Source organism: Mesorhizobium sp. M0227 (assembly GCF_040321855.1).
Taxonomy (GTDB): Bacteria; Pseudomonadota; Alphaproteobacteria; order Rhizobiales; family Rhizobiaceae; genus Mesorhizobium.
This window is the reverse complement of record NZ_JAMYSJ010000037.1, coordinates 1-46,211: the sequence shown is the minus strand read 5'-3', so window position 1 is coordinate 46,211 and position 46,211 is coordinate 1. Positions and strand designations below refer to the sequence as shown.

Annotated in this window: 35 protein-coding genes, 1 tRNA gene and 1 pseudogene; 23 read left to right on the top strand and 14 right to left on the bottom strand. The window is 63.6% G+C overall.

Annotated features, from left to right (window positions below; genetic code table 11):
* The first annotated feature begins 224 nt into the window (after positions 1-224).
* Entirely contained in the window at positions 225-1,316 is a 1,092-nt protein-coding gene (locus tag NKJ00_RS29540) for a Gfo/Idh/MocA family protein (protein WP_352632282.1), read from the top strand.
* A gap of 321 nt (positions 1,317-1,637) precedes the next feature.
* On the top strand, positions 1,638-3,074 hold the full coding sequence (locus NKJ00_RS29535; protein WP_352632280.1) for an amidase: 1,437 nt from the start codon (positions 1,638-1,640) through the stop codon (positions 3,072-3,074).
* A 281-nt stretch (positions 3,075-3,355) separates the two neighbouring features.
* Here the strand turns inward: NKJ00_RS29535 and NKJ00_RS29530 are convergent, their stop codons facing one another.
* Together NKJ00_RS29530 and NKJ00_RS29525 are read right to left on the bottom strand one after the other, a co-directional pair.
* Positions 3,356-4,600 carry a M24 family metallopeptidase gene (locus tag NKJ00_RS29530; protein ID WP_128304314.1) on the bottom strand — a complete coding sequence of 415 codons (1,245 nt, stop codon included), beginning with the start codon at positions 4,598-4,600 and terminating at the stop codon, positions 3,356-3,358.
* Between the two features lie 67 nt (positions 4,601-4,667).
* On the bottom strand, positions 4,668-5,234 hold the full coding sequence (locus NKJ00_RS29525) for an invasion associated locus B family protein (protein WP_245273202.1): 567 nt from the start codon (positions 5,232-5,234) through the stop codon (positions 4,668-4,670).
* Between the two features lie 257 nt (positions 5,235-5,491).
* Between NKJ00_RS29525 and NKJ00_RS29520 the strand changes: the two genes are divergently transcribed.
* The 6 genes from NKJ00_RS29520 to NKJ00_RS29495 all read left to right on the top strand — a co-directional run bounded on the left by NKJ00_RS29520 (position 5,492) and on the right by NKJ00_RS29495 (position 21,522).
* The gene (locus NKJ00_RS29520; RefSeq protein WP_352632278.1) at positions 5,492-17,929 is read left to right on the top strand and encodes an inverse autotransporter beta domain-containing protein; all 12,438 of its coding nucleotides are present in this window, start codon (positions 5,492-5,494) and stop codon (positions 17,927-17,929) included.
* A 136-nt stretch (positions 17,930-18,065) separates the two neighbouring features.
* The gene (locus tag NKJ00_RS29515; RefSeq protein WP_352556231.1) at positions 18,066-18,569 is read left to right on the top strand and encodes a phage tail protein; all 504 of its coding nucleotides are present in this window, start codon (positions 18,066-18,068) and stop codon (positions 18,567-18,569) included.
* A 12-nt stretch (positions 18,570-18,581) separates the two neighbouring features.
* On the top strand, positions 18,582-19,085 hold the full coding sequence (locus NKJ00_RS29510) for a phage tail protein (RefSeq protein WP_502895896.1): 504 nt from the start codon (positions 18,582-18,584) through the stop codon (positions 19,083-19,085).
* 11 nt (positions 19,086-19,096) lie between these two features.
* A complete protein-coding gene (locus NKJ00_RS29505) occupies positions 19,097-19,621 on the top strand; it encodes a phage tail protein (RefSeq protein WP_352556228.1) in 525 nt (174 codons plus the stop codon).
* Between the two features lie 29 nt (positions 19,622-19,650).
* Positions 19,651-20,967 carry a DUF8189 domain-containing protein gene (locus tag NKJ00_RS29500; RefSeq protein WP_352556226.1) on the top strand — a complete coding sequence of 439 codons (1,317 nt, stop codon included), beginning with the start codon at positions 19,651-19,653 and terminating at the stop codon, positions 20,965-20,967.
* Between the two features lie 18 nt (positions 20,968-20,985).
* Positions 20,986-21,522 carry a GNAT family N-acetyltransferase gene (locus NKJ00_RS29495; protein ID WP_352556235.1) on the top strand — a complete coding sequence of 179 codons (537 nt, stop codon included), beginning with the start codon at positions 20,986-20,988 and terminating at the stop codon, positions 21,520-21,522.
* A 320-nt stretch (positions 21,523-21,842) separates the two neighbouring features.
* Here the strand turns inward: NKJ00_RS29495 and NKJ00_RS29490 are convergent, their stop codons facing one another.
* Positions 21,843-22,418, bottom strand: a complete 576-nt coding sequence (locus NKJ00_RS29490; protein ID WP_352612541.1) for a DUF6916 family protein — start codon at positions 22,416-22,418, stop codon at positions 21,843-21,845.
* Between the two features lie 57 nt (positions 22,419-22,475).
* Between NKJ00_RS29490 and NKJ00_RS29485 the strand changes: the two genes are divergently transcribed.
* A complete protein-coding gene (locus NKJ00_RS29485) occupies positions 22,476-23,252 on the top strand; it encodes a SapC family protein (RefSeq protein WP_352612539.1) in 777 nt (258 codons plus the stop codon).
* Between the two features lie 11 nt (positions 23,253-23,263).
* On the opposite strand, the gene NKJ00_RS29480 is transcribed toward NKJ00_RS29485, so the two are convergent.
* From NKJ00_RS29480 to NKJ00_RS29470, 3 genes are all read right to left on the bottom strand, one after another.
* Complete coding sequence (locus tag NKJ00_RS29480) at positions 23,264-23,683, bottom strand: PIN-like domain-containing protein (RefSeq protein WP_127297740.1); 420 nt, start codon at positions 23,681-23,683, stop codon at positions 23,264-23,266.
* On the bottom strand, positions 23,680-24,372 hold the full coding sequence (locus NKJ00_RS29475; RefSeq protein WP_245490573.1) for a hypothetical protein: 693 nt from the start codon (positions 24,370-24,372) through the stop codon (positions 23,680-23,682). The genes NKJ00_RS29480 and NKJ00_RS29475 overlap by 4 nt, the downstream gene beginning before the upstream one ends.
* Before the next feature lie 208 nt (positions 24,373-24,580).
* A tRNA-Gly gene (locus tag NKJ00_RS29470) sits at positions 24,581-24,655 on the bottom strand.
* A gap of 245 nt (positions 24,656-24,900) precedes the next feature.
* Between NKJ00_RS29470 and NKJ00_RS29465 the strand changes: the two genes are divergently transcribed.
* The 4 genes from NKJ00_RS29465 to NKJ00_RS29450 all read left to right on the top strand — a co-directional run bounded on the left by NKJ00_RS29465 (position 24,901) and on the right by NKJ00_RS29450 (position 27,508).
* On the top strand, positions 24,901-25,398 hold the full coding sequence (locus NKJ00_RS29465) for a prolyl-tRNA synthetase associated domain-containing protein (protein WP_023810886.1): 498 nt from the start codon (positions 24,901-24,903) through the stop codon (positions 25,396-25,398).
* An 84-nt stretch (positions 25,399-25,482) separates the two neighbouring features.
* Positions 25,483-26,484 (top strand): thioredoxin, encoded by a 1,002-nt coding sequence (trxA, locus tag NKJ00_RS29460; RefSeq protein WP_352632276.1) that lies wholly within the window; start codon positions 25,483-25,485, stop codon positions 26,482-26,484.
* A gap of 103 nt (positions 26,485-26,587) precedes the next feature.
* Positions 26,588-27,259: an LON peptidase substrate-binding domain-containing protein gene (locus NKJ00_RS29455; RefSeq protein ID WP_023810888.1), complete on the top strand. Its 672-nt coding sequence runs from the start codon at positions 26,588-26,590 to the stop codon at positions 27,257-27,259.
* Positions 27,260-27,268: 9 nt separating this feature from the next.
* Positions 27,269-27,508, top strand: a complete 240-nt coding sequence (locus tag NKJ00_RS29450; RefSeq protein ID WP_023810889.1) for a Trm112 family protein — start codon at positions 27,269-27,271, stop codon at positions 27,506-27,508.
* Positions 27,509-27,733: 225 nt separating this feature from the next.
* Here NKJ00_RS29450 and NKJ00_RS29445 read toward each other — a convergent pair whose 3' ends face one another.
* From NKJ00_RS29445 to NKJ00_RS29435, 3 genes are read right to left on the bottom strand one after another with little or no spacing between them, the layout of a single operon-like run.
* A complete protein-coding gene (locus NKJ00_RS29445; protein WP_352632273.1) occupies positions 27,734-31,081 on the bottom strand; it encodes an error-prone DNA polymerase in 3,348 nt (1,115 codons plus the stop codon).
* A complete protein-coding gene (locus tag NKJ00_RS29440) occupies positions 31,078-32,553 on the bottom strand; it encodes a DUF6504 family protein (protein ID WP_352632271.1) in 1,476 nt (491 codons plus the stop codon). The genes NKJ00_RS29445 and NKJ00_RS29440 overlap by 4 nt, the downstream gene beginning before the upstream one ends.
* The gene (locus NKJ00_RS29435; RefSeq protein ID WP_352632268.1) at positions 32,495-33,532 is read right to left on the bottom strand and encodes an ImuA family protein; all 1,038 of its coding nucleotides are present in this window, start codon (positions 33,530-33,532) and stop codon (positions 32,495-32,497) included. Before NKJ00_RS29435 ends, NKJ00_RS29440 begins: the two co-directional genes overlap by 59 nt.
* Before the next feature lie 183 nt (positions 33,533-33,715).
* Here NKJ00_RS29435 and NKJ00_RS29430 point away from each other — a divergent pair, with 183 nt between their 5' ends.
* Positions 33,716-34,138, top strand: coding sequence for a metallopeptidase family protein (locus NKJ00_RS29430; RefSeq protein ID WP_023763026.1), 423 nt, complete (start codon positions 33,716-33,718; stop codon positions 34,136-34,138).
* A gap of 30 nt (positions 34,139-34,168) precedes the next feature.
* On the opposite strand, the gene NKJ00_RS29425 is transcribed toward NKJ00_RS29430, so the two are convergent.
* Positions 34,169-34,855, bottom strand: coding sequence for a TetR/AcrR family transcriptional regulator (locus NKJ00_RS29425; RefSeq protein WP_352612532.1), 687 nt, complete (start codon positions 34,853-34,855; stop codon positions 34,169-34,171).
* Positions 34,856-35,030: 175 nt separating this feature from the next.
* On the opposite strand from NKJ00_RS29425, the gene NKJ00_RS29420 reads away from it, so the two are divergent.
* Positions 35,031-35,717: a hypothetical protein gene (locus tag NKJ00_RS29420; protein ID WP_352612530.1), complete on the top strand. Its 687-nt coding sequence runs from the start codon at positions 35,031-35,033 to the stop codon at positions 35,715-35,717.
* On the opposite strand, the gene NKJ00_RS29415 is transcribed toward NKJ00_RS29420, so the two are convergent.
* Positions 35,704-35,910, bottom strand: a complete 207-nt coding sequence (locus NKJ00_RS29415; protein ID WP_013528780.1) for a DUF1737 domain-containing protein — start codon at positions 35,908-35,910, stop codon at positions 35,704-35,706. The two genes, NKJ00_RS29420 and NKJ00_RS29415, sit on opposite strands and share 14 nt — an antisense overlap.
* Positions 35,911-35,961: 51 nt before the next feature.
* Positions 35,962-36,852, bottom strand: coding sequence for an HpcH/HpaI aldolase/citrate lyase family protein (locus NKJ00_RS29410; RefSeq protein ID WP_352442389.1), 891 nt, complete (start codon positions 36,850-36,852; stop codon positions 35,962-35,964).
* Between the two features lie 526 nt (positions 36,853-37,378).
* Here NKJ00_RS29410 and NKJ00_RS29405 point away from each other — a divergent pair.
* Genes NKJ00_RS29405 through NKJ00_RS29390 form a run of 4 tightly spaced genes read left to right on the top strand, consistent with a single transcriptional unit; the run spans position 37,379 to position 42,401 of the window.
* Positions 37,379-38,917: a DUF4153 domain-containing protein gene (locus NKJ00_RS29405; protein ID WP_352632266.1), complete on the top strand. Its 1,539-nt coding sequence runs from the start codon at positions 37,379-37,381 to the stop codon at positions 38,915-38,917.
* 3 nt (positions 38,918-38,920) lie between these two features.
* On the top strand, positions 38,921-39,613 hold the full coding sequence (locus NKJ00_RS29400) for a response regulator transcription factor (RefSeq protein ID WP_128304302.1): 693 nt from the start codon (positions 38,921-38,923) through the stop codon (positions 39,611-39,613).
* A complete protein-coding gene (locus tag NKJ00_RS29395) occupies positions 39,604-41,205 on the top strand; it encodes an ATP-binding protein (RefSeq protein WP_352632263.1) in 1,602 nt (533 codons plus the stop codon). Before NKJ00_RS29400 ends, NKJ00_RS29395 begins: the two co-directional genes overlap by 10 nt.
* A 29-nt stretch (positions 41,206-41,234) precedes the next feature.
* The gene (locus NKJ00_RS29390) at positions 41,235-42,401 is read left to right on the top strand and encodes an NAD(P)/FAD-dependent oxidoreductase (protein WP_352612523.1); all 1,167 of its coding nucleotides are present in this window, start codon (positions 41,235-41,237) and stop codon (positions 42,399-42,401) included.
* A 223-nt stretch (positions 42,402-42,624) separates the two neighbouring features.
* Here the strand turns inward: NKJ00_RS29390 and NKJ00_RS29385 are convergent.
* A pseudogene (locus NKJ00_RS29385) lies at positions 42,625-43,051 on the bottom strand (GNAT family N-acetyltransferase).
* Positions 43,052-43,178: 127 nt separating this feature from the next.
* Here NKJ00_RS29385 and leuD point away from each other — a divergent pair.
* The 4 genes from leuD (at position 43,179) to NKJ00_RS29365 (ending at position 45,854) form a co-directional block, all read left to right on the top strand.
* Positions 43,179-43,784 (top strand): 3-isopropylmalate dehydratase small subunit, encoded by a 606-nt coding sequence (gene leuD, locus NKJ00_RS29380; protein WP_127329306.1) that lies wholly within the window; start codon positions 43,179-43,181, stop codon positions 43,782-43,784.
* Between the two features lie 84 nt (positions 43,785-43,868).
* The gene (locus NKJ00_RS29375; RefSeq protein ID WP_352612521.1) at positions 43,869-44,798 is read left to right on the top strand and encodes an Ivy family c-type lysozyme inhibitor; all 930 of its coding nucleotides are present in this window, start codon (positions 43,869-43,871) and stop codon (positions 44,796-44,798) included.
* A gap of 310 nt (positions 44,799-45,108) precedes the next feature.
* Positions 45,109-45,492 carry a RidA family protein gene (locus tag NKJ00_RS29370; protein ID WP_023810902.1) on the top strand — a complete coding sequence of 128 codons (384 nt, stop codon included), beginning with the start codon at positions 45,109-45,111 and terminating at the stop codon, positions 45,490-45,492.
* Between the two features lie 11 nt (positions 45,493-45,503).
* Entirely contained in the window at positions 45,504-45,854 is a 351-nt protein-coding gene (locus NKJ00_RS29365) for a VOC family protein (RefSeq protein ID WP_023810903.1), read from the top strand.
* A 58-nt stretch (positions 45,855-45,912) separates the two neighbouring features.
* Here the strand turns inward: NKJ00_RS29365 and NKJ00_RS29360 are convergent.
* A partial coding sequence (locus NKJ00_RS29360; protein ID WP_352632261.1) for a transposase occupies positions 45,913-46,211 on the bottom strand: 299 nt, incomplete at its 5' end.

The window sequence follows — 46,211 nt, the reverse complement described above, 5'->3', positions numbered from 1 at the left end:
GTGGGGGCGCTAGGGTCCCCCCAAACTCCCCGATCCCCCCGCCGGGGCGCATGTGCCCCCCCCAGTCCTTCTTGTGGCGCGCGACACCTCTCCCCCGATCGACGGGGGAGAGGAAAGGGCCAGGCAATGAGCGGCGGCGCTGACCTGAGGTGGCTGTCCCGGATAGACATGCGAGCGGCAACCGATCGCCGCATATTATTCAATCAAGAATTTGGGAGGCTGACATGGCCGACAAGGTAAAAGTGCTGGTGGTGGGTCTTGGCAATATGGGTGCGTCGCATGCCAGCGCCTATCACCGCTCCGAGGGTTTTCAGATCGTCGGCATCATGAGCCGCTCGATCAAGAGCAACACGAAGATACCAGGAGAATTAGCCGGCTACCCACTCTACGAGGATTTCGACCAGGCGCTGAAGGAAACAAAACCGGACGCGGTGTCGATCAACAGCTGGCCGAACACCCATGCCGAATATGCGCTGAAGGCAATCGCCGCCAACTGCCATGTGTTCATGGAAAAGCCGCTCGCCACCAACAATGAGGATGCCGAGAAAGTGGTCGCGGCGGCACGCGCCAAGAACCGCAAGCTGGTGCTCGGCTATATCCTGCGCGTCCACCCGTCATGGATCAAGTTCATTGAGGTCGGCAAGACGCTCGGCAAGCCGCTGGTGATGCGGCTCAACCTCAACCAGCAGAGCAGCGGCAGCGCCTGGCACTGGCACAAGAACCTGATCGATTCGCTGATCCCGATCGTCGATTGCGGCGTCCACTATGTCGACGTCATGTGCCAGCTGACCGGCGCCAAGCCGGTGCGCGTGCACGGCATCGGCGCCAAGCTCTGGGCGGAGGCCGACAAGCAGAATTACGGCCATCTGCACGTCACCTTCGATGACGGTTCGGTCGGCTGGTACGAAGCCGGCTGGGGTCCGATGATGAGCGAGACGGCCTATTTCGTGAAGGACGTGGTCGGCCCCAAGGGCGCGGTGTCGATCGTCGCCGGACAGCAGGCGAGCAGCGCCGCCGACACCGCCGAGGTGTCGAACTCCGCCGACATCGACCGCCACACCAAGACCGACGCGCTGAAGATCCACTATGCCGCTGTCGATGGCGACAAGAATTTCTCCAAGCCCGACGAGATCGTCAGCATGGAGGACGAGCCCGGCCACCAGGAACTCTGCGACCGCGAGCAGGCCTTCTTCCTGCGCGCCATCCGCGAGGATCTCGACCTGACCGAGCAGATGGATGCAGCGGTCAACAGCCTGCGCATCGTGCTCGCCGCCGAACAGAGCATCGCGCTCGGGCGGACCATCGACCTGGCCTGACGCAATTCCCGTCTCCCCGTCCCCATTCGAGGCTGTCGCATATGGATTCTGGCGAAGAAGGACCCCCACCCTAACCCTCCCCACAAGGGGGAGGGAAGCTGCCGCGCTCTTCATCCTCGGTGTTAAACGCCTGTGATTTGCCGAGTTCAGCGCCTACAGAATCCCCCTCCACCTTGTGGGGAGGGGTTAGGGGTGGGGGTATTCGTAGGGCGAAAAGCTAGGTTTCTTGAGTGCCTTGGTCCCTCTCGACAGAGGGTGCCGGGAGGCGGCGCCAAACGTTGGCAAGATCAACGAACGACGTTGAAAAATTGGGAGAGAGACATGGTCACCGAAAGTCTGCTGAAAACCTATGCCGAGTCCGACGCGCTCGACCTGGCCGGACTGGTGCACAGCGGCCAGGTTTCACCGGCGGAACTGGTGGAGGCAGCGATCACGCTGGTCGAGCGGCTCAACCCGGCGCTCAATGCGGTCATCCATCGCCTCTACGACATGGCGCGGGCGCAGGCCGAAACGGTCGACACATCAGCGCCCTTCGCCGGTGTGCCGTTCCTGCTCAAGGAGCTGGCCTCGTCCTGGACCGGGGCGCCGAACACCAATTCTTCTTTCTACCTCAGGGATGTCGTTGCCGATTTCGACACCGAGGTCGTTCGCCGCATGAAGGCGGCCGGGCTGGTGCTGGTCGGCAAGTCGAACGCGCCGGAAAATGGCTGGTCGATCACCACCGAGCCGAAACTCTACGGTGTGACCAAGAACCCGTGGAAGGAAGGCATCACGCCCGGCGGCTCGAGCGGCGGCGCTGCCGCGGCCATCGCGTCGCGCATGGTGCCGATCGCCGAGGCCAGCGATGGCGCCGGCTCGATCCGCATCCCGGCCTCCTGCTGCGGCATTGTGGGCTTAAAACCGTCGCGCGGACGTGTCAGCCTCGCGCCGTTCGGCGACTATTGGTATGGCGGCGCCTATTTTCTCTGCTGCTCGCGCACCGTGCGCGACACCGCGGCCTATCTCGATGCGGTTGCCGGCGCGCTGCCCGGCGATCCCTACACGCCGCCGGTTCCAGATGGCAGCTGGCTCAGCCTCTCGGCGCGAGCGCCAAAGAAGCTGCGCATCGGCTTTTCCGTCACGCCGCCCAACGGCACGGCGATCGATGCGGAGGTGAAGGCGGCGGTGCTGGCGACCGTGGCGGCACTCGAGCGCCTCGGCCACCATGTCGAAGAGCATGACATGCCGCTCGACGCCAATGCTGTGTGGAAGACCTACACCAACATGACCTGCGTGCAGACGGCGGCGACGTTCGACTACCTTGAGACGGTGGTGGGGCGGCCGGTGACGCCAGGCGATGTCGAGGCGGTGACTTGGGCAATCGTCGAGCGCGGCCGCTCGACCAGCGGCATCAGGCACATCTCCGATGTCGAGCAACTCAGGCAGGTCGGCCGCGACATCGTCGGCGACCTCGGCGCCTACGATCTCTTCATCACCCCGACCCTGACGCAGCTGCCGCGCCCGTTCGGCTATTACGACATGTCGGAAACAGACATCGATCGCTACAACGCCAAATGGGCGGACTCGGTGTTTGCCTTCCCCTTCAACATCTCCGGCCAACCGGCGATCTCGCTGCCGCTCGGCTGGTCGAAAGGCGGCGTCCCGATCGGCGTGCAGCTCGTCGGCCGCTACGGCGACGAGGCAACGGTGCTGGCCGCGTCGGCACAGTTGGAGCGAGAGATGCCGTGGAAGGGGCGGCGGCCGGCGGTGAGTGGGTAGGTGCTGGGCACCGCGTGCGGCTTCGAGATTGGCCAAATCCGCCCATCGCTTCGTCATCCACGGGCGGAGCAAGGAGCGCAGCGACGCAGCGCAGACCCGAGGATCCATGCCGCGACTTCAAAGCGTCGCTACGATGAAGAGTTCTGCTCCGCTGCATTCCTCGGCCAAGGTCACGGCATGGATCCTCGGGACTCCGCGACGGAGCTTCGCTCCTGCTCCGCCCGTGGATGACGAAGGTGGGGAGGCTTCGGCCAATCTCCAGCGTGCAGACTCAAAGCCGGCTATCCAATCCTCTCCAACCGTCTCGGCAGACGATTCATGGCAACAGGCCCGTCCGGTGTGATCAGGAACTGGTCCTCGAGATTGAAGCTGGCGAGGCGGTCTATGTAGAGCGGGATTTCGAAGGCCAGCACCATGCCGGCTTCGATCACGACATCGCTGTCGGCCGCAATGAACGGCCATTGCTCTGAGAAGACGGACTGGCCGACGCCATGGCCGAAATGGCCGCGGCGGTAGGTACGCAGCCCTTGCCGCGCCAGGCTGTCGGTGGCGACGCGATGCACTTGGGCGAGCGTGGTTCCCGGAACAAGGGATGCCAGCCCGTCGTCAAAGGTCCGCTCGGCGATCGCGTGCAGTTCGGCCTGCTCGGCGGATGGCGGCCCGAAGGTGAAGTTGCGCGACATGTCGGAGGCGTAGCCGCCGACCGTGCAGACCATGTCGCACTTCAGCGGATCGCCCGGCATGGCTTTCGCATCGGTGCTTTTGAGCCGGGCGCCGAGCGTCACATATTCGGCTGTGGCGACCGGATGGGACAGGCCGGCCGCGGCCGTGGCGACGCCTTGCCGATAGAGGGCAATGAGATCGGCCTGACGCATGCCGGCCATGGCATCGACCTGCAGCCGCTCCAGCCCGGCCTCCGACAGGATGATGCCTTGCTGCAGCAGATCGATCTCGCGCGGCGACTTGACGGCCCGCAGCCTGTCCAGCACGGTCGAGCCGTCGACCATCGTGCAGCCCGGCAGCAGCGCCTGCATGGCGGAGAAATCAGCGGCGGGAACAAAATCGAGATCGACGCCGATCGTTGCGCGCTCGAGCCCGAAGCCGGTCAGGATCTGCTTCAGCTCATGGACGGAATTGGCCAACTCGAATGTAGCGGGCCGGGTAATGGCAGGCGTCCAGCCGGACGAGCCAAAGCCGGCCACTATGCGCCGCGCCAGCCCTTGCGCTGGCCTCGAGGCGTCAAACGTGGCGAATTCGATCCAGATCGGGTGGCTGCGGATGACGGCGTCGGGCAGAGCCAGTTGCAACTGTCCCGCATTGAAATCCGCCACCACCACGCCGATCGGCAGGCCTTGGCGGGCCGGGATGACGACGAAGCCGGCGCCGGCGCGCCGGAACAGTCCCGCCGGGCCGATCGAGGCGCCGGTCGCATAGTGGAAGGCCTCGGGTGCGCACAGCACCAGCGCCGCGATGCCCGCGCGCTTCATCAGTTGCGCCGCGCGCCTGCGATCGACAAAGCCTGTCATGATTTCCCCACTGTTCGAAGCGGCAACGAAGCACTCCGCGCATCGACAATCAAGCCGCTGACAGCAGCTACTTGATCGATTCCAGCTTGGCGACGGCGGCCGTGAAGCCAGCCAGCGACACCGGGATGGTGACCGGCTTGCGGGTGACCGATTCCATGCCGATGTTCAGATTGGTGCCGGACTTCATTGCCTTGATGAGATCCGCCGACAGCGGCGTGGCGGCATAAGCGCCGTTCTGGTCGCTGGTCTGGATGGCAATCGTCGTCTTCTGGCCCTGGTCGATCTGGAAGGAGGCGCCGGACGGCAGGAACAGGCCGTGTGGCAGGGCAAGCAGCATGGCGAGGCTGCCATTGCCGTTGTCGCGGCGCACGGTCACGGTCAGCACGCGCTGCCCGGTCTTGGCCTCGGTCAGGTTCTGCGAAACCTGGCACTGAAGCTCGCTGGTCGCCGAACCGCTGGAGCAGTTCACTGCCCATGGATTGGCATCGGCCGGTTTTGCATTGCTTTCAGCCGGCTTTGGCTGGGCCGGCTTGGCATCTTCGGCAAGGGCTGGGCCGGCGGCCAGACCAAGCCACAGGGCGGTCAGCCCCGCGGCCACGCCAAGTAAATTAGACTTCGCTAAAGTAGCTGTCATGTTATTTTGCCGGACGTCTTGCATGTTTCCTCACCGCGCCCGGTATTCTCCCGAGCACGGCTTGATACAACACCCGCGACTGTTTCGAAAGCTCGACCGGAGGCAAGAAAGCCGGCGAAATTACTGTGACCTTTCGGATACAGCGAACAATTTTACAGGGAGCTTTCAGAAATCGGAGCGCCCGAGACTCGCTATACAATAGAATTCGATTAAGGATTTACACGGGGCGCGTGTAGTCCCCGAAGGACTCGCCAGGGATGGGAACTACCGAGACTTCTCGGCAAGTTGGTGAGATAGCGGCGCGTGGGGAGGATTTCCACGCTCGCGCCGGCTATCGCCGTTCGCGAATCGCCAGGCATCTCTGGAAGACGACGGCGCTGACGACGCTGGCGCTCGGCCTTTCCGGTCTGGCGGCCCATGCCGATCCGAACGGCCTGTGGCAGCCGCAGATCCGCGCTATCATCGGCGCCGACAACAATGGCGGCAACGCCGCGCTCGAAGGTTTCATCCCGCTCAAGCAGACGGCCGAATCCGTGCTGTTCCTGGATGTCCGGGCCAAGCACGATTTCAAGGATGGTTTCGGCCAGGATGTCGGCCTCGGCATTCGCCGCATCGTCAACCCGGACCTGATGATCGGCGGCTACGCCTACCTCAACATCGAGAACTACAACTCCACCCAGTTCACCGCCGCCACGCTGGGCGCCGAGGCGATCACGCCTCATTTCGATGCGCATGTGAACGTCTATCTGCCGATCAAGGGCGATTCAACGGATCACTCGGCCAGCTCGACCCTGTCGATGGTCAGCAACCAGCTGATCGAGCAGATCTCGGTCATCGACCACCGCGACTACGCGGCGTGGGGCATCGAGGGCGAGATCGGTGCGCAGGTGCCGGTCGCCCTGCCCGACAAGCATTCGCTGCGGCTCGACATCGGCGGCTATCATTTCGAGGATCCGCATGGCGACGACGGCAGCGTCACCGGCGCCAAGGCCGGGTTCGAGTATACGATCGGCGATGTCTTCGGCAGCAACACGGAACTGGTCTTCGCCGGCGAGGTCCGCAACGACAATCGCGACGACACCCAGTTCGCCGGCAGTGTGCGGCTGAACATCCCGTTCAATCCTGGCAGCGGCTCGGACAATGCAGACGGGACCGATAGCGGGGCGGAGCCGGTCTATCCGGTCAGCGAAGGCCTTCGCAAGCGCGTCAACGAACGGGTGCGTGGCGACATCGGCGTCCGCGTCCAGTCGCAGACGCTGACCGGCGGCACGACCACGCGCATCGCCATCAACGCCGCCACCAGTGCCGCCTTCGGCAAGTTCTATTTCGCCGACGGCGGCCTCGCCGGCGCCGGCACGCTGGCCGACCCGACGACGCTGGACGACGCCGTGACCAAGTCGGGTGCGAACGGCTTTGTCGTCGCGCTTGGCGGCAACGGCAATCTGACGACCGGCGGCGTGACGCTCGCCAATGGCCAGACCGTCATCGGCGGCGGCGAAAGCGTCACCGCCAGGCTGTTCGGTGGCGGCACCAGCACCTTCAACCTGGGCGGCAGCGACGGCACGATCCAGGGCACCAACGTCGTCAACCCCGTCATCACGCTGGGCAACGGCAACACGCTCAACGGCATCACCATCACGGGCGGCGCCAACGGCATTTTGGGCAACAACATCACTGGCGCGACGCTGACCAATGTGACGGTCACCGGTGCGGGCGGCAACGGCGCCGACTTCACGGGCAGCTCGACCGGCATCACCGGCTCCAACTTCACCGCCACCGGCAACGGCCTCGACGGTCTGCACATCGACGGCGACGGCACCTACAATTTCACCGGCACGACGCTGCTGCAGGGCAATCTCGACGACGGTCTCGATATCACCGGCAAGGGCACCTACACCTTCGCCACCGTCAATGCGCAGGACAATACCGACCGCGGCATCACCGTGCAGGGCACCTCGACCGGCGGGACGTTCACCACCACCGGCGGCACAATATCGGGCAATGGCGGCACCGCCGTCTTCATCGATCCGATCACCGCTCATGTGGTGCTGGACTCGATCAGCCAGAGCGGCGGCACGTCGGGTGTCGTGCTCGAGAATGTCGCGGGCAGCTTCACGGTCAACGGTGCGACGACGATCTCCAACACGACCGGACCAGCGATCGCCATTTCGGATTCGCCGGCGACGATCCGCTTCGGCGACATCAGCATCACCAACCCCGGCGCCGACGGCATCTCGTTTGCCGGCGTCAATGCGGCGGTGGTCGCCGGCAACATCGTCATCTCCGGACTGGGTGTCGGCACCGGCCTCGACTTCTCCGGATCCAGGACCAATTTCACCGCGCAGTCGCTCAACATCACCGGCACCGGTGCTGCCGGCTCGATCGGCATCGACCTGACCTCACCGAGTGTTGGCGGGGCGGTCATCACCATCACCGTTGGCGGCGTCATCACCAATGTCGATACCGGCGTGCGGCTGGGCATAGCCGGCACGCCGGGGGCCACGGCCAACGCCGAATTTACCTTCGGCGGCGATTCCAGCTCCATCTCCGGCATCACCGCCTCGCTCGATGCGCGCGGGCTCAATGAGGGCAGCGGCCACTACGCCTTCGGCACGACACAGTTTACCGGCCCGCAACTTTACGATCTGCGCAACTACATCTTCGTCGCGGCCGGGGCTTCGGGCGGCGGCACGTCGATCACCGACCTCGCCTCGATCGATTATGCCGACAGCATTACCGCCAGCGACGCCATCATTGTGCTGGTCAACCGCGGCACAATCGACGACGCCACCGGCTTCTCGCTGAGCGACGGACAGGAACTGGCCTCGTTCGGCAACGGCCGCGAGTTCTCGCTCGGCGGGGTGCCGTTGAATGTCACCGGCACCAACGTCCATCACGACGAATCCATCTCGGATTCCGCGGGCGCGGCAACGCTGACCAGTTCCGGCGGCGGCGATGTCGTGACGCTGGGCAACGGCAACACGTTGCTCGATTTCAATATTTCCGGTGGCGCCGCCGCCGGCATACACGGCCTGGGCATCAATGGCCTGACCGTCCAAGGCGTGACGGTCAGCAATGTCGCTACCGGCCTCTTCCTCGATGGAGTGACCGGTACGGTCTCGGTCGACGACCTGACCGTCCAGACCGCATCTCAAACCGGCATCGCGCTTGTCGGTTCGAGCGCGACCGTCAATTTCACCGGCAACACCAAGATCACCAACGCCACCAGTGCCGCGCTGTCCACCAACAATTTCGACGGCATCGCCACCTTCGACGATCTCGACATCACCGGCGGCGGCGTAGGCATAGGCATCGTCGGCGGTTCCAGCGGAACCTTGACCTTCGGGGTCGGGAGTTCCATTGCCAACACGAGCAGCAACGCCTTCTCCATCAGCAACTCGACGCCCAACGTCACCTACAACGGCACCATCAACCAGACCGCTGCTACCAGCGCGGTGACGATCTCTGGCATGAGCGGCGGCAGCGCCACGTTCGGCGGAGCGATCACCGCCAGCACCGCCACCGCCTTCGCGATCAACCTGAGTGGCAACACCGGCGGCACAATCAAATTCACCGGCGGGCTGGATCTGACCACGACGATCGGCACCGGCTTCAGCGCCACCGGGGGCGGCACGATCACAGTCGCGGCCGCAGGCACGGAGCAGATCACCACCGGCACCGGCCACGCGATCTATCTCGACGGCGTCACCATCGGCACCGGCGGCATGGCGTTCGACAGCATCACGACAGGCGTCGTGGCAGCCACAGCGCTCAATTTCAATGCCGTCTCGGGCGGCCAGTTCCTGGGTGGCAATGTCACTATCGGTGGCACCGGTGCCGGCATCAACGGCGTTGCAATCAACTCTTCGTCATCGACCTTCACCATCACCAATTTGGTGACGACCAATGTCGCGGGCACCGATGTCAGCCTGACCAACAACACGGGCTCGATCACGATCCTCGGTGGCACCATCACCAATTCGGGCGTTGGCGACGGTGTCGTCATTTCCGGTGGCAGCGCGACAATCGGTGTAGCAGCCAACATATTCAGCTCGGCAACCGCGCCAGGCACGGCGGTCAAGGTCGACGGCACCACCGGCGGCTCGGTGACCTTCAGCGGCAGCATCACCTCGACCGGCACCGGCAATCTTTTCGCGATCGGCTCGTCGCTGCCCCCGGTCGGCGGCGCGATCAGCTTCATCGGCTCGACGCTGTCTGCGACGGGCGGCGGTGGCGCCGTCGTCACCGGCCTTGCCGGCACCGCGACGCTGAACGTCACAGCTCCGCTGTCGATCACCGGCGCGACGGCTACTGGCCTGGCCGTCGCCAATGTCGCCAGCACCGCATCGGCGACCTTCGGGGCGGTGACCGTGTCGGGCGCCACGGGCAATGGCATCGACATCACCAACAATGCCGGCGCCGTCACCTTCGGCACCACCAGCGTGACGATGGGTTCGACCGTCGGTCCAGCCGGCATCAACTTCGCCCTGACCAATGCCGATGTCACATTTGGAACAACCAATGTGACGATGGGCTCCGGCGCCAACCAGACCGGCATCGACTTCAGCGGTTCGTCAACGACAGCCGATTTCGGCGTGACGACGATCACCGGCACCGACGACCTGACCTCGCGCGGCATCGACCTGTCGTCGACCATCGGCAACAAGACCATCACCTTCCTGCAGGGCTCCAGCATCTCGAAGGTCGGCGTCGGCGTCGAACTGTCGTCCGGCGGCACAACGGCGACGTCGGCCAACGCCAATTTCACCTTTGGCGACGGCAATGCGGGCGACGGGCTGGAATCCTTCATCAGCGCGGCCAGTGGCGGCTACACGGTCAACACGATCGGGCTCGATCCGACGCTCGGCAATTATGATTTCGGCGATGTCGCCTTCACCGGCAGCGCCAATCTGGCCAGCGCGGTCGGCGGGGTCGTCATGATTTCCCAGGACGGTGGTGTGATCGCTGCCGGCACCAACGGGCTCAGCGCCGCGGTGACCACGGTCACGGCCGCCCAGGCCGATGCCATGACCGGCACACTGACCTTCGCCTTTGTCGGCACGGTCGATCTGAGCGCCACGCCGTTCACGCTCGATTCGGGCCAGTCGATCGCCGGCTTCGGCAACGGCAGTTCGATCATCACCTCCGGCACCATCCAGCCAATCAATGTCCAGGGCAATCTCGGCGCCACCGGCGGCAACGTCACCGGCAATGAGGGCGTGGTCAAGAGCACGGGCGGCGATACCTTGCAGCTGCTCGGCAGCAACCATGTGCGCGACACCGCGTTCGACTTCAGCGGCGGCAGCGGTTCGGTCTTCCTTGTCGACCAAGGTACGATCGTCGACAATGCCGGCGGCATCTTCATCGAAGGCGTCACGATCACCAACGTCGCCGCGGGCCAGACCGCGTTCAAGGTCGTCGGCCTCGACAGCAATTTGTCGATCACAGACAACAACATCAACGTTGCCGGCACGCTGCTCGACGTCGATGGCGGCGCCGGCAACATCACGGTCACGCGCGGCACCTTGCCCAACAGCGGACCGGCTGGCACGCTGACCGGCGGCGGCATCTCGATCGCCAACCGCAGCGGCGGCACGGTCGATTTCACAGACAAGGTGACGGTCAACGGCAATGGCGTCTCGCTGACAGGCAATGCCGGCTCCACGATCACCTTCGCCGATGTCGACATCACCACGAACGGCGTGACAGCGTTCAGCGCCACCGGCGGCGGCACGGTCAATGTCGTGACCGGCACGATCAACGCCACCAACGCGCAGGCGGCGGCGCTCGACGGCATCACGGCCGGTATCAACTTCGCCTCGACAAGTGCCACATTCGCTTCCGGCAGCGGCGTCGACCTGCAGAACCTCAGCGGCACGGCAAGCTTCGGCACCGGTACGCTGACCAACACCGGTTCGGGCACGTCGTTCAATGTCGGCTCGGGGACCGCAGCCAGCGGCGGCAACGCGACGATTTCCTATGGCGGCACGATCGCCAGCAACGGCACGGGCGCCGCGGTGTCGATCCAGAGCATGACCGGCGGCTCGGTGACGCTGTCGGGCAATCTCACCGATACCAATGCGGCGGCCGGCGGCAACATCGTCGTTGCCGGCAACGACGCGGCCGCGATCACCTTCTCGGGCACCAGCAAGGTGATCAGCTCGGGCGCGACGGACGGCGTGAGCTTGGGCATCATTGGCAATTACGCTTCAGCCGTCCCGGCACTCAATACCAACAGCACGATCGACTTCACCAATGGTGGCCTTGCTATAACGACAATGACCGGGGCGGGCTTCGTCGCAATTGGCGATTTAGGCCCGGCTGGCGCAACCTCCACCATCATTACCGTCACCGGCGCCGGCAACGAGATCAATGCCGGCAGCGACGGACTTGTGGTGTATGGTGCCAATGTCGGCAGCGCCGGCATTACCTTCGACAGCATCTCGGCGGACTCCACGATCCCTGCTCTTCCCGGCGACCCCGGCGGTGCCGGCGTGACGCTGTTGGGCGCCAATCTCGTCGGGGATGTCAACATCGGCGGCCTGAGGGATACTGGATACACCGGCGCCTGGCTGTACGCCCTGAGTGGCACCGGGGAGGTCAACTTCACCGGCACGATCGATCTCGACGTCCAATATGCCGGGTTCGATATCGGCGGTCCCGAGGTTGGCACCGTCAACATCGCCAATGTCGCCGGATCCACCCTGACCATCGATGGCGGCCAGTTCGGCATCATACAGAGCTCGCAGGGCGGGACCGTCAACGTCGGCGTCAACGGCAGCGCCAGCATCACGAACACCACCGTCTCGGCTATCAGCCTCGGCGGCGGCAATGACCTGGCCTTCACCACGCTGACCTACAAAGGTTCGATCACGGTCGGTGCGGGATCGGTGATAAGCGCCAGCGGCGATGCGACCCGTCTGAACATGAGCGGTTCCGTCGTTTCCACCACGTCATCGACGGCCTTCGACTTCTTTGGCCATGCCGAAGGCATATACGATATTTCGAGCACCATCGATCACAGCGGTGGCGAGGGTGTCGCCATCGGCGGCTCGGCCAACGGCACGGTCACCTTCTCTGGTACGTCGAAGATATTCAACACCGGCGCCAACGATGCCATCGTCAAGGCACCGTCATACGTGATGGACCCGCAGACCAAGGGCACGCTCAACTTCACCAATGGCGGCCTCGTCATCACCACCAGCAGCGGCGCCGGCTTCACCGCCAGCACCTTTGGCCCCGGCACGATCAGCGTCACCGGCGACGGCAACACCATCACCACCGGCACGGGCACCGCGCTGAAGCTTGGCGATGCGACGGCGGTCGTCGCCGGGGCGAAAGGCGCGACGGTCGGCGCCGGTGGTATCAAGTTCGATATGATTTCGGTCAATGGCGCGGCGACCGGCATATCGCTCAACAATGTCAGCGGCGGCGTAATCGATCTCGGCACGGTCAACCTGCTAGGCATCACCGGTGCCAATGCGCGCGGTGTCGACATTTCCGGCACGCTCGGCTCGACGCTGAATTTCGCCAGCCTGACCATCGGGCTCAATGCCGCCAATGCGGTCGGCCTCGACCTCAACGGCGCGGCGCTCGGCGCGAGCAGCATCACCGCGGACGATTTTGATGTAGACGGCGGCGGCTTCGCCGGCACGATCGGAATCGACATGGCCGGCACCACCGGCACGGGCACGATCCAGCTCGGCGACACCGTCAACAACAATCCGGCCGGCCAGAAATCGACTATCGCCAATGTCGGCTATGGCGTGCAGTTCTCCAGCGCCACCAACGCCAGGCTGGTGTTCGGCGACGGCGCCGGCCCCGCCGAATCGTCGATCGCAACCACCGGCGGCCAGGTCATCCACACCACCGATACTTTGCCGACCAATGGCGACTACAATTTCGATGACGTCAATTTCACCGGCGACGTTTCCAACCTGTCATCGATCAGCGTCTACTACGTCACCGAAGGCGGCACCGGCGACGGCAGCCTCGCCAATCCGGGCAGTTACGCGGGCGCACAGGCTTCCACGGCCAACGTCGTGGTGCTGATCGACAAGAACGTCAACGGCGCCCAGGAAACCATCGACCTCAGTGGCACCACGTTCAACCTCGATGACGGGCAGGTGCTGCTCGCCTTCAAGAGCGGCGACGCGGCGGTCGATGTTTCGCAGCTCGGTGTCGACACCAGCAGCGGCGCCTCCGCCGCGTTCCACTTCACCACGGTGCAGAACTCGCCGATCATTTCGGCGCCGGGGGGCATCGACACGCTGCGGCCGGTCCTGCAGAGCAACAACGCCACGCAGGTCATCAACCTGGCGACATCAGGCAGCGGCATCTTCACGGGCGGCATCCAGAACCTGATCGTCAGCAATCTCGGTTCCGGTGCGGGCGTTGCCGTCAACGCGACCGGCGCCTCCAGTTTCTTCGTCAGGAACAACACCATCACCGCCGGCGGCAACGCGCTCGATTTCTCCACCACGGGAGCTCCGGCCAATACGCTTCTGCTGTCGATTGACGGCAACACGCTGCAATCGACCGGCTCCGGCCTCGCAGCGTCCTTCGCTGGTCAGAACATCAATGCCACCGACAACTCAATTGCGATCAGGTCGTTTGCCGGCAACAAGGTGACCGGCGGCGCCGGCAGCGGCGGCATCGCCTTCAACAATGTCCGCTTCGATTCCGACGGCGCCGGCGGCACGGTCAGCGCCGGCACGCTCGGTATCGGTAACCCAGGCGCTCGCGTCCAGGGCAATGGCCTCAGCTTCACCAACACCAGCGGTACCCTTGATCTGGGCACGCTCAGCCTTGCCAACAATGGCGGCACCGGTGTCATCGCCAACACCAAGACCACCAATTTCACGCTGAACAACAGCGGTGGCGTGGTCACCACCAACAACGGCGCGGCATTCGATCTCGATCCGCTGACCGTCAACATGACGTTTGCCACCGTCAGCGCCCTAGGCGGTACCAACGGCATCATTTTCGACGGTGTCGCCGGGACCTTCACCGTCACCGGCGGGACAAGCATCACCAACACGACGGGCTTCGGCATCGATGCCATCAACACCAACACTGGCACCTTCAACTTCAACACGGTGACGGTGAACAATGTCACCGTCCCCAACACAGGCGGCGGCATCCGAGTCCAGACCGGCACGCTCAACGTCACCGGTCTCGCCAACATCGACACGACCAGCGGCGTTGGTCTCTCGCAGGCCGGCGGCACAACCAGCTTCACCAATGGCGTCACCATCGACACCACCGCCGGCACCGGCATTCTCGCCACCGGCGGCACGATGGGCATCACCGCTACGGCTGCCGCCCAGACGGTGAACGCAACCGGCGGCACAGCGATCAATCTCTCCGGTGTCGCCGCCACCATCGCGCTCGATTCGACCTCGTCGGCCGGCGGCGTCAACAATGTCAGCCTGACCAATGTCAGCGGAGCGCTCAATCTCGGCACCGGCGCGCTCAGCGGGGCGACGGGCGCGTCGTTCAATGTCGTCGGCGGTACGGCTGCCGTGAGCTATTCGGGCACGGTCAACAATTCGGGCGCATTCAGTCCGGCGCTGAATGTCCAGAGCCGGCTTGCCGGCGCCGGCCTCGTCGCACTGAGCGGCAATCTGACGGCCAGCGGGCTGGGCGTATCGCTGAACAACAATGCAGGCGGCACGGTGACGGTGTCCGGCGCCTCGAACAGCTTTACCGGTGGGGGCACCGGCATATCGATCACCGCCAATACCGGCGGCACCTACAACATCAGCGGCGCCAGCTACGCCATCGGCATGAGCGGCGGCGGGCTTGGCGTCGATATTGCCGGCAACAGCGCCCCGGTGACGGTCAATTTCAACGGCGGCGGTCTGGCGATCGTGACCTCGGCAGGCGCCGGCTTCAATGCCACGGGCTCCGGCACGGTCAGCGTCACCGGCGTGGGCAACTCCATCGCCACGGGCACCGGTGTGGCGATGAACCTGAGCGGCGTCACCGTCGCGGCCACCGGCATGAATTTTTCCTCGACCAGCAACGGCGCCGGCGGCAACAGCGCCGTCGTCCTCACCAACGTCATCGGGTCGGGGACGATCAATCTCGGCGCCGGCTCGCTGGTCGGCGGCAGCGCGGCAACCATCGCCGTCAGCGGCGGCACCGCCAACCTCAACTATACCGGCAATGTCAGTCAGTCGAACAATGCCACCCTGGTCAGCGTCGCGGGCGGCCACAGCGGCACGCTCAACTTCGCCACCGGCGCGCTCTCGGCGACGAACGGCACCGGCCTGCAGTTCGACAATGCGGACGGCATCTACAGTTTCGTCGGCACGACGACGCTGAATGGCGGCAATGCCAGCGTCGACATCCTCAACGGCTCGGGCGGCACGTTCAATTTCGGCACCGGCACCTCGATCATCAGCCCAAGCGGCACCGCGTTCAATGTCAATGGCGGCACCGCCACCGTCACCTATGCCGGCACGATCACGCAAGCCACCACCGGCCAGCGCATGATCGTCGTCGCCGACACCGCCGGCGGTTCGGTGAATTTCACCACTGCCGTGGCGAACGGGCTCAACGACACCGGCGGCACCGGCATTGTGATCGACGGGGCGGCGGGCAGCGTCACCGTCAACAATGCCAGCCTGACGGGCACGGCCGGCATCACCATTCTCGGCGATTCGCTGAACAACGCGACCGGCACCTACACCTTCAACAATGTCGCCATCCAGACCGACGCGGGGGCTGCGAACCATGCCTTTGTCGTCGACGGCGATCAGGGCACGCCAGGCAATGACGACGTCAGCGCGGTCGTCAACCTGAACAATGTCGACATCACCAACCCCGGCGGCAATGTCGCAAATATCCGCGGCATGGCCGGCGGTTTAATCAATTTCGACAGCGCCAGCACGATCACTCGCAGCGATGGCGGGCTGGGCATTGCCGTGCTCAGCAACGCCGGCGGCACGATCAACTTCGGCGGCGCGGTCAAGACGCTCTCGACCGGTGTTAATGCCGCCGTCATCCTGACCAGCAACCCCGGCGCGACCATCAACTTCACCAATGGCGGGCTGATTATCAACACAACGAGCGGCGGCGGCTTCAGCGCCACGGGCGGCGGCACGGTGACGGTGCAGGGCACCGGCAACACGATCGCGTCCGGCACAGGCACGGCGCTCAACGTCGTCAACACGACGATCGGCGGTTCCGGCGTGACGTTCCAGAGCATTTCGGCCAACGGTGGCACCAACGGTATCGTCCTCAACAATACGGGCAGTGGCGGCCTGACGGTGACCGGCATTGGCACGACGGCGGGTTCCGGCGGCACCATCACGGGCACAGTGCAAGGCGCGGTGTTCACGTCGACGAGCAATCTCTCGCTCTCGAACATGAACTTCACCAATGCCAACAGCGGCAACGGCACGTTGAACAATGTCGACGGCCCGACATTCAACAGCGCGGCTCAGGCCGCCATCAACATGAGCAGCGTTTCGACGGTCAGTTTCACCAATCTGAATTTAAATGGCGGCGTCCAGGTCGGCATCAATGGCCAGAACGTCTCGAACCTGACGATTGCCAACACCACGGTGACCGGCTTCGGCGACGCGGTCTTTGAAGGCGACATGCGGTTCTACAACCTTACCGGCACCGCATCGATCACCAATTCCACATTTAGCTTCGCGGCCGGCGATCTCTCCGCCGGCGACAATCTGGTCGACATCCGCAACGGCACGGGCACCAGTCTGACGCTGAACATCAGCGGCAGCACGTTCAGCAACACCAAGGACTCCTCATTCGGCGCGCAAGGTCTCAACTTCGAAGCCTTCGGCACCGCCAACGCGACGCTCAACATCCTGAACAGCAGCTTCCTGAGCTTGAAGACGTCCGGCGTCGAAGCCTTTGCGCGCGACACCTCGACGCTGAATGTCAACATCGGCGACGGCACGGTCGCCAATGGCAATACGTTCGACCCGCAAGCCGCCCTCAGCGGAGCCGGCCGCGCCATCGGCCTCAACGCCGAGGACACCGCGCACCTGAACTTTAAGATCCTCAACAACAAGAAGATCTATGGCAAAGGCGGCCCGGTCATCAACGTCTTCGGCATCAACAATGCCGTCATCATGGGCCGCATCAACAGCAATGCCGACATCCAGGGCGGCGGCGTCGGCTCGGCGGGCTCGGCGATCTTCATCCATCCGGAAGATGCCTCGACCGGCATCATCGAGATCATCGGCAACACGATCACCAAGTCCGGCAACGATCCGGCTATCTTCGCGACGCCGCACGGCGACGGCGCCGGTCCGAGCACGGACAATGGTTCGCTGGATTTGACGATCATGAACAACAACATCACGCTTTCGGGCACCGGTGTGGCGGGCAGTGGCGCGGTCGGCATCGATGTGCGCGCGGGTTCCAATGCCGGCGACCTTACAAACACCTATCTGAACATCAGCAGCAACACAGTGACTCTGGCTCAGCCAGCCGACGACATCGCCTTCCTGGCACGCATAGGCAGCACTACGTCGCACCTGTATTTCCAGAACTTTGTAGGCGGCGCGAACAACCAGGCGATCGCCACCGCCATCTGGAATGCCGGCGGCAACACGCCGGCCGGTTCGGTGTTTTCCTTCGACGCCGGCGGTGCGCCGGCTTATGCCGCGATACCTGGCGGGCACAATGGCGGGCTGGTCCTCGTGCCAACTAACTGATTCCGACTGGAAATACTTATGAAGAATTAGGTATGTCCATTGGCAATAAAGCGATCTAAATTTTCTTGGCGATTTCTGTCGACTTGCTAATGCAGTCGCCGTAAGGTCAGTACAAGCAGTTTGGGGGAGAGGACTTATGTCTGAGCCGTTCTTGTCGGAAATCAGAATCATGTCGTTCGTGTTCGCGCCAAAAGGCTGGGCACTCTGTAACGGGCAGCTCCTGCCCATCAACCAGAACCAGGCACTTTTTTCGCTGCTCGGCACCACCTTTGGCGGCGATGGTCGGGTGAATTTCGCACTTCCCGATTATCGTGGACGCATGCCAATTCATGTCGGCGGCGGCCATACGTTGGGCGAGCGCGGCGGCGAGCAGGCCCACACGCTGTCGATCGCGGAAATGCCCACGCATGTCCACGCCGCCAACGCATCGTCTGTCACGGGCGCGACCAATCTTCCGGCCAACAACCTGCTTGGCAACAGTGCGCCAAACACCCTCTATGGTCCGGTGCAGAACCTCGGCGCCATGGTTGCCGGCACTGTCACCGATATCGGCGGCAGTCAGGCGCATCTCAATATGCAGCCTTTCCTGGCATTGACTTTCTGCATTGCCCTGCAGGGCATTTTCCCATCGCCGAATTGAGGAAACGCGACCATGGCACAACCCTATGTTGGCGAGATTCGCATGTTCGCCGGCAATTTTGCGCCGGCCGGCTGGATGTTCTGCGAGGGACAGTTGCTGCCGATCTCCGAGAACGAGACACTTTTCCAACTGATAGGCACAACCTATGGCGGCGATGGCGAGAGCACCTTCGCGCTGCCCGACTTGCGTGGCCGCCTTCCCATCCATCAGGGCAACGGGTTCATCCTGGCCGAGACGGGGGGCGCGGAGGAAATCACGCTGACAATCCAGCAGATTCCGGCGCATACCCACGCCCTGATGGCCTCGAACGACGTCGCCAATCAGCCCAACCCCAGCCAAAGTGTCATTGGTAGGTCAGGGCAGGTCAATGCGTTCATCAACGGCGGCCCATCGGTGGCAATGAGCACCCAGTTTCTCGGTAGCCGCGGCGGCAGCCAGCCACACAGCAATTTCCAGCCCTATCTGTGCGTCGACTTCATCATCTCGCTGTTCGGCATATTTCCTTCGCCGACTTAAAGAGGACCGTCATGGCCGATCCGTTCGTCGCCGAAATCCGTATCTTTCCGTTCAATTTCGCGCCCACGGGCTGGGCTTGGTGTGACGGTCAATTGCTGCCGCTGTCACAGAACACCGCGCTGTTCTCGTTACTCGGCACCACCTATGGCGGCAACGGCAAGTCCAACTTCGCCTTGCCGGATTTGCAAGGCCGTGCGCCGATGCACCCGGGGCAGGGGCCGGGCCTGTCGCTGCATGATCTCGGCGAAACCGGCGGTTCTGAAACGGTGTCTCTGCTGGAGTCCGAGATGCCGATGCATGCGCATTTCGTCCAGGCCGCTCCTTCGATCGTCAGCGGGGACAGCAACATCGCTCCCGGTAATGCGTTCGCCAAGTCGAGCCAGGGAAATGTATATGTCGCGCCAGGCAGCATAGTGTCGCTGTCGGACCAGACAATAGCGCCCGCCGGCGGCGACCAGCCGCACAACAATTTGCAGCCCTACCTCACCTGTTATTTCTGCATCGCGCTGCAAGGCGTCTTCCCACCAAGAACCTGAATTCCGAGCCAACAGGCAGGATCGATATCATGGCCAAGAAAGCAGAACCAAAGTCGAAAGCCCCTGCAGCCAAGACGCCGGCGCCGAAAGCGGCTGCCAGGGCCAGCGCCCGCCCGGCGCCGTCCAGCCCTCCACCCATTTACCAGCACAAGCCGGCCGGCGCGTCGTTTTTCGAACTTTCGCGGCTGATGGTGGTGGGGATCGATTCTGCGAAGGGGCAGTTGATCCAGAAGGCGCAGCTTTCGCCGAACGGGCCATGGCCCTCGGCCTGGTCGTTCATCGCGCCCGGCGCCTGGATGATCATGACGGCGGGCCTCACCAAGGACGGCCGTGTCGCCGTGGTCGCGCAGCCATCGGGAACCACCAATCTGTCCTTCATCACCGAAGACGCCAACCAGATCGGCCCGGTCGAGAAATGGACCGCGCCGATGAGCATCGGCACGCCGCCCGGCGCCACCTCCTATCAGAAGCTTTCGATGGCGCGCGATGCCGACGGCCGCATCGAGGTCTTCGTCACCGACAATCAGGGCCGCATCTGGTGGATCTACCAGAATCCGGACCAGATCGTGCAGGTGCAGAAAACCATCACGCCGCCGGGCACGACGACACCGATCGTCGTCACCGTCGACGTGCTGACGCCGCCGGCCAAACCGTGGAGCGACTGGATCCAGATCCCCGGCGGGCTGGTGACGGTTTCGGCGATACGCCAAGGCGACGGCCGCATCGCCCTGTTCGGCATCAATTCGAACCTGCATCTCTATCGCTGCCAGCAGGCGAAGGCGCAGGCCCTGAAGGCCGCCGACTGGACGGGTTGGGTGCAGATCGACACGACCCAGACAGGTGGCTTCATCGAGATGGCGCCGGTCGTCGGCCCGCTGGGCGCCACCAATTTGTTCGCCCTGACCCAGAACGGCCAGGTGCTGCACACGCGCCAGATGCCCGCCGGATCGGATACGTGGACGCAGTGGGCGACACCCGGCTACTCCAGGGCGCCCAACCAGGCGCTTGCCGCCGGCATCCAGGGCGACGGCGATATCGTGCTGGTCGCCGCCGACCAGCAGCACTTCCTCCAATTCAACGCGCAATGGGATGCCTACACCCAAAACTGGTCGGGATGGCGCGATTTCGGCGCATCCCTTCGCTCGACGCGCCTGACGCTCAACTACAATGCCGATGGCCGGCTCGCTTTGTTCAGCCTGGCGCTCATGCCGGACGGCACCAACGGGCTGTGGACGATCAACCAGATGGGCATCGACAGTTCCGAGTGGGAGTATAGCTGGACGTCGCTGACCGACAACAATCTCAAGCAGATCGTCGTCGTGCGCGACCTGACGCCGCCGGTCTGACGGTTGATTTACGCCAGCGTGGCGCAAGCGAAGCAGGCCCGTCCGGTCTGGTCCCGGTCTGACACGGCCGGGCTCCGCTTTCGTGCGGCAGTGGACGCGGACATGCCGTTCCTGTCGCGGCTCTATGCCTCGACCCGCTTCGAAGAACTCGCGGTGACGTCGTGGAGCGAGGCGCAGAAGACCGAATTCCTCGGCATGCAGTTCCAGGCCCAGCACGCGCATTACCGAAAACACTATCCCGAGGCCGACTGGCTGGTGGTGGAACGCGATAGCGAAGACATCGGCCGCCTCTATGTCGAGCGCTGGCCAAGCCAGCACCGCATCATCGACATTGCCTTCCTGCCGCATCATCGCCGCAAGGGCTACGGCACCGCACTGCTCTGTGACCTCATCGACGAGGCATGGTTAGCCGGCAAATCAGCATCGATCCATGTCGAGAAGCACAATCCGGCGAGACGGCTTTATGTCGCGCTGGGCTTCGCGGTCGTCGAGGACAAGGGCGTCTACGACCTGATGGCCTGTGCGCCGCCGGGGAGCGGGGCGGCTGGTTTGTGACGGCGAGCATCGCAAGCGGCGGCTCTCACCAGCTTCGTCATCCTAGGGCGGAGCAAGGAGCGGAGCGACGCGGCGCAGACCCTAGGATCCATGCCGCGACCTTTGTCCAAGATTGCTGCGCTTCAAGAAGGGCCTCGGACAGCCTGGGTGCACGAGCCGGCAGTAAAACAGCATTGCACCGTTGTCGCGCTCGAAAGTCGCGGCATGGATCCTAGGGTCTCCGCGACGTCGCTTCGCGACTGCTTCGCCCTAGGATGACGAACGAAGAGGAGAGGCTTCAGCTAATTTCGAAGCGATCAGACCCTCCCTGCGTCAAGCCTCTAATTGAACACCGCTTCGTAAAGCCGCCCGGTCGCATCGGCGGCGACCGGCACGATGAAGATCTCGTGGCTGCCGCTTTCCCCCGTGAAAAGATAGGTCGCCTGCGGCAATGCGATTTCGCGCGGGCCTTTGAACAGCAGCGAGAAACCGCCACCCGGGCGCGGGCTGGCGGCGATGGGCTTGACCGCGCTCAGTTCGAGCGGGATCTGCCGGCCCCCGGCTTCGACGGTGAAGGTTTGTCCCTGCTCGAAATCCGACACCGACGCCATTCCGTTTCCCTCAATCTGTCCGCTGGAGCGGTTCAGCGTTCGGATCGCTGATCCGGCTTTTGTTTCTTCGCAATTGCCAGGGAAAACCGCTCCACACTTTTCCTGGAATTGCTCCAGCGGAGGCACTGTCGCCGCTTCGCCGCAAGCTGTCCAGAGGCGGGCAGGCCGGCGGTCGCGCTCCCCAAGACAATCGGCCGCCGCAAAACCCCAAAATACAGCACCGCCTGTCCTTTTATGCGCGCAAGAGACGCTGTAGTACTTTGTTCCTGCGCGGGATTCCTTTCGACCCAAGATCAGCGCAAACAAGCATAGATCCCGGCTTCGGGACCATTGGCAGCCTGATGGGCGTGCGGGAGACGGATCATGGCGGATGCAAAGACGAACGGGACGGGCGATGCGTTGCCGCTGTTCTATTCGAGGCCCGAGGCGCTCAATCCGGCGCGGCACGGCTCGCTTGGCCTGACCGCGCGCAGCGACTTCGGCTTCGCCCGCTCCGCGCACGCCATTCCGGTGGTCGCGTCGGAAATGCCGGCGGCGATGCGCTCCTACCCGATCGTCTTTATCGGCCCGGCCAAGTCGCCAGTGATCATCACCGGCGTGCGCCAGAACGAGAACCTGTTCGTCGATGCCGACGGCAAATGGACCGGGCCGCACTACATCCCCGCCTATGTCCGGCGCTATCCCTTCATCCTGGCCGAAGACCCGACATCGGCCGGCCGGCTGACGCTGTGCGTCGAACGGGCCAGCGACCGGGTCGTCGACCAGTTGCTGGCGCCGTCCCGCGATGACAAGATCCTGCCGTTCTTCACCGGCAACGAGCCGACCGAAGCGACCAAACAGGAGCTCGCCTTCTGCAACCAGTTCCAGATCGACTTCAGAGCCACCCGCGAGATGGTCGAAAAGATCGATGCACACAGCCTGTTTTCACCGCGCCAGAGCAAGGTGACGCTGGAAGGCGGCGAGGTGCTCAACCTCACCGATTTCCAGGTGATCGACGAGCCGGCCTTCAACAGATTGAGCGACGAGGCGTTCCTCGACCTGCGCAAATCCGGCGCGCTCGGCCTGCTCTATTGCCACCTCGCCTCGACCAACAGCTGGACCTCGCTGGTGCATCAGGCGTCGTTGCGGAAGGCGGAGTAAGGCTCTCGAGTCTAAAGAGGCAGAGCGCGCAACTTGCTGATCCGCTGAATCGGTATCTCGTGCATAGAAGGCGCGGCGACCAATTTAGTGACCCCTTCGATCTCGGGCCACTTCCAGACGATGGTTGCCGCCACCTGGTTCATTGGCGTTTTCTGGTAAGCGGGCGCCAGAATAAATCCGTGAAGGCCGGCTGATCGCAAAGCCGCTCTCTCGGCTGGGTTTCTCAGAACGCGGCCATCCCCCGAGATGAAGATCCATGTCTCTGGTGCGCTTTGAAGATGTTTGATCCAGTCAATGTCGGCCGAGTGCCGACCGCCAGGAAGGCCTGGCACGTCCTTGATGTGAAAAGCACGATGCCCGTAATGGCTTATGAAACCGTCCAGAGTCGTAGCAAATAGCGGTGCGGTGCAGTTGTCAAACAGCACGTTCACGCCGCAATTCCATGCCCCATGGATGTCTCAAACTCAATAGATCGGCGGACGGACGCTTCCGGCACCAGATAGGCACGGGCGGCGCCAATAATCCCTTCCTGACGCGCAGCTGCTGCAAGGATCGCCGTCGGCACGCTTGAAGCGGCATCAATTGGCTGACCGAAAGACCGCGATGGGTCTACAACGACATTGAGCCGGCGACCGCCGGGCCACCACAAAAGCGGGTTGCCATCGTCGCCAAAATCGACAGTTTTTAAGATCGGCTCGATGATCCCTTTGAACTCATACTGGCGACGAAATAGGTTCAGGAGCCGTTCTCGCTCTTCGCCATCTTCGCCGGTTTCTATGACGGTTACAAAAATTTCCCGGCCGTCCGTTCGAAAGCGGTTGGTTGAAAGCGGACGGTCTTGACCAATGATATCTCGGGCAAGATGTATGGCCGCGCGAACACGCATCGCCGAAACTCCGGCGCGAATGAAGGCATCCGCGACCCGAACTTCCATAAGGTCTCGAAAGCCAAGAAAAACCCGCTCATCCCCCAAATCAACTTCAGGCGACCAAAGTGACGCGTACTTCTGGTCCTTAATGTTGTGGCCTCGGAGCCACCTAGCAATCTTGGCAGGACGGATATGCAAAAGCCGACCCGCTTCCGCAGGCGTGTAGACACCGACTCCGATCAGACTGTCCAATTCGATGCTCCCTTGCCTTATAGATTCAGCGTCTTGGGCGGCTGTCAATATGCGCGCTCAATAGTGACTGATCTGGCAAGCACAATCTACGATTTGCATGATTTTCGCTTTCCGCATGCGGGTAGCTATGCGGTAGCTTGCAACTGTAGACAAAGAAGAAGCCGCACTAGACGGCCTTCTTATCTGCTTGATTCCCTCTAGAGGAAACTGGAGCGGGTGAAGCGATTCGAACGCTCGACCCCAACCTTGGCAAGGTTGTGCTCTACCCCTGAGCTACACCCGCTCGCACGGCGTCTTGGCCGCAAGCCGGGCCTATATGGCTGAAGAGCGCGGCGATTGCAACAGGGAAATCACAGGCTTTTTGTGACACGCCGCGCGGGGCCGGCAAGCCGCCGGCGGGCGCGTGAGTGGCGGGCGGCGGGGCGCCAGCGCGAAGGGCGGTGCCGCTCACCATGATGTCGCATGACGGTCTTGTGTCGGCTGCCCCATTGGCCGTAAACGGCTGGCTTGAGAAACGGAACGAAACCGATGCCGAAGACCGAAGCCGATTTGATGGCCTTTCTCGCTGAACTCGGGATTGCCGCCTCGACGAAGCGCCATCCGCCGCTCTACACGGTCGCGGATTCGCAGGCGTTGCGCGGCGAAATCGCCGGCGGGCACACGAAGAACCTGTTCCTGAAGGACAAGAAGGATAATTTCTTCCTGGTCACCGTCGGCGAGGACGCGGTCGTCGACCTGAAGCAGATCCACCAGGTGATCGGCGCCGCCAGCCGGGTCTCCTTCGGCAAGCCGGAGATGCTGATGGAGCTGCTCGGCGTCACACCGGGCGCCGTGACGGTCTTTGGCGTCATCAACGACACGGCAAACAGGGTCAAGCTCGTGCTCGACAAGGATTTGATGGAGCATGCGGTGATCAATGGGCATCCGCTGACCAATGAGGCGACGACATCGATCGCGGCGCGGGACCTGATCAGATTCGTCGAGGCAACCGGGCACGATGCTGCTATCTTGAAAGTCTCCGTGTGATCGCCACATGGATGGCTTGAGTCAGATGGTCTGAAGCATAGGGCGCCTGGCCGCCGGCCGGCGGCGCCACGGAAGGGTAAAGAGATGAGCGACAACAATCCGTTCGGCGGCTCCTTTGGCGGTAATGGCGGCCAGTACACCACCTCGGTGCAGTATGGTGGAGCGGCGCCGGCGCCGGCGAAAGTCGCGCTTGGCGATGCGCCCGCCGCTCCCGCCGATGTGATCAAGGACACGACGACGGCTGCCTTTGCCGCCGATGTCATCCAGGAATCGCGCCGCCTGCCGGTGCTGGTCGATTTCTGGGCGCCCTGGTGCGGGCCTTGCAAGCAGCTGACGCCGCAGTTGGAGAAGGCGGTTAAGGCCGCCGGCGGCAGGGTCAAGCTGGTCAAGATGAACATCGACGACCATCCCTCGATCGCCGGCCAGCTCGGCATCCAGTCTATCCCGGCGGTCATCGCCTTCAAGGACGGCCAGCCGGTCGATGGCTTCATGGGCGCCATCCCGGAGAGCCAGATCAACGAATTCATCACCAAGGTCGGCGGCAAGGGCAACGGCGCGCCGCCGGTGGCGGAAGCCTTGGCAGCGGCGACCGAAGCGCGCGAGGCCGGCGACATGCAGACCGCGGCCGACATTTATGACGCCGTCCTGGCGCAGGCGCCGGAGACGATCGAGGCGATCGCCGGACTGGGCGAACTGTTGTTCGACGCCGGCGACACGGAAGGCGCCGAGGCGCTTTTGGCAACAGCCCCGGAGGCCAAGAAGGATGCGCCGCCACTGGCAGCCCTGCGCGCCAGGATGGCGGTTGCAGCGCAAGCGGCAGCTCTCGGCAATCCAGCCGAGTTCGAGCGCCGGCTGGCGGAAAATCCTGGGGATCACCAGGCGCGCTTCGATCTGGCCATGATCCAGAACGCCAACGGCGACCGCACTGCGGCCGCAGACAATCTGCTGGCCATCATCAAGGCCGACCGAAGCTGGAACGAGGATGGCGCCAGGACGCAATTGCTGCAGCTGTTCGAGGCATGGGGCATGACCGACGAGGCAACGCTTGCCGCGCGCCGCAAATTGTCGGCATTGCTGTTTTCCTGAGCCGTTTGCCGGTTGTTTTGCCGCACGGGCTTGGCGTCGGCCATGACTGCGCCAGATTAGAACTGCCATGACGCGCTTCTGGTGAAGCGATCGGAGGAATATGGTGCAAGCGGGAAACGCGCATTACCGGCTCGCCAAGGATTTGCCGTCGACGATCCCGATCTTTCCGCTCGAGGGTGCGCTTTTGCTGCCGGGAGGCCGCATGCCGCTCAACATCTTCGAGCCGCGCTATCTGCAGATGGTGGACGAGGCGATCGCCGGCTCGCGGCTCATCGGCGTCATCCAGCCCAGTCTCGACGGCGCCTTGCGCGGCGATGGCGAGCCGGAGCTCTGCAATGTCGGTTGCGCCGGGCGCATCATCGCCTTTTCCGAGAGTGGCGACGGCCGCTACCTGATTTCGCTGCAGGGCGTGTGCCGGTTCCGCATCGCCCACGAATTGACCGTCAAGACGCCGTTTCGCCAGTGCAAGCCCGCGCCTTTCCTTGCCGATCTCGACGAGGATCAGGCGGACAACGAGATCGACCGGCCATCGCTGCTCAAGGCGTTTCGCGCCTATCTGCAGGCCAACGATTTGGAGGCCGACTGGGAAAGCGTCAGCCGCGCCGAAAATGCCATGCTGGTCAATGCGCTGTCGATGATGGCGCCCTACGGGCCGGCCGAGAAACAGGCGCTGCTCGAAGCAGCCGACCTGAAGACCCGGGCGGAGACGCTGATCGCCATCACCGAAATGGCGCTGGCGCGCGAGAATGAGGATTTTGGCTCGAGTTTGCAGTAAGAGGGCGCGATGGCGGACGGACGTGACGAGAGGAAGGTCGATCCCAAGCTGCTGGAGCTGCTGGCCTGCCCGCTGACCAAGGGGCCGCTGGCCTGGGATCCAGAGCGCGGCGAACTGATTTCCAGGGTCGCCAAGATTGCCTATCCGGTGCGTGACGGCATCCCGATCATGCTGCCCTCCGAGGCGCGGACGCTTTCGGTGGAGGACGTGCTCGCCCCGCCGCCGCCACGCTTGGGTGGGCCGGGCTGAGTTCTTGCACCACAGGCTGGTGAGGTGGGCGGGACAGCACCCCCCTCTGGCCTACCGGCCATCTCCCCCGCAAGGGGGGAGATTGGATGTAGTCTCGGCTTTCGCTAATCTCCACGGTTGCTGGAATGTGCGAAAGCGCCAAAGCTGCCAATCTCCCTCCTTGCGGGGGAGATGTCCGGCAGGACAGAGGGGGGTGCTGTCCCGCTGCCATCGAAGTTTTTGACACTACTGAAAATTCCGCCCCTTGGGCATGACCCTTTCCGCTTCTTCCGACAGCGTTGCGAGATCCTGCCGGATCGGTGCGCTTTGTTCGGCGGGGCTGGAGTGATCCGAACGCTCCTTGGCGAGGTCTCTCGGAGGAACCGCTGGTTCGGCCCCGCTGACCTTCTCCAGAAGTACGGTCAGCCAGGGCGTCAGATCCTCGATCCTCTCGGCGACGATGTGGACCACGCCCGATTCCGACTGCAATTTTCCGGTGACCTTGACGAACCGGGCGCCCATGACGATGGGTCGGTAACGGTCGAAGGTTCTTTGCCAGAAGATGACGTTGGCCACCGCCTTGTCGTCCTCCAGTGTCAGGAAGATCGCATTGCCCTTGCCGGGGCGCTGCCGCACCAGCACGAGGCCGGCGACGGAGACGCGCCTGCCGTCACGCACGGAAGGCAGGTTCGCATTGGGAATGACGCCGGCGCGGTCGAGCCGCTCGCGCAGGAAGGCGACCGGATGCGCCTTCAGCGACAGGCCGAGCGCGCGGTAATCATGGATGACATGCTCGCCGAGCGGCATTTTCGGCAGCTTCGTCTCGGGCTCCAGCTCGCGCAGGCGAAGCGCCGGCTGGTCGAACAGCGGCAGCCTTTCGGCGGCGCTCTTGCCGTCGAGCGCGCGCACCGCCCACAACGCTTCGCGACGATCAAGGCCGAGCGAGCGGAAGGCATCGGCCTGCGCCAGTTTTTCGATCTCGCCGACATCAAGGCCGGAGCGCAGCCAGACATCCCGGACGGATCCGTAGCCTGAGCCGCGCCGTTCGACGAAGGCCGCCATGCGCTCCTTCGACAGGCCCTTGATCTGGCGGAAGCCGAGCCGGACGGCATGCTTCGTCTCGATGACGCCGCGCATTTCGGCATGGCGCGGGAGGATACGGGCCGGATCGAACGGCGCCTTTTCCAGCGTACAATCCCACACCGAAAAATTGACGTCGACGTCGCGAATGTCGACGCCATGGTCGCTTGCGTCGCGCACCAACTGGGCCGGCTGGTAAAACCCCATCGGCTGTGAATTCAGGATCGCGGCGCAGAACACGTCGGGATAGAAGGTCTTGAACCAGCAGGAGGCATAGACGAGCAGGGCGAAGGAAGCGGCATGGCTTTCGGGAAAGCCATATTCGCCAAAGCCCTCGATCTGCTTGAAGCAGCGCTCGGCGAAGTCCTTCGTGTAGCCTTTGTCGACCATGCCTTCGATCATGCGGCGACGATAATTGCCGATGGTGCCGGTGCGCTTGAAGGTGGCCATGGCACGGCGCAGTTCATCGGCCTCGCCCGGCTTGAAGCCGCCGGCAACGATGGCGATCTTCATCGCCTGTTCCTGGAACAGCGGCACACCAAGCGTCTTGCTGAGGATCGCCTCCAGCTCCGGCTTTTGATACTCGGCCTGCTCCTTGCCTTGCCGGCGGCGCAGATAGGGGTGGACCATGTCGCCCTGGATCGGGCCCGGCCGCACGATCGCCACCTCGATGACAAGGTCATAAAAGGTTTTCGGCTCAAGGCGCGGCAGCATCGACATCTGGGCGCGCGATTCGATCTGGAAGACGCCGAGCGTGTCGGCGCGGCAGATCATCTTGTAGACCTGCTTGTCCTCCGGCGGCAGGGTGGCCAGCACATAGGGCTGCCCATACGGGTCCCTCGCCTTTGGATAATGCTCAGTGAGCAAGGTGAAGGCGCGTTGCAGGCAGGTCAGCATGCCGAGCGCCAGCACGTCCACTTTCAGGATTTTCACTGCGTCGAGATCATCCTTGTCCCACTCCACCATCTTGCGCTGGTCCATCGCCGTCTTGACGATGGGCACGATCTCATCGAGCCGGTCCCTTGTGATGACGAAGCCGCCGACATGCTGCGACAAATGGCGGGGAAACCCCATGATCTCGTTGGCGCGTTCCATCACATGCCGAGACACCGGATCGGTGCGGTCGAGGCCGCCGGCGCGGGCTTCCTTCTCGCCGAGCTCCGAGGTCGACCAGCCCCAGATCGAGCCGGAAAGGGACGTCCTGATATCCTCGGACAGGCCCATTGCCTTCGACACTTCGCGCAGCGCCGACCGGCCGCGATAGCTGATGACGGCGGCGGCAAGTGCTGTGCGCTTGCCGCTGTATTTCGTATAGATGTATTGCATCACCTCTTCGCGTCGCTCATGCTCGAAGTCGACGTCGATATCCGGCGGCTCGTTCCTCTCCTCGGAAATGAAGCGCTCGAAGAGCGTATCGATCTTGTCGGGTCCGACTTCGGTGATGCCGATGCAGAAGCAGATGATCGAATTGGCGGCCGAACCACGTCCTTGGCAGAGAATGCCCTGGCCACGGGCGAATTTGATGATGTCGTAGACGGTCAGGAAATAGCGGGCGTAGTTGAGGCGCTCGATGAGAGTGAGCTCTTCCTGGATGCGCTTGATCACCGAATCCGGCACACCCGCCGGATAGCGGTTGGCCGCTCCCTCCCGAGCCAGCCGCTCCAGTTCAGCCTGTGGGCCAAGACCCGATTCCGTCGGCTCGTTCGGATAATTGTACTGAAGGTCGCTCAACGAAAAGGTCAATTCTTCCGCAAACCGCAAGGTCTCGGCCAATGCTTGCGGATGCCTGCGGAACAGGCGCGCCATCTCCATCGGTGGCTTCAGATGGCGCTCAGCATTGGCGGTGAGTTGCAGCCCGACCTCGGCGACGGGGGTGTTGAGGCGGATCGCGGTCAGCACGTCCTGCAGCGGGCGCCGTTCGGCGGTGTGATAGAGAACGTCGTTGGTCGCCATCAGCGGAATACCGACGCTCTCGGCAAGAGCCGCGGCCTGCTCGATGCGGAAACGGTCATTGCCGGCGTAGTCGGGCGAAACGGCCAGACGGAGATTTCTGCCGAAACGATCCTTGAGCAGCCGAAGCAAGGCGAGACCGTCCTGCGCCCCCGCCGACAGACCGGGCAGGACCGCCAGCGACATCAGGTCACCCCATTCGAGGAGGTCGCCGCGCTGGAGAAGGGTGGCGCCTTTTTCGTTCTCGTCGCGCAGATTGGCTTGGGTGAGCATGCGGCAGAGATGTCCCCAGCCCTTGCGGTCCTGGGGATAGGCGAGGATGTCCGGCGTGCCGTCGCCAAAAACCAGCCGGCAGCCGGGATGATAGGAGAGTTTTTCGACCTTGGCCTGCTGCCAGGCGCGCACCACGCCGGCCACCGTGTTGCGGTCGGCAAGCCCGATCGCCGAGAAGCCCAGGAGCTTGGCCGCGACCACCAGCTCCTCCGGCTTGGAGGCGCCGCGCAGGAAGGAGAAATTCGACTGGATGCCGAACTCGGCATAGGGGATGACGGTCAGCGCGTTCATGCGAAGACACCATGCATGAACCAGCGCGGCGGGACCTGCGTGTTGCCATAAAGACCTTGCCGGTAGAGCCAATAGCGGCGGCCGTCGGCGTCCTCGATACGGAAATAGTCGCGGGTTGACGTGATCGGGTCGCTCGCTGCCTCGCGCCACCATTCGGCGGCGATGCGTTCCGGCCCTTCGGCGCGCGTGACCCGGTAGAGCGCGCGCCGCCAGCGGAAGTTCAGCGGTGGTCCTTCCGGCATTTCAGTGGCCGGCACATCGATGGGTTCGGGCGAGCGGAACAGCCGGATCGGCCGTTCCGGCGGAAATATGGTTTTTGGTGCCTGCAGCCTGTCCGGCTTCTTCGGCGGCGTGGTCCGGCGTGGCGCTTCGGTGAAGGGGATCGTGGCGACGGCACGCTCCGGCAGATGGCTTTCGACCGCGACCGGCCGGAGAACCGCGCCCTCGCCGAGCCGGGCGCGGATGCGGTCGGCGAACAGCGCGATGTCGGCACCGTCGTCGGCCGTTTCGCCAGTCAGATCGGCCTGCTGCATGTCGAAGGTGGCTGCCGCCAGCACCGAAAGCCGCACCAAGTCGAAGCCATAACCGGCATCGATATCCTGTTCGAGCGCGGCCAGCCGCTCATGGAACAGTTTCTGGATCAGCATGGGTTCGCGCATCGGCCGCGAGGTGCCGAGCGCGATGCGGCTGACGGCGCCGTCGACCCGAAAGAGCAGCAGCGCCAGTGTCCTGGCACCCTCGCCGCGGCGCTCGAGATCGGTTTTCAAGGTCGCCGCCAGCATGCCCACCAGCCGTTCGATGTCCTCGGTCAGGGTGATGGGTTCGGCGAGGTGGCGTTCGACCGAAAGCGGCGCGACGGGAAGGCGCGGCGAGACTGCCTCGTCGAGGCGGCCAAGCGCCTGATCGAGGCGCAGGAGCAGCAAGGTGCCAAAGCGGCGGGCGAGCGGCGCGCGCGGTGCCGCCATGACGGCGCCCGCCGTGCGCAGGCCGACGCTTTCCAGGCTGGTGCGGGTCGCCGGTTCGATGCGCAGCGCGGCCAGCGGCAGGGGTGCCAGCAGCGCTTCCTCCTCGCCTGACACAACGATGCGGTCGCCGCAAAACCGTGCCGCCGCCCAGGCCGCGCCCGGCGTCGCGGCAAGCCCGGCACGGACATCGAAACCCTGATGGAAGAAGCGCGACAGGATGTCGTCCAGCATGGCACGTTCGCCGCCGAACAGATGGGTGCAGCCGGTGACGTCGAGAAACAGGCCGTCCGCGCCATCCAGCGCCACCAGCGGGGTGTAGCGGTCGCACCAGTCGGCAAGGCCTTCGAGCAGGCGGCGGTCGGCTTCCGGATCGGCCTCGACGATGTCGATCGACGGATGCATGGCGCGCGCATCGGCGATGCCCATGTCGCGCTTCAGGTGCAGCGCCTCAGCCCGCTCGTCGAGGGCCGAGATGCGCTGTGCGTTGCGGTCGCGATGGCTGATCACGAGCGGCGGGTGAGATGGGTGATCCGACGGCCGGGAACGCCAGGACCGCCCCAGACGCTGGCGCAGGACCCTTTCCGCCGCCAGATAGGGAAACCACAGGGACAGGATTCTTTGGCCGGTTTCTTCCCCCACCTGCTCTTTCGTCGCCCGCTCTTTCGTCGAATGCGCATTCATCGGGATTCCACTCCAGTGTGAATTGTCCAGGCAGGGCCGTGCGGCTCTTGCCGATGGTGAGGGTGAAGGCCGGGCGGCCGATCGAGCCGGCCAGCGGCCCGGCGATGGTGTCGCGCGGCACCGCCGGTGCCGACGTGACGATGAGGCGGACGGGTGCCGCCGTCGGTTCGGGCTCGGCCGCCTGCCGCAGCAGGAACACCGGGCGGCCGGCCGCTTGCGCCCTTGCATGCAGCCGGCGTGTCGCGGTCAGGTCAAGCCGCTGCGGATTGCCGCGAATTTCGAGGATGACCGCGGCGAGCGCCGTCATCCGGGCCGCCTCCTCGGCGACCCACAGCGCATCGACAAGTCTCGGTGCCTCGGAAAACAGCAATTGCTCCGGCTCGATGCCGAACGAGGCGTGAAGCCCCCTGGCATAGGGAAAGCCGGCCTCGCGAAAGATCTCCGATGTGCCAATCCACAGCACCGGCAGCCCCGGCGTTTGCTTGAGGATCAGGCTTGTGAGCGACAAAGCGAAGCCGGCGACGGCCCCGGCATCGCGGGTTTGCGTGCCATGGATTTCGCTCAGGGCGGCCTTCGGCAGGCCGCCGCTCAGGGCGGCGTCGAGGCGCTCGACGCCAACAGGCAGGAACGCATCCGGCAACGCCGCGGCAATGCCACGCCGGACGATTGTGAGATCGGTGTTGACGTCGGCATCAAAGGGCGCGGCGGCCGGCGCAGCCAAGCGCTCGGGCAGCGTTCCCTCGATTTTCGCGATCTGGCGGCGCAGGGCAAAAACAGTCTCCCGCGCCACAGCGGTCATCGCCATGACGGTCAGCTTCCACTCACATTGTTCCTGTTATGTTCTCTATAGATTCCAGAGCGCATCCCAAGAGTCAAGCAGACACATAGGGAATTTATTCCTCTCGGCATGGATGGCGCAGGCGCATCGGCCCGTGTCATTTGCCGATTACGGTGCGAAAGCCTATATGCCGGGATCAAAGGACAAAGCATGGCCCGCATCTACAAGACCCGCACCTGGCACGACGAACTCTCGCCCTCGATGGACGAAATGGAGTTCCTGGCGCTGGAGGCGTACGCCCATCTGCCGGAGGATTTTCGCAAGCTGACCGGCGAGATCGTCATCCAGATCGCCGAATTCCCGACCGACGAGATCATGGACGATCTGTCGCTAGAAACGCCGTTCGACCTGCTCGGCCTGTTTGAGGGACGCGGCATCGCCGAGCGCTGGAATCCGCAGACCGGCGAAGGCCCGAACCGGATCACGCTCTACCGCCGCGCCATCCTCGACTACTGGTCCGAGAACGAAGAGACGCTGGGCGACATCGTCACCCACGTGCTGATCCACGAGATCGGCCACCATTTCGGCCTGTCGGACGATGATATGGAGAAGATCGAAGAGGCGGCGGAATAGCTGGTTCTGCGTCGCGTGAAATGTCCATTCCTATCCAGTCGGTCCAGAACCCAGCGGCGGCAAGGGTTTCTGGGATCTCGCTTCAGATAGGTTGGTCATTCGGCTGATGAAAAGATGCAGCGCCTTGCGCACGGCGAGCGATGGCGGCTCGGACGGATGCCACTCCGGAAAATGACCATCAACCACCATTCGTGCCAACCCATAGACAAAGGCACGAGCGGCAAGAACCAGATGATCGAAATCCGCGTTCGCAGCCAGTTGACCCTGGTGTTGCGCTTGGGTCAGCAGGTCGATCATCTTCCGGCGAATGGCCTCATTCTGACCGCGAAGACTGTCCGACGCGTCGAAATCAATCAGGGTTCGGGAACTGATGATCTGGAAATGCGTGGGATTGGCGATCGCCCATTCCAGATAGCCTTGTCCGATTGCTTCGAAGGCCACGATGGGATCCGCGCTGTCGACTGCTGAAAGTGCATTGGCAACGGCCTCTGTCAGCCGGTTCATGGCCTGTTCGGCGACCGCGGTCAGCAGCGCTGTTTTCGACTGAAAATGCCGGAAGGGGGCGCCGGGGGAAACGCCGGCCCGCTTTGCGGCTTCGCGCACGCTTACATTGTCGGGGCCGCCTTCCTCGACAAGTTGAATTGCAGCATCGATCAACGTGTCCCGCAAATGGCCATGGTGGTAGCCGGTGCGGTGAGGCGTCTTGGCGTTTGCCATCTCTTCTCCTTCGTTTTCGTTCCGGAGGCCTGCTTCACGCATCTGTAGCACGATCCGCGATTTATGTAATCACTGTTTACAATGCAGGCAAGAGCATGTAAGCAGTGATTACAGATGGGATCGGAACAAGCCTGCGGTCTTCGCGGCTCCCGTTTTCCCGGATGAGGAAACGAAGATGCTTGCCAGAACCGCCGAACCCCGCCGTCCGCAATCGCTCATTTCGCTGAGGAGTTCAGCCGAAGAACCTCAGCGCAAAGAGAATTCCACGACCATCCAGTCGAGCGCGGCTGTGCCCAGCGCTACGCTTTATCGGCTTGCCTCCGCGGCCGGCGTCGGAAGCGCGCTTATTCTCCTGGTCAACGCGGCCAAACGCAGCTCGCTCATCGCGACCACCGATCTGACGCAACTTCTCGCACCGGTCGCCGAGATATTGGCGCTTGGTCTTGTCGTCGGCCTGTTTCTTGCGTTTGGCCGGCGCGCGGGCCTGTTCGGCACCATCGCGTTTGTCATCAACTTCGTTGCACTGGCAAGTTTGGTCGGTGTGGAAGTGGTGATCAATCTGGTATTTTCGAAACTTCCGCTGACAACCATCATCGAGCTGCGCGCCGGCCCTCTCGGACTGGCTTTGGTCGTCAGTTCGTTCCTTTTTCTGCTTGGGACACTTGCGTTTGTAATCTCTCTTGTCGTTGCAAGAGGCGTTCCGCGCATTCCACTCGCCCTCTATTTCATTGGCGCAGTGCCTATCGCGCTCCGTGCGTTCGTGCCGGAGTGGGCTCTTGACCTGGGCCTGGTGACGCTTGCGGCAGCCATCGCCTGGCTGGCCGGCTGGCTGTGGATGCGAGCGGAGCCTACCAGTCGCTGAGCTTCGTATCGGGTCCGTATTCCTGGCCGTCTATATCCTTGACCACGGCCTGGCCGCAACGCATCGCTTTGGCCTTCTTGTCGTAGGCATAGGTCGGCGAGCCGAACAGGTGCCAGCCCTTGTTCAGCGCCGCCGTCACCTTGTGGCAGAAGCTGGCATCGTCCGGAGCGGACAGAAAGCGGTAGAGTTTCATTGTTCAATTCCTGTCGTGAGTAGCTATAGCTCGCCCGCATCCATCGAGCATTTATGACCCGATGGCGGCTGCCTTCGCCAGCAGTTTTTCGGCCTGCGCCAAGTGCAGCCGCTCGACCATCCTGCCGTTCAGCGCGATCACGCCCTTGCCGGCATTTTCCGGCAGCGCGAAGGCTTCCTTCACCGAGCGCGCCTCGGCCACCGCTTCCATGGACGGCGCAAAGGCTCGGTTCGCGGCTTCGATCTGGGCCGGGTGGATAAGGCTCTTGCCGTCGAACCCCATGGCTGCGGCTTCCGCGCATTCATGTGTGAAAGCGTCGAGGTCACGAAAATCGTTGGAGACGCCGTCGAGCATGTCGATGCCGCCGGCGCGCGCGGCCAGCACCATCTGCATCAGCCATGGCACGAGGTAGCGTCGATCAGGCGTTGCCAGAATGCCGGTCTCCTTGACCAGATCATTCGTTCCGGCAACGAAACAATTTAGCCGCGAGGCCGGATCACGGCCAAGCTCGGCGATGGCGCCGATGTTGAGCAGCGCCTTGGGCGTCTCGATCATCGCCCATAGTTTCACGCTATCGGGGACAAAATTGTCGTCAAGCACATCGCCGGCCTCGAGCAGGTCGCGCGGCGTGTCGACCTTGGGCAGAAGGATGCCGTCGGGCTCACAGCTTGCGGCAGCCAGCAGGTCGTCGGCGCCCCATTCGCTTGATATCGCATTGATGCGCACGATCATCTCGCAGCGTCTGCCAATATGGCTGGCAACGGGATGGCCGGCGAAAATGCTGGCCAGTTTTTCGCGGGCAGTGATCTTGTCGGCCGGAGCGACGGCGTCTTCCAGGTCGATGATGATTGCGTCGCAGGCAAGCTGCGCGATCTTGGCCAAGGCCTTGTCATTGGAGGCCGGGATGTAGAGCACGGAGCGGCGCGGGCGATAGGTTTCCATGGGTGATCTATGCCGCCTGCGGGCGGTCGAGGCAAGCGCCCGACTTGTACCTGAGGCGAGCCAATCGCGAAAGCTGGTGCTGCCCCTCACCGTCCTGCCGGACATCCCCGTAAACGGGGCGAGAGTAGCTGGCCGGAACGCCGGCGCCTTTCTTGCGACGCTGGAGATTGGCGAAACCGGAGATAAGAGCATCCCTCGCCCCGTTTACGGGGAGAGGATGCCGGCAGGCAGGCGAGGGGCAGCGCCCACGTTAGAAAGATGGCGAATTCAACCTCAATTGCCTGCACGAAAACTGCACATGCCTGCGGAAAACCTCCTCGCATCCGCCCCACCCTTTCCCCGTCGGCCTGACAAACAGGCGGCATGCAAAAGCGAGCAAAACCCTATTGGTTCCTGCCTCACCGGCTGCGCAGCGAAGGCTGGTGGCTGGCCGATCGCCGCGCGCGAACGCCACGGCGATCCTCATTCCCTTTGTCCGCAGAACCCCGCCGGCAATCCGGCCGGACGCCATCAGGAAGGCCAGGTCATGATATCCTTCTTCACCGCCGCGCCAGGCTATTGCACCCGCTTCGGGGTCGCCATCCTGCTGGCAGCACTTGCGGATTCTCTCTTTTATGGCCAACCCGCCGGCATCACGGTTTTCCTGTTTGCCACCCTGATTGCCGCCGCGGTGGTCGCCGTGCATCCCGCAGCCTTCAGCGACGGCAGGGTCTGGCTCAAGCCCGCCGCCCTGCTTGTCGCGCTGCTGCCGCTCGCCGAGAACATCAGTGCCTTGTCGGTCTCGATCGCGCTGGCGGCGCTGACCGTCTTTGCGCTTTCGCTGAGCGGGCGGCTGCGGCACAGCATCGCGCGTATTGCCGGCCAGATCGCGCTGTTCGGGCTGGCGGCGCCGTTCCGCTTCGCCAATGATTTCATCCGCTGGCGCAAGACGGCGCGCCGGTTCGGCCGACGGCGCATCCGGCTGGCGGCGATCGCCGTCTGGGTGATGCCGCTGACGCTGGGTGCGGTCTTCCTGGCGCTGTTCGGCGCCGCCAATCCGGTGATCGACTACTGGCTGTCGCTGATCGACCTCGTGAGGCTGCTCGATCTTATCCAACTGGCGCGGATTGCCTTCTGGCTGTTCGTGCTAGCTGCTGTCTGGGCTTTTCTGCGGCCGCGCCTGCCGCGCCTGGTTCGTCGCATCCCGCACGCGGCGCCGGCCGTCAGCGCTCAAGCCGACAAAACCGTCACCACCATCGAAGACATCCTGTTCGGCAAGGCCGCCATCCTGCGCGCCCTGATCGTCTTCAACGTCCTGTTTGCGCTGCAGACGGCGCTCGACGCCACCTATCTGTGGGGCGGGGCGGCCCTTCCCGACGGGCTGAGCTACGCGGCCTACGCGCATCGTGGCGCCTATCCCTTGATGGTCACTGCGCTGCTTGCCGCCGGCTTCGTGCTGGCAGCGCTGCGGCCAGGCAGCGAGACATCGGCCGATCCGCTCATCCGCCGGCTGGTCTATGCCTGGGTGGCGCAGAACATCATGCTGGTCATTTCGTCGATCCTGCGGCTCGACCTCTATGTCGGCATCTATGCATTGACCTACTGGCGCGTCGCCGCCTTCGTCTGGATGGGGCTGGTCGCATCGGGGCTTGCCCTGATCATCGCCCGCATCGCACTGGGAAAATCCAACGAATGGCTGCTGTCCGCCAATCTTCTGACGTTATCTCTGGCGCTTTATGCCGGCTGTTTCATCAATTTTGCAGCGACGATCGCCAACTACAATGTCGGCCATTCCCTCGAAATGACCGGCCAGGGCATTCCCCTAGACGCCTGGTATCTTCACTCGCTCGGTCCGGGCGCGTTTCCCGCACTCGATCGGTTCCTCGAGCAGCAGGGCAAGACGGCGGCCGCCGGCACTGTCCGCGAACTGGCTGGCGTGCGCGGCAGCGATGAAATCTGGTATCGAACTATCCAGCAGAACTGGCGGGCCTGGAGCTTTCGCGACTGGCGGCTGCTTCGATATCTCGACACCAAGGGGCCGTTCGTGATTCCCTCCGCAATCGAACTTTCCATGCCGGGCCGCTGATCCATGCCGCATCACATCCTCGTCGCCGACGATGACCCGCACATCCGCGAGGTGATCTGCTTTGCGCTGGAAAAGGCCGGCATGAAAACGACAGGGGTGGCCGACGGTGCCGCCGCCCTGCAAGCGATCGGCCGCCGGGCGCCGGATCTTGTCGTGCTCGACATCGGCATGCCGGAGATGGACGGGCTGGAGGTCTGCCGGCGACTGCGGCACACATCCGATGTGCCGGTGCTGTTCCTGTCCGCGCGCGACGAGGAGATCGACCGCATCCTCGGGCTCGAAATGGGCGGCGACGACTATGTAACGAAACCATTCAGCCCGCGCGAGCTGGTCGCCCGCGTCAACGTCATCCTGCGGCGCGCCCGCCCGGCGGCGCCCGAACCGGTCGACGACAGGCAGTTTTCGCATGGCAAACTGGCTCTGGCGCCGGCCAGTCACGCTGCCAGCTTCGATGGCAAGGCGCTTGCCCTGACGGGGATCGAATTCTCGATTTTAAAAGGGTTTCTGACGCGGCCCGCGCATGTGCTCGACCGCGACGCAGTGATGGCCAGCGCCTATGCCGCAAACATCCATGTCGCCGGCCGCACCGTCGACAGCCATATCCGCAACATCCGCGCCAAGCTGGCAGCAGTGGGTTGCCTGGATGTTATCGAGACGGTGCATGGCGTCGGCTTCCGGCTCGGCCGATGCGGCTGACGACTTCCGGCAAATGGATCGGCCGCAAATGGCGGCCACGGCTTGCCACGGTCGTCGTCGCCATCCTGATCATGGTGATGGCCCTGCCATTGGTCGGCTTGTTCTTCTTCCGTCTCTACGAGAACCAGCTGATCCGCCAGACCGAAGCGGAGCTGATCGCGCAAGGGGCGGCCATCGCCGCCATCTATGCGCAGGATGTGCGTGACGCCGGTATTGCGGCGGACAAGCTCGGCGCGCCGATGCCGAGGCCAAGCGGGGATTCAAGCCGAAGCGTCAATCCGGACCCGCTCTACAGGCCAATCGAGCCGCAACTCGATCTTGCCTCGGATTATGTGCTGCCGACCCGGCCGGCGGCGATGCCTGCGATCGTCGATCCCACCTTTGCCGCGATCGGTACCCGTCTGTCCGGTATTCTCGACGCCACGCAGAAAACCACGCTGGCCGGCTTCCGGCTGCTCGATCCCCGGGGCGTCGTCATCGCCGGTCGTGGCGAGGTCGGCCAGTCGCTCGGTGCGGCCGAGGAGGTGCGCACAGCGCTTGCCGGTCACTATGCCAGCGCGCTCAGGCTGCGCATTCCCGACCAGCCGACGCCACCGCTCTATTCGGTCAGCCGCGGCACCAAGGTGCGGGTCTTCGTCGCTTTGCCGGTCGCCGTCGACGGCAAGGTCGCCGGCGTCGTCTATGTGTCGCGGACGCCCAACAACATCATCAAACATCTCTATGGCGAACGCGGCAAGGTGACGTTGGCGGCGATTGCCATTCTCGGCGGCACGCTGCTCATCGGTCTCATCTTCCTGCGCACCGTCAGCCGGCCGATCTATGCGCTGATCGACCGCACCGAGCGCATCGCCGCCGGCGACCGCACGGCGATCCGGCCGCTCGACCATCACGGCACGCGAGAGATGGCGGAGCTGTCCGCAGCCTTTCTCGACATGGCCGAAAAGCTTCAGGCGCGGTCGGACAGCATCCAGACTTTCGCCACCCATGTCTCGCACGAGCTCAAATCGCCGCTGACAGCGATCCAGGGCGCGGCCGAACTGCTGCGCGATTCCGGTGGCGCTATGGACGATACGGAGCGGCGGCGCTTTTCCGACAATATCGTCACCGACGCCGGGCGGCTCAATCTGCTGGTTCGCCGTCTGCTCGACCTAGCGCGTGCCGAAAACCTGGCGCCGAGCGGCGAAAGCACATCGATCGGTGCGGCGCTGGCGCTGCTGCCCGTCGACAACAGGCTGGCGGTTTGCGTCGGAGCCGGCGGCGACATCAGATTGCGCATATCGGCCGAGAACGCGGCTATCGTGCTGGCCAATCTCATCGACAATTCGGCCAGGCACGGCGCGACGGCGGTTTCTGTCTCCGCTACGAGCGCCGACGGCAAGGCGAGCATCCTGGTCAGCGACGACGGCGCCGGCATTTCGCCGAGCAATCGGGCGCGCATTTTCGAGCCGTTCTTCACCACGCGGCGCGAACAGGGCGGCACCGGCATGGGGCTCGGCATCGTGCTGGCCCTCCTGAAAGCGCATGATGGTATGATCGCGCTGGTTGACAGCGAACGCGGCACGCGCTTCGAGATCATTGTGCCGGTGGCGTGACGGACACCATCGGCCGGATCGGAGAAAAAATGCGCTACGACATCGTCATCATCGGTGGAGCCATCGTCGGCTCCTCGGTCGCCTATTACCTGCGTGAGCAAGGGTTTTCCGGCACGATCGCGCTGGTCGAGCGTGATCCGCAATTCGCGCATGCGGCAACGACGCTGTCCATGGCTTCGATCCGCCAGCAATTCTCGATCCCGGAAAACATCCGCCTGTCGCAGTTCACGCTAAAACTGTTCCGGCGGCTGAAGGAAGAGTTCGGGGATGATGCCGATATCGGCTTTCGCGAGGGCGGCTACCTCATCCTTGCCGGCGAGGACGGCTTGCCGATCCTCAAGAGCAATCACGAGGCGCAGATCGCGGAGGGCGCCGACATCGTGCTCGAGGATGCCGACCAGCTTACGCGCCGGTTCCCGTGGCTGTCGACCGAGGGCATTTCAGCCGGCGCCTATGGCCGCACCGGCGAAGGCTGGTTCGACGCGCATGCGATGCTGACGCTGTTCCGAAAGGCGCTGCGGCAGAAGAAAGTCGATTTCATCGCCGCCGATGTCACCAGCATCGCGCGCGATGGCAACCGCGTCACGGGAGTGAGCCTCGGCAATGGCGAGACGCTGAAGGCCGGCATCGTCGTCAACGCCGCCGGCCCGAACGCCGGCAAGGTGGCTGCCATGGCCGGGCTTGAACTCCCGGTCGAGCCGCGCAAGCGCAATGTCTTCGTCTTCGAGGCGCGCGAGAAATATGCCGACATGCCGCTGCTGGTCGATCCCTCCGGCATCTATGTTCGTCCGGAAGGCTCGGTCTACCTCACCGGCGGCGCCGAACCGGAGGAAGGCGACCGCGCACCCGATCCCGGTGACTTCGAGGTAAGCTGGCCGCTGTTCGAAGAGGTAATCTGGCCGGTGCTGGCGACCCGCATTCCCGCCTTCGAGGCAATCAAGCCGACCCGCGCCTGGGCCGGCCACTACGACTACAACACGCTCGACCAGAACGCGGTGATCGGTCCGCATCCCGAAGTCGGCAATTTCATCTTCGCCAACGGATTCTCCGGCCACGGCCTGCAGCAGGCGCCGGCGGTCGGCAAGGCGCTGGCCGAACTGATCGTGCATGGTGGCTACCGCACGGTGGACTGCTCGGCGTTTGGGTATGAGCGGGTGGCGGAGGGAAGGGCGTTCCGGGAATTGAATGTGATTTGAGCGATCAGCGCAGACCGCCGTTCTATCGAGTTCCCCCCTCTGGCCTGCCGGCCATCTCCCCCGCAAGAAGGGAGATCGGCAGCTTCAGCGCCTTGCTCTTTCCTGCGACGCAGGAATTGGCGAAAGCGGTTGAGCGCTCAATCTCCCCCCTTGCGGGGGAGATGTCCGGCAGGACAGAGGGGGGTGCTGTCCCGCTAGCCGTTGCAAGTCAGGTGACCGCACGTCAGCCCTTGCGGTCGAACCAGAAGGCGTCGGCCATGCGCTTCATGCCGATACGTTCGTAGAAGCCGACGGCGTCGGGCATGGAGATCAGGCTGATGGCGACCGATGGTCCAAGCTGCCGCCGCGCCTCGTCCATCAGGCCCTTGCCTATGCCGAGCCCCTGCGCCGATCGGGAAACGGCGAGTTCGGAGATGTAGCAGACCCCAGGAGAAGTCGGTGATCGCCCTGATAACGCCGATCAGCGGCTTGCCCTCGACGTCGAGGCGCGCGGTCAGTACCAGGTTGGCGCCCGACAGCATCGCCCGCAGCCGTGCTTCATCATCGACCGGCCGTGTCTCGCCGAGGCCGGATTCGACCAGCACGCGACGGAATTCGGCGATGTCGAGCGCGGCTTCGCTGTTATAGAGGACGTGTGCGTTTTCTGCCATGTCCGCCAGACTGCACCATCGGGCTGGCTTGTGCCACCGTGCACGAACAGTTGCCTTTTATTTGCCGCCGGCTTTGTGTAAACCGTGCCTCAGCAATCCCCCCGCAACGAAAACACGGGCAAAAGCCATGGAAAAGTTCACCAAGCTCACCGGCGTCGCCGCTCCGATGCCGATCGTCAATGTCGACACCGACATGATCATCCCGAAGGATTACCTCAAGACGATCAAGCGCACCGGGCTCGGCACCGGCCTGTTCGCCGAAATGCGCTACAAGGATGACGGCTCGGAAAACCCGGATTTCGTGCTCAACAAGCCGGCCTACCGCAAGGCGCAGATCCTGGTTGCCGGCGACAATTTCGGCTGCGGTTCCAGCCGCGAGCACGCACCGTGGGCGCTGCTCGACTTCGGCATTCGCTGCGTCATCTCGACCTCGTTCGCCGACATTTTCTACAACAACTGCTTCAAGAATGGCATCCTGCCGATCACCGTCAGCCCCGAGGATCTCGAGAAGCTGATGGACGACGCCTCGCGCGGCTCCAATGCCACCGTGTCGGTCGACCTCGAATCCAAGGAAATCCGTGGTCCCGACGGCGGTGTCGTCACCTTCGACCTTGACGATTTCAAGCGGCACTGCCTGCTCAACGGGCTCGACGACATCGGCCTGACCATGGAGAAGGCCGGCGCCATCGCCTCGTTCGAGAAGCGCAACGCCGAACAGCGCCCCTGGGCCTGAGCGGTACACACTCCAGGCGGAGGCCCGGCCGCTTTTCAGGCCTTCGTTGCGCCGGGTTCGTTGCGACTGAGTGGAGGGACAGTCATGACACGTTTGCTTCTTGCCGGCGTTTGCGGGCTGGCCTTGTTGCTGGGGCAAACCGTGAGCGCGTTTGCGCAGACACAGGCACCCGCCAACCAGCCGGCCCCGGCGACGGACCAGCCGTCCGCCGATCAGGGGACGAACGCCGCCGACGCTGCCGATGACGACAAGCAGGCGCCCGTCCCTTTCGAAGGCGGCACGCTGACCATCACCCAGAAGGAACAGTATGGCGAGAAGGTGCTTGCCTATGACGGCCAGCAGCTGGCCACCAACTATGACGTCTTCTTTGACAGGATCGTGGAAGTCGGCGGCGTCAAGGTGGCGCTGTTCGATGTCGGCGACGGCGGCAACCAATGCGGGCCGGCGACGGTGATCGTCTGGAAACCGGAAGGTGGCACGATCCAGAGCACAATGGTCGAGCAGGACCAGTGCGGCGCCCCGCCCTCGGCGGTGTCCGACAATGCCATCTATTTCGTGCCGTATCTGTTGCCGGGGGATGAGAAACCGGCTTTGCAATGGTCGCCGACCGATGGGCTGACGATTTCGGGCAATCTGACCTACATGCCGGAACCCGGCACGGACTGGAAAGACATCGATCCGGAAAAGTACCAGAACATCATCGACGCTTTCCACAATGAGGCTGTCTACAAGGAAGCCGAAAAGCTGCTGGGCAAGGACATGCCCGATATGGCGACCAGCCTGCTGGTCGGCGGCGGCACGGAAAAGACCGCTTCGGGCGCCTTCTACGCCAGCGGCTGCGTGCCGCATGATTGCGGCGGCAATGACGGCTTCATGGCGGTCGACCCGGCCAAGCAAAGGCTCTATTTTGCGCGCCGCGGCGACAATGGCAAGCCGCAGGCGTGGCCTGATGTGGCGACATGGCCGGCCGATGTGAAGGCGGCGTTGGACAAGGCGCTGGGGTCTGCGAACTAGGCATTTCGGCGGTGAACCAAAAGCTGTTTCGCCGCGATCCTTCACACCCCCCTCTGCCCTGCCGGGCATCTCCCCCGCAAGGGGAGATCGGCAGCTTGGCCGCTCTGCCTATCTCTGCACCGTTTGTAACTGGCGAAAGCATTCGAGACATCCGATCTCCCTCCTTGCGGGGGAGATGGCCGGCAGGCCAGAGGGGGGTGCTGTCCCGCCGACATAAAAATGCCTTTGCAGCGCCAGTCGCTCTGCGTTGACCCATGGTCAGATCTGCCCTTTCCCTGCAAAATGGCCCACCACAACTCACGAGAACCCCATGCGACAACTGATCTCCACCGGTTCGCCCTTCGAAAAGACCGCCGGCTATTCGCGCGCGGTGGTGCAGGGCGATTGGTGTTTCGTGTCGGGAACGACCGGCTACGATTATGCGACGATGACGATGCCCGATACGGTCGAGGCACAGACGCGCAATTGCCTGGCGACGATCGGCAAGGCGCTTCGTGACGGCGGCTTCGAGATGACCGATGTGGTGCGGGCGCATTACTACATCACCGACCAGGCCTTCGTGGACATCGTCTTCCCGATCCTCGGCGAGACGTTCGGCGACATCAGGCCGGCGGCGACGATGATCGTCTGCCAGCTCAACAGACCGGAAATGAAGATCGAGATCGAAGTGACGGCGCTGCGGCGCACGGCATGAAAGGCAGGCCGATGAAAGTCCGGCGTATCGTTGCCAACATCGAGACATCTAATATCGCGGCGGCGAAGCGCTTCTATCAGGACGTGCTCGGCCTCGACGTGCTGATGGACCTTGGCTGGATCGCGACCTACGGTTCCGATCAAGAGATGCAGGTGCAGGTCAGCTTCATGGCGCAAGGCGGCTCCGGTACGCCGGTGCCGGATCTGTCGATCGAGGTCGACGATGTCGATGCGGCGCTCGACGCCATGAAGGCCGCCGGCTTCGCCATCGAATACGGACCGGCCGACGAGCCCTGGAGCGTGCGGCGCTTCTATGTGCGCGATCCGTTCGGCCGGCTGGTCAACATTCTCTCGCACAGGTGATGGTTTAGCTCGGGTTCCTCGCCCCCACGTGAGTGGGGGAGAGCGACTATCTGGGGTGTCAAGTTGCAATTACGAACTCGTTGCGCGCATCGCGTGCTTTTGCATTGAGGATGACCAGGAGTTTTCTGGCGAGTGCGATGCGGATGAGCATTTTTGGCTTTCCCGCCTGTTGCAACCGTTGAGCGAAAGCTTTGAGATGAGGATCGAATTTGGCCACGATAGCTGCGACGATGAAGAGGATGCCACGCGGCCCGGCGCGTCCGCCTCGCACATGCCTGTTGCCGGTGCGCTTGCCGCTATCGTTGGCGAAAGGAGCCAGGCCTGCCAGCTTGGCGATGGCCTTGTTGGAGATGAGGC

Excerpts from the sequence above, each read along its gene's own strand:
- NKJ00_RS29540 (WP_352632282.1), top strand. The coding sequence starts at position 225 with ATGGCCGACAAGGTAAAAGTGCTGGTGGTGGGTCTTGGCAATATGGGT.
- NKJ00_RS29535 (WP_352632280.1), top strand. The coding sequence starts at position 1,638 with ATGGTCACCGAAAGTCTGCTGAAAACCTATGCCGAGTCCGACGCGCTC.
- NKJ00_RS29530 (WP_128304314.1), bottom strand. The coding sequence starts at position 4,600 with ATGACAGGCTTTGTCGATCGCAGGCGCGCGGCGCAACTGATGAAGCGC.
- NKJ00_RS29525 (WP_245273202.1), bottom strand. The coding sequence starts at position 5,234 with ATGACAGCTACTTTAGCGAAGTCTAATTTACTTGGCGTGGCCGCGGGG.
- NKJ00_RS29520 (WP_352632278.1), top strand. The coding sequence starts at position 5,492 with ATGGGAACTACCGAGACTTCTCGGCAAGTTGGTGAGATAGCGGCGCGT.
- NKJ00_RS29515 (WP_352556231.1), top strand. The coding sequence starts at position 18,066 with ATGTCTGAGCCGTTCTTGTCGGAAATCAGAATCATGTCGTTCGTGTTC.
- NKJ00_RS29510 (WP_502895896.1), top strand. The coding sequence starts at position 18,582 with ATGGCACAACCCTATGTTGGCGAGATTCGCATGTTCGCCGGCAATTTT.
- NKJ00_RS29505 (WP_352556228.1), top strand. The coding sequence starts at position 19,097 with ATGGCCGATCCGTTCGTCGCCGAAATCCGTATCTTTCCGTTCAATTTC.
- NKJ00_RS29500 (WP_352556226.1), top strand. The coding sequence starts at position 19,651 with ATGGCCAAGAAAGCAGAACCAAAGTCGAAAGCCCCTGCAGCCAAGACG.
- NKJ00_RS29485 (WP_352612539.1), top strand. The coding sequence starts at position 22,476 with ATGGCGGATGCAAAGACGAACGGGACGGGCGATGCGTTGCCGCTGTTC.
- NKJ00_RS29465 (WP_023810886.1), top strand. The coding sequence starts at position 24,901 with ATGCCGAAGACCGAAGCCGATTTGATGGCCTTTCTCGCTGAACTCGGG.
- trxA (WP_352632276.1), top strand. The coding sequence starts at position 25,483 with ATGAGCGACAACAATCCGTTCGGCGGCTCCTTTGGCGGTAATGGCGGC.
- NKJ00_RS29450 (WP_023810889.1), top strand. The coding sequence starts at position 27,269 with ATGGCGGACGGACGTGACGAGAGGAAGGTCGATCCCAAGCTGCTGGAG.
- NKJ00_RS29445 (WP_352632273.1), bottom strand. The coding sequence starts at position 31,081 with ATGAACGCGCTGACCGTCATCCCCTATGCCGAGTTCGGCATCCAGTCG.
- NKJ00_RS29435 (WP_352632268.1), bottom strand. The coding sequence starts at position 33,532 with ATGGCGATGACCGCTGTGGCGCGGGAGACTGTTTTTGCCCTGCGCCGC.
- NKJ00_RS29430 (WP_023763026.1), top strand. The coding sequence starts at position 33,716 with ATGGCCCGCATCTACAAGACCCGCACCTGGCACGACGAACTCTCGCCC.
- NKJ00_RS29425 (WP_352612532.1), bottom strand. The coding sequence starts at position 34,855 with ATGGCAAACGCCAAGACGCCTCACCGCACCGGCTACCACCATGGCCAT.
- NKJ00_RS29420 (WP_352612530.1), top strand. The coding sequence starts at position 35,031 with ATGCTTGCCAGAACCGCCGAACCCCGCCGTCCGCAATCGCTCATTTCG.
- NKJ00_RS29415 (WP_013528780.1), bottom strand. The coding sequence starts at position 35,910 with ATGAAACTCTACCGCTTTCTGTCCGCTCCGGACGATGCCAGCTTCTGC.
- NKJ00_RS29410 (WP_352442389.1), bottom strand. The coding sequence starts at position 36,852 with ATGGAAACCTATCGCCCGCGCCGCTCCGTGCTCTACATCCCGGCCTCC.
- NKJ00_RS29405 (WP_352632266.1), top strand. The coding sequence starts at position 37,379 with ATGATATCCTTCTTCACCGCCGCGCCAGGCTATTGCACCCGCTTCGGG.
- NKJ00_RS29400 (WP_128304302.1), top strand. The coding sequence starts at position 38,921 with ATGCCGCATCACATCCTCGTCGCCGACGATGACCCGCACATCCGCGAG.
- NKJ00_RS29395 (WP_352632263.1), top strand. The coding sequence starts at position 39,604 with ATGCGGCTGACGACTTCCGGCAAATGGATCGGCCGCAAATGGCGGCCA.
- NKJ00_RS29390 (WP_352612523.1), top strand. The coding sequence starts at position 41,235 with ATGCGCTACGACATCGTCATCATCGGTGGAGCCATCGTCGGCTCCTCG.
- leuD (WP_127329306.1), top strand. The coding sequence starts at position 43,179 with ATGGAAAAGTTCACCAAGCTCACCGGCGTCGCCGCTCCGATGCCGATC.
- NKJ00_RS29375 (WP_352612521.1), top strand. The coding sequence starts at position 43,869 with ATGACACGTTTGCTTCTTGCCGGCGTTTGCGGGCTGGCCTTGTTGCTG.
- NKJ00_RS29370 (WP_023810902.1), top strand. The coding sequence starts at position 45,109 with ATGCGACAACTGATCTCCACCGGTTCGCCCTTCGAAAAGACCGCCGGC.
- NKJ00_RS29365 (WP_023810903.1), top strand. The coding sequence starts at position 45,504 with ATGAAAGTCCGGCGTATCGTTGCCAACATCGAGACATCTAATATCGCG.